Consider the following 57043-nt stretch of genomic DNA (forward strand, 5'->3'; position numbering starts at 1 on the left):
CACCGGAGTCGTAGGGCCGACGAGGTCGGCGGCGGACGGGGGTCGGGCGGCCGACGGGGCCCGGGGCCGGCCGCGGACGAGGCCCCGCCAGCCGTATCACTGACCAGGGCCCCGCGGAGCCGTACCCCCGAGGCCACCACCGGATCCGTGCAACCGACACCGCCACCGGAGTCGTAGGGCCGACGAGGTCGGCGGCGGACGGGGGTCGGGCGGCCGACGGGGCCCGGGGCCGGCCGCGGACGAGGCCCCGCCAGCCGTATGACTGACCAGGGACCGCGGAGCCGTACCCCCGAGGCCACCACCGGATCCGTACAGCCGGCGCCGCCACCGGAGTCATAGGGCCGACGAGGTCGGGCAGCGGACGGACCCGGGGCCGGCCGCGGACGAGGCCCCGCCGGCCGTATGGATGGCCAGGGCCCGCGGAGCCGTGCGGCTGAGGCCGTCAGACCCCGGGCGCGGCCCTGACCACGCCGGCCGCGACGGCGGCGCCCAGGGCCTCGTGGTCGGCGGCGGTCTGGTCGGCGTAGGCCAGGGAGAAGTCGGTGATCGCGCGGTCGAAGGTGTCGGCGCCGCCGAGGTAGGCGGCGATGGCGATACGGTCGCCGGAGCGGGCGTGGGCCCGGGCGAGGGCGGTGCCGCACAGCCGGGCGTAGGACACGAGGTCGCCCGGGCTCATCCCGGCGACGTCCGCGGTGACCTTCATGTCACGCAGCTGACGCCAGTAGAAGGCGCGGCCCTGCGGCCCGGACATCCAGCCGAGGAAGATGTCACTGGCGGCCTGGAGCAGCCGCTGACCCGCGACGATGCGATGGCCGGGGTGGTCGAAGGGACCGCTCGGCAGATGCTCCTCCCACACCGCCGGACGGGCCTCCTTGATCTGCAGGAACAGCGGGTCGTCGGTGTCCCGTCCGGCGAGCAGCACGATGAAGCAGCGCAGGCCGACGCTGCCGACGCCGACGACCTTGCGGGCCGCGTCCACGAAGCGGTAGCGGTCGAGGAGCAGGCGGCGCTCCTCGGAGAGGGTCGAGCGGTAGTCGCTGAAGATCTTGCGCAGGGAGGCCATGTCGGAGATGCCCGCGGGTTCCAGCAGAGGCGGGTCGTGGATGATGCGCCGGCGCCCGTCGATCACTTCGGTGAGCTTGCCGTAAGCCTGGAGGCTGGTGCGGCGGCGGGCCCGGCTGAGGCTGGCCTCGACGCGGCGGCGGTTGCGGGCGGAGCGGGCCAGGGGCAGGAGTTGCTCGGCGTCGATGCGGGTGTACCAGACGTCGAGCTCGCCGAGCCGGGCCAGCCGGCGGATCGTGGTGCGGTACGCGGTCACGGCCGCCAGGGTCGCGCGGGCCGCCTTGGCCTCCGGGTGGCCGTTCTCGCGGGCGGCCACGGCGACGGACGCGGCGAGCCGCTTGACGTCCCACTCGAACGGGCCGGGGAACGTCTCGTCGAAGTCGCTCAGGTCGAACAGGAGGGCGCGTTCCGGGGAGGCGTACAGGCCGAAGTTGAGCAGGTGCGCGTCGCCGCACAACTGCACGGTGAGGCCGGTGTGCGGGGCGGCGGCGAGGTCGGCGGCCATCACGGCGGCGGCGCCGCGCAGGAAGGCGAACGGGGAGGCCGCCATCCGGCCGTACCGGATCGGCAGCAGCTCCGGCAGCCGGTCCTGGCCCTGGCGTTCCAGTACGGCGACGGGGTCGGGGCGGTCGACGGAGGGCATCCAGGCGGCGTGCGCGGAACGGGAGACGTGTTTGCGGGCCGCCTTTCCGCTGAGGGCTCGGTCGGCGGGGCTGGGGACACCCGGCGCGGTCACGAGAGTCCGCCTCCGCGTCCGTCCGCCCCCTGCGCCGGCTGTCGTATGCCGTTGCCCTCGCTGCCCATCGCGCCTCCCACTGCCACGCACCAGCACGCCGCTCGGACGGGTCGCCACGTCCTGATCGCAGTGAACGGCGGAAGGAGGGCCGTACGCATGCCGGATACGGCAATCGGGTGACTGCGTCCCGCAGGACGCGATCACTGACCGGGCCGTCCGCAGGCCGGGCACGGCACACAGGTGACGGGAACCGTGGCCGCCTCGGCGTCGGGCCGCTGTCAGTGCTGTCGGGGAGGATGCGGTCAGGGCTGACGGGACAGCGGGTCGGCGTGACGGGCGGAGGCCGGGATGGGTGACGGGGTGCGGTTCATCGGGGTGGCGGAGCGGCGGGCTCGGTTGGGGGTCCGGCATCGGCTGGCCGGGGAGGCGCGGGCCGCCGGGCCGGTGGAGGTCGCCGGGTCGCTGGTGGCGTTGCACGGGACCGATCCGGCGACCGTGTACCTGGCCGTGGGCGCGCGGCTGGCGGGGTCCGCCAAGACCGTCGCCCGGACCGAGCGGGCGCTGTACGAGGATCGGGCGCTGGTCCGGATGCACGGCATGCGGCACACGGTGTTCGTGTTCCCCACCGAGCTGACGGCCGTCGTCCACGCCTCGACCGGTATCGCGGTCGCCGCCCGGGAGCGGGCCACGCTGGTCAAGAACATGGCCAAGGCGGGGGCGCCGGACGCGGCGTGGCTGGCGGAGGTCGAGGAGTCGGCGCTGGCGGCGCTGGCGCGGCGCGGACAGGCCACGGCGGCCGAACTCGCCGAGGAGGAGCCGCGGTTGCGCGAGCAGTTCGTGTACGCGGCCGGGAAGAGCTACGAGGGGCTGCACACCGTCTCGACGCAGCTGCTGCGGGTGCTCGGCGTCGAGGGGAAGGTGGTGCGGGGGCGGCCGCTGGGCTCCTGGACGTCCTCGCAGTTCCGCTGGGCGCCGGCGCCCGAGCACCCCGAGCTGGACGTGGCCGGCGCACAGGCCGAGCTGCTGCGGCGCTGGCTCGCAGTCTGCGGACCGGCGACGGAGGCCGACCTGAAGTGGTGGACGGGGTGGCGCGTGACGGAGGTGCGCCGCGCCCTGACGGCGATCGGGGCGCAGGCCGTGTCCCTCGACGAGGGCACGGGGTACGTCGTCGAGGGCGACGTCGCCCCCGTGACCGGGCCCGCGGAGCCGTGGGCGGCGCTGCTGCCCGCCCTCGACCCCACGGCGATGGGGTGGCAGCGACGGGAGTGGTATCTGGCGCCGGAACTGTGGCCGTCGTTGTTCGACCGGAGCGGCAATGTGGGGCCGACGGTGTGGTGGAACGGGCGGGTGGTGGGCGGTTGGGCCCAGCGCAGGGACGGGGAGATCGTCTGGCGCTTGCTGGAGGACCTGGGGCGCGTGGAGCGGCGCGAGGCGGAGGCGGCGGTCGCGGTGGAGGCGGAGCGACTGCGGGAGTGGGTGGGGGCGGCTCGCGTGACGCCTCGGTTCCGGACGCCTTTGGAGCGGGAGTTGGCGGGGTAGGGGGCGCCTTCGGACGCCGGTCCGGTACAACCAGCCCGTCCGGCGTTTGAGGACGAGGCCCCTTCAGGGCCGAAGCGGGGGTCTGGGGGCGGCAGCCCCCGGCCGACGGCCGCGACAACGCCGGGTGCCCCCACCACAGACGGCACCCGGCGCCACAGCTATCGCGCGTACCGCATCAGCGCCCGCACCATGTGGCACGTCGTCTCCGACGGCGGATGAACTCCGATCATCTCCGCTGTGCTTCGGATCGTCTCGTTGCGCGCCTGGTTCGGCATGTAGACGCCCGAGTCGAGCAGGGCGATCGCCAGGCGCATGGCCTTGAGGCGGCGGTTGTGGGTGACGTACCACTCGCGCGGACGGCCCGGCGGCAGCGGCCGCTTCTCCACGGGCGCGTACGGCAGGTCCAGCAGGACCGGGTGCTTCGCGGTGGACTGGGTGGGCAACGGCTTACGGGTCGGCTTCGGCTTCAGTGCGGCAGCGGGCACAGGCATCCTCCTGTCGCGGTCAGGGTGCTCGCCGAAGACTTCGGCGTCCTCGGCGATTCCCTCGAACACTGCTCCCAGTTTACCGGCCCCCACTGACAATCAGGGAGCCCGCGAAGCCAGCAAATGTCCAGGTGGGGAAGGGATTTGGCAGGCTGTCACACCAGCTCCACCAGACGCGCGCGAGACGGCATCAAAATCGAACAGAGCTCACGGGTTACCGTGTGCGCCATGGAAATCTGGATCAACCCCGCCTGCTCCAAGTGCCGCAGCGCGCTCACGCTCCTCGACGCCGAGGGCGCCGACTACACCGTCCGCCGCTACCTGGAGGACGTACCCACCGAGGACGAGATCCGGGACGTGCTCGAACGCCTCGGACTCGAACCCTGGGACATCACGCGTACCCAGGAGGCCGACGCCAAGGAGCTGGGCCTCAAGGAGTGGGCGCGGGACGCCTCGGAACGCGACCGGTGGATCAAGGCGCTCGCCGAGTACCCGAAGCTCATCCAGCGACCCATCATCACCGCCGAGGACGGCACGGCCGTGGTCGGCCGCTCGGAAGAGGCGGTACGGGACGCTCTGTCCCGGTAGTTGAGGTTTTGCCGGGCGACGGGTGTCGGGGCGGTGGGCGGTGTTAACCTCCGCCGCCATGACCTTCGGTGATCAAGGAATGCCGTACGGGCAGCAACCCCCTCCGTACGCGCCCTACGGGCAGCAGCCCGACCCGTACGCCCAGTGGGCGGCCGAGCAGGAGCGGATACGCAGGCGACGGCGGACCCGGCGCGCGGTGGCCGCCGGGACGGGCGTCGTCCTCGTCGCCGCCATCGCAGCCGGGGTGGCGATGTACCGGGGCGGGGGCGACGCCCCCGAGGCGAGTTCACCGGCCCCGACGGCCGTCTCCGATACGCCCGTTCCCACCGTCGACGTCACCTTGCCCTCCGACGCGCCGACCGCTCTCCCCTCCCTGCTCGCGCGGCCCGTGATCCGCCCGGAGCAGGCCTTCCCGGAGAAGAGCGTGCGCCTGAAGGACGGCTCCCGGTACGCGCGCGTGGACCTGGCCACCACCACCGCCTGTGCCCGCGGGATGTCGCCCGAGCTGGCCGAGCTGATCGAGCAGGGCCGGCCCTGTTCCCGGTTGACCGCCGCCCTGTTCACCGACACCGACCGGCGTTCGCAGGTGACGGTCACCGTGCTGAGCTTCGCGCGCGTCGAGGACGCCTCCCGGGTGTTCATGATGGCCTCGATGGACCCGGTGACGTATCAGGTGGTCTCCCTCGATCCACCGCCGGAGGCGGGGCTGCCCACCGTGCCGCCCGGCTCGGCGGGGGTCTTCCGACGGGTGATGACCGTGCGCTCGGTGGTGTTCGCCAACGGGCAGTGGGGCGACGGCGCGGAGACCGAGGAGGCCGCGATCACCCGGCAGACCGAGGACCTTCTGTCGTACGTCAACGAGACGGTGGCCGCGTACGAGGAGGGAAAGGGCGTGTGACGCAGGTTACTTCAGTGACTCCTGTAACCGCTGAGTAACTTCGTTCGGTATCTCGTACATAACGACGTACGCTCCCCTACCTCTCAGGAGGCGCGCATGTCGCGTAGGAGAAGTCTCAGCACGAAGAAGAAGCTCGCGTTGTTCGTGACCGCGGCGGCGGTGGCGGGCGGTGGGGCCTTCGCCATGGCGAGCACCTCGAACGCCTCGCAGAGTCCCAAAACCCTGTCGGCCGGCGACTCGAGCGTCTGCCAGGGGCTCGCCACCGCCCTCGGCAACAACCAGAAGTTCATCGACGGTCAGAAGGCCAACCCCGACGCGCAGTCGGCGGCGCGGATCGCCAACCGCGAGGCCGTCATCGAGCAGATCAAGAAGCAGCAGGAAGCGTCCGGGTGCGCGGTTGGGGAGTCGGCTCAGGGCTCCCAGGCTTCGCAGCCGGCGCAGGGCGGCCAGCAGGCGGGACAGCAGGGCGGCCAGCAGGCCGGCCAGCAAGCCGGCGGACAGGCCGGGGGTGCCGCGCCGTCGCAGAGCGCGGCCGCGGGAAACGGGACCGGCGGCGGTGCCGCGGCCTCCGGCCAGCAGGTCTGCAACGGGTCCACCGTGACGCTCTCCGGTGAGGGCGGGGCTCCTGCGGCGTCCAGCAACCAGTTCCCGGCCGGAACGAAGCTGAAGGTCACCAACCTGGACAACAACAAGTCCACGACGGTGGAGGTCACGTCGGTCTCCGGCAGTTGTGTGCTGCTCAACAACGCCGCCTTCGAGCAGGTGCGGGAGCCCGGCAAGTTCCTGATCCGCCGGGCAGTGATCGAGAAGGTGGGGTGACGCTCAGGAACCGAGGAAACCGGTGAGGCGGCGGGCCAGTTCGGGGGGTGCGGTCTGCGGCAGCGCGTGATGGGAGACGTCCGCAACTACGTCGACCTCGACGCGCGGCAGCAGCTCACCCGCCCTGGCCGCCACCTTGTACGTGTCATGGGTCCTGCTGTTCCCGGCCAGGAGCAGCAGGACCGGCATGTCGAGGGTGCGCAGTTCCCCGGGCGCCGGACGTGGGCCCGTCACCGGCTTGAGGGCGGGGAAACCGGCGGCCGCCTCCTGCAGGCGCAGCCAGTCGGGGTCCAGCTCCTTCCCCGCCCCGGTCTCCCACTCCAGGAAGGCCCGGACCCTGCGGGATGTGGGCCGCAGCAGCATCGGCAGGGCGTGCAGCAGGTACGCCGCCTTGTACCCGGCGAAGCACTGGGTCGGGTCCAGGAGGAACAGGCGGCGTACCCGGCCCGGTGCACGCAGGGCGTGATGCAGAGCGATCCAGGCACCGTAGGAGTGCCCGCCGAGGTCCGCCTGCGCGACCCCGAGTCCGTCGAGCAGTGCCTCCAGCCAGGCCACCAGGTCGGCGACCGTGCGAGGGGGACGGTCGGCGGACGGGACGCTGCGGCCGGGAGCGCCGATCAGGTCGACGGCGTGCACGCGGTGGGTACGGGCGAGGGCGGCGGCCTGGGCGTACCAGGACGCGGCGGTCGCTCCCCCGCCGCCCGGCAGCAGGACCAGCGGCCGCCCGTCGCGAGGCCCGCAGAGATGGACGTGCGTCGCGCCGAAGGGCGTGGGGACCGTCACCTCCGTGCGCTCCGCGGGCCACTTGGCCATGACCTTGTCGTACGCCGCCAGGAAAGCCTCGCTGTCGTACCCGCTCATGCACCCTCCCCTATTATCTCGCTCAACGAGATAGTAGCTGAGCGAGACACATGGCCGGAGGACACATGTCGACCCAGGGCCCCGAAATGGAGATCGTCCACCTGCTGCGCGCCGTGACAGTCGAACTGGGGCTGCACAGTTCCCGGTTCGCCGCCCGCAACGGCATGCACCCGACGGACGTACGGGCGCTGATCGCCCTCATGGACGCCGCACGGGCCGGGCAGGAGATGACGGCCGGGCGGCTCGGCTCCGTGCTGGGGCTCAACTCGGCCGGGACCACCGCCGTGATCGACCGCCTGGAAGGCGCCGGACATGTGCGGCGCACGCGGGGCCGGCAGGACCGGCGCAAGGTGGTCGTCGAGGTGGACGAGCGGGCGGTCGAGCTCGGTTGGGCTTTCTTCGGGCCGCTCATCCAGCGGGCGGTGGAGCTGCTGCGCGGTTACGACGAGCGGGAGCGGCTCGCGATCCGGGGGTTCCTGGAGGGGATGCGGGAGGCGGCGGCCGAGGCCCGCTGAACCGGTCCCTGCCCTCGGTCGGGCGCCGTATTCCCATCGCATACGAGAGGGCTCACATGTTCGTCGCCGTGGCTGTGAGCCGCGACATCCGGCGCCGCCGACGCGCTCACAGCGTGAATCGCGCCACACCACCACCAGGTAACACGGGGTTCACATTCGAGCAATGACCGGGAAATCGCCTGTTGACAGGCTCGCGGGCATCAAGAGCGGCGCCTCAGTGCCGCAGCGCCGCAGCACCCGCAAGTGCGCCTAGACCCACCCCGAAGGATGTGGCCCGTGACCTTCAAGGCTGAGTACATCTGGATCGACGGCACCGAGCCGACGGCCAAGCTGCGTTCCAAGACCAAGATCATCGCGGGCGAGCCCGCCGGTCTGGACGCCCTGCCGATCTGGGGCTTCGACGGGTCCTCCACCAACCAGGCCGAGGGTCACGCCTCGGACTGCGTGCTCAAGCCGGTCTTCACCTGCCCGGACCCGATCCGCGGCGGCGACGACATCCTCGTCCTGTGCGAGGTCTACAACATCGACATGACGCCGCACGAGACCAACACCCGTGCCGCGCTCGTCGAGGTCGCCGAGAAGTTCGCCGCCCAGGAGCCGATCTTCGGTATCGAGCAGGAGTACACCTTCTTCCAGGACGGCTACCCGCTCGGCTTCCCCAAGGGCGGCTTCCCGGCCCCGCAGGGCGGCTACTACTGCGGTGTCGGCGCCGACGAGATCTTCGGCCGTGAGGTCGTCGAGGCCCACCTGGAGAACTGCCTGGAGGCCGGTCTCGGCATCTCCGGCATCAACGCCGAGGTCATGCCCGGTCAGTGGGAGTTCCAGGTCGGCCCGCTGGCCCCGCTGGAGGTCTCCGACCAGCTGTGGGTGGCCCGCTGGCTGCTGTACCGCACCGCCGAGGACTTCGGTGTCTCCGCGACGCTGGACCCGAAGCCGGTGAAGGGCGACTGGAACGGCGCCGGTGCGCACACGAACTTCTCGACGAAGGCGATGCGCGAGGGCTACGACGCGATCATCACCGCGTGCGAGTCGCTCGGTGAGGGCTCCAAGCCGCTCGACCACGTCAAGAACTACGGCGCCGGCATCGACGACCGCCTGACCGGTCTGCACGAGACCGCCCCGTGGAACGAGTACTCCTACGGTGTCTCCAACCGTGGCGCCTCGGTCCGTATCCCGTGGCAGGTCGAGAAGGACGGCAAGGGCTACATCGAGGACCGCCGTCCGAACGCCAACGTCGACCCGTACGTCGTGACGCGTCTGCTCGTCGACACCTGCTGCTCCGCGCTGGAGAAGGCCGGCCAGGTCTGATCCGCCCAGGGCTCGTTGAAGGGGGCGTCCACCGTCGAGGTGGGCGCCCCCTTCGCCGTGCGGTGACGGCGTTGTCAGTGGGGCGTGCCATCGTGGGGGCATGGAGATCAACGGGGGCCGTCTCACCGTCAAGGTCGAGACGGAGCACGGCGAGATGTACGCGCGGATGTCCGAGGAGCACCTGCGGGATCTGGTGCTGCGGCTCGGGGAGCCCGGGGACCGCTGGCTGGTGGCCCAGCGGATACCGGACCTGCCCGATGTCTTCGCGCAGGTGTGGCACGAGGAGGGCGGGGACTACCGGCTGGAGCACCGCCTGGGCGGGGCGTCGTTCCACGGCACGAGTCTCGCCGACGCCGGACAGGTGGCGGCGCTCATGAGCGGCTGGGCACGGCAGGACCCGGGCTGGGATGCGGGCGTGTCGTGGGAGCCGATCGACCTGGGCCCTCAAGAGGAAGTGCCCGACCTGCCGGACGACGTGAGGGAGAAGGTCGAAGAGCGCGTCAGGGCGCGGCTGCGCTGCGGGTACGACAGCCGCAAGGAGCTCGCCGACATCGCCGAGGACCACCTCGTCGAGGGGGACCGGCGACCGGTGTCCAAGGCCCAGGCGCGGCAGCTCGTCGACCGGCTGTGGCTGGAGCGGATCGCCGTGCAGGAGACATGGGAGGGCGTCACCGACCCCGAGCGGCTCACCAGCGCCTTCCTTGTGCTGGACGCCGCCGGCATCACCGCCCGGGAGAACTTCACCTGTTGCCGGGGCTGCGGCATGGCGGAGATAGGGGCGGAGCGTGAGGACGCGCGGGGGTTCGTCTTCTTCCACCAGCAGGGCACGGAGCACGCCGCCGGGGGGCACGGACTCAGCCTCTACTACGGCGGGTTCGACGGCTCCGAGGAGACCACCGCCGCCGTGGGGCAGGAGGTCGTCGCCGCACTCGCCGGCGCCGGGCTGTCCACGCAGTGGGACGGTTCTCCGCACAAAGCGATCAACGTCACGCCGTTGACCTGGGAGAAACGGCTGGAGGGATGAGACGAAGGGTCCCGCCGCGGGCGGACGTCTGCTTCAATGGAGGCATGGCCAGCTTCCAGAAGTACTCCGCGACAGGTCGCCATGACCTCGAGCCCTTCTGGCCTTCCCGTCAGCACCATGACTTCGACCGGGTGTGTTGCCGCGCGGTGAACGCGCGGGCCCTGTAAAGCCGTACCCTCCCGGCCTTCGGCCAGCGCGAAAACGACGTACGTCCTCCCACGTCCACGTCCGTTCTCTCACGGACTTCTCGCGCGAAAGAGCTGACCTCTCATGGCGACCACTCGTTCTCTCTCCACCGCCGCCACGCTCAACTCCCCCGCCCCAAACGGCGCACGGCATCATCTGCGTGCCGTGGACCGGGACGAGGTGATCGACGTCGCGGACCTCCTGCCGCCGGGTGCCACCTGGCTGCCCGCTCCCCCGCACTCCCTGCCCACGCTGCCGGGGCAGCCGCCGATGATCGGCTACCTGGTGCTCGTCCCGGCCGACCAGCAGCCGCCGCTCCCGGGCCCGGCCCTGGGTACCGACGGCGACCCGCTCGTGAGCGTCGACACCGTGCGGCGCACCGCCGCGGTCGACGGGCGTGAACTCGACCTCACCTACCTGGAGTTCGAGCTGCTCGCCCATCTGGTGGCCAACCCCCACCGGGTGCACACACGCGACCAGCTGGTCACCACGGTGTGGGGGTACGGGCATGTGGGCGACGGCCGTACCGTCGACGTCCATATCGCCCGGCTGCGCCGCAAGCTGGGCGCCGAGCACCGGGACGCGATCCGTACCGTGCGGCGGGTGGGGTACAAGTACACCCCGCCGGCCGGACGCTGACCTGCCCGGCCGCCCCGGCGGAAGCCTTCTGCTGACGGCAGAGTCCTGTTCCGTCCGGCGCCCGCGCCGGGCAGAGTCGGCCGTATGAGACTTCTGGTTCTGGGTGGTACGGAGTTCGCGGGGCGGGCCGTCGTGGAGGCGGCCCTCGGGCGCGGCTGGGACGTGACCGTCTTCAACCGGGGGCGGCACACTGTGCCTTTCCGGGGGGCACCCCCCGGCCCCCCGGGCCCCGCCGGGGTGCGGTTGCTGCGGGGTGACCGCACCGCGCCCGACGGGCTCGCCGCTCTCGCCGAGGACACCGGTGAGTGGGACGCCGTCGTCGACACCTGGTCGGCGGCGCCCTACGCGGTGCGGGACGCGGCGCGGCTGCTGCGGGGCCGCGCCGCACGGTATGTGTATGTGTCGAGCTGCTCGGTGTACGCGTGGGCGCCGCCCGCCGGGTACGCCGAGGACGCACCGCTGGTCGAGGGCGCCGAGGCCGGTGCGGACCACACCGACTACCTGCGCGACAAGCGGGGCGGCGAGCTGGCCGCGGTCGAGGAGTTCGGGGCGGACCGCTCGGTGCTCGTGCGGGCGGGGCTGCTGCTCGGACCGTACGAGAACGTGGGCCGGCTGCCCTGGTGGCTGACCCGGATCGCGCGCGGCGGGCCCGTGCCGGCGCCGGGCCCGCGGGACCTTCCCCTCCAGTACGTCGACGTCCGCGACCTCGCGGAGTGGATCCTGGGCGCGGTGGAGCAGGAGCTGAGCGGGCCGTACAACATGATGAGCCCGCAGGGGCACGCCACCATGGGCGAGTTGCTGGACGCCTGCGTGGCCACCGTCGGCGGCACCGCCGATCTGCGCTGGACCGCACCCGAGGTGATCCTGGACGCGGGCATCGAGCCGTGGACCCAGCTGCCGGTGTGGGTGCCGCCGGGCAGCGACATGCACGACGCCCTGCACGCCGCGGACGTCTCCAGGGCCGTCGCCACCGGGCTGCGCTGCCGGCCGGTCGAGGAGACCGTCGCCGACACCTGGCGGTGGCTCCAGGACATCGGCGGTTCGGCGCCCATGCGGCCGGACCGGACGCCGAAGGGGCTCGACCCGGAGGTGGAGGCGAAGGTCCTCGCGGCGACCGGGCAGGGTGTACCTGACACCACCCCCTGATCCGGGGGACCGGCCCCGTGACCGCCGTCGGTCTCCTCGACGAGACTGACGGCATGGACACCAACACAAAGACGGGCAGGCGGGATGCACGCCCGAAGGACGTCGTCCTCGCCGCCGTACGGGGGCTCGTGCTGGCCGTGGCGATGCTGCCCGTCTCGGTGCTGTGCTTCACGCTGGCCCTCGTCTCCGTCGCGCTCGTCCCGATCGGCGTCGGCATCGTCACGACTCCCTGGATCCTGGGCGGGCTGCGGGACTTCGCGGACGTACGGCGCAGGCTCGCGGCCGAGTGGTGCGGGGTGCGGATCCCGTCGGCGTACCGGCCGATGCCCCCGGACGCCAATCCGTGGGCGCGCACCTTCGGGATGCTCCGCGACCCGCAGACCTGGCGGGACGTGCTGTGGCTGCCCGTCGACATGACGGCGGGCTTCGTCACCGCGCTGCTGCCGGCGGTCCTGCTCTTCTACCCCCTGGAGGGCTTCGCGATAGCGGCAGGGCTGTGGCGGGCCTTCCCCGACGGGTACTGGTACGGCTTCGTGCCGGTCACCGGGCAGGCGTCCGCGCTGGGCGCCGGTGCCCTGGCCCTCGTCCTGCTCTTCTTCGCCCACTTCTTCACCCCGCGCCTGCTCCAGGCGCACTTCCACCTCACCCGCGCCGTCCTCGCCTCACCCCAGGGTGAACTGGCCGAGCGGGTACGGGTGTTGACCGAGACCCGGCGCGACGCCGTCGACACCTCCGCCGCCGAACTGCGCCGGATCGAACGCGACCTGCACGACGGGGCCCAGGCCCGCCTCGTCGCGATGGGCATGGACCTCGGCACCATCGAGATGCTCCTCGACAAGGACCCGGAGCAGGCCAGGCAACTGCTCGCCCAGGCCCGCAAGTCCTCCGCCGACGCCCTCGCCGAACTGCGCGACCTCGTGCGCGGCATCCATCCGCCCGTGCTCGCCGAGCGCGGACTGGGCGACGCCGTACGGGCGTTGGCGCTGCGGCTGCCGGTTGCCACCGAGGTGACTGTCGAGCTGCCAGGACGCGCGGAGGCACCCGTGGAGTCGGCGGCGTACTTCGCGGTCAGCGAGGTTCTCACCAACGCCGTGAAGCACTCCGGCGCCGACCGGATCTGGGTCGACCTGCATCACAGTGACGGCATGCTGCGTGTGACGGTCACCGACAACGGCAAGGGCGGCGCGGTGATCGGGGCCGGTTCCGGTCTGACCGGGGTCGAGCGGCGACTGGGTACATTCGACGGCGTCCTGGCCGTCAGCAGCCCCGCGGGCGGTCCCACCATGGTCACGATGGAGCTTCCTTGCGCGTTGTCCTAGCCGAAGACCTGTTCCTGCTGCGCGACGGACTCGTCCGGCTCCTTCAGGCCTACGACTTCGAGATCGCCGCGGCCGTCGAGACCGGCCCCGAGCTGTCCCGCGCGCTGGCCGAGCTGGAGCCGGACGTCGCCGTCGTCGACGTACGCCTGCCGCCGACGCACACCGACGAGGGGCTGCAGTGCGCGTTGGAGGCCCGCCGGAAGAAGCCCGGGCTGCCGGTGCTGGTGCTCTCGCAGCACGTGGAGCAGCTGTACGCACGGGAGTTGCTGGCCGACGGCAGCGGCGGGGTGGGGTATCTGCTGAAGGACCGGGTGTTCGACGCGGACCAGTTCGTGGACGCCGTACGGCGGGTCGCGGCGGGCGGCACCGCGATGGACCCGCAGGTGATCCAGCAGCTGCTGAGCCGGCGCGCGGCCGACGACCAGCCGCTGGCGCGGCTCACCCCCCGGGAGACGGAGGTGCTGGAGCTGATGGCGCAGGGGCGGTCGAACGTGGCGATCGCGGAGCGGCTCGTCGTCACGGAACGGGCGATCGCGAAACACACCGCCAATATCTTCGCCAAACTGGGCCTGGAGGTGTCGGACGACGACAACCGTCGCGTGCTGGCGGTTCTCGCGTATCTCGACCACGGCCGGTGAAACCGGACCCGCCCATTCACCCGCCGTGCGGGATCAACAACTCCCGGTATTTCAGAGGCGGTTGATGACAGGGCGTTCTCACGAATCTCTCAACAATTTCCGAGACGGCTGAACACCCCTGGGACGACCTCCGTATGAGAGGGAGCCGCTTCACTCCTGTCGGGCGCCTCGATGCCCCGAAAAAGGAAGTCAGAGGAGTTCCATGGGACGCAACACACGAAAACGCCGTACGCCGCTGGCCACCAAGGCCATTGCCGCATCGGCGGCCCTAGCGCTCGGTGGGGGCGGGCTTGTCTGGGCCAACTTCTATGCTTCGGCGCATGAGGACGAGTCCGGGTGGAACCGGACCAAGTCCGCGGGCGCCCAGGTCGCGACCATCGACTGTCCGGACGTCGGCCAGCAGCTGACGAACGTGCCGAGGAAGGCGCGGGCGGGCGTCGCCAAGGAGCTGGCGCTGCTGGACCGGCAGATCACGGAGGCGTACAAGCGTCTCGCGGACACGCGCCAGGCCCAGGCGGGGGACGCCGGCTTCGTCAACAACGCGATCCTCGGTCCGCTGAAGTCCAAGCGGACGGCCACCCTCGACCGGATCGGCATCAACATCCGGCGCGTGGGCGGAACCGCGCCGGGTGGGCTCGACCGGCTGGCCGAGTGCCAGGGCGTTCCGGCCGACCAGCCGCAGACCAACGACGGCAACGCCGATGACGGTCAGAACCAGGACGGCCAGGACCAGAACCAGGACGGCCAGAACCAGGACGGTCAGGACCAGAACCAAGACGGTCAGGACCAGAACCAGGGCGGTCAGGACCAGGGCAACGGTGGCCAGGCCGGCAACGGCCCGTCGGCGGACGACTTCGTGGACATCACCCAGGTGCAGGCCAACGCCCAGCTGGGTGTGGGCGCGAACGGGCTTCCCGCGAACGGGGACTCCGGTTCGACGGGCAGCTTCACCACGAACTGCGGCACCAACGAGAACGAGAACCGCAACTCGGACAACGTGATCGTCGCTCCCGGTGTCAGCAACGGTGCCCAGCACCAGCACGACTACGTCGGCAACCAGGCCAACAACGCCTTCGCGAGCGACCAGGACCTGGCCAACGGCGACACCACGTGCCAGAACCAGGGCGACAAGTCGTCGTACTTCTGGCCGGTGCTGCGGGTGCAGGACGGTCAGAACGACATCGACGCCAACGCCCCCGGTGGCGGTCAGGACGGCAACGTCGGCACGATCATCCAGGCCAGCGAGGCACAGCTGAGGTTCGTCGGCAACAGGACGAGCGATGTCGTCGCGATGCCGCAGGCCCTGCGCATCATCACCGGTGACGCCAAGTCCTTCGTCAACGGCAACAACAACGCCAACGCGAACTGGAGCTGCACCGGCTTCGAGGACAAGGTGCAGCTGCACGACAAGTACCCGATCTGCCCCGAGGGCAGCTCGGTGGTCCGGACGAGCAACTTCCAGAGCTGCTGGGACGGCCAGAACATCGACAGCGCCAACCACCGCACCCACGTGGCGTTCGTCCAGGCCGACGGCACCTGCGCCAACGGCTTCAAGGCGATCCCGCAGCTCCAGGTGCGTCTGGTCTACGACGTCCAGGCCCCGACCATCGAGAACGGACAGGTCCAGAACGCCTTCGCGGTGGACTCCTTCCCGGACCAGCTGCACAAGGCGATCACCGACCACAACGACTTCATCAACTTCTTCGACGAGAACACGATGAACCAGGTGGTCAACTGCATCAACAGCGGGCAGGACTGCCAGTAGTCCCGATCCGGTAGACCGGTGGAACACGGAAAGCCGGCGGTGGGATTTCCCACCGCCGGCTTTCCGCTGCCATTCCGGTCCGGTCAGCCGTGGTGGCTGCCGCTGTTGTGGCTGCCGCCGGGATTCATGTGCTCCGATCCCTCTTCCATGGTCCCGCCGAGCGTGCTCTGCAGTGCCGTGACCGTCTTCTCCTGGCCTACGGCGACCCATTTGCGGCCGACGAGGTAGTAGCCGCCGTAGTCCTTCGCGCCGTTCAGCCACTCGCGCTGGCCGCGGTCGGTGGCGAAGGTGGCGAGGACGAACCTGCCGTCGGTGTTCTTGCAGAGAGCTTGCCGGATTTCGTCGGCGTCCGTCTGCATATTGGGCTTGCACTTCACCTCGGCGGCCAGGTGCTCCAGGCTGCCGGTGGCGGTCTCGGGCACGGCGGCCTCCTTGTCGCCGCCTGAGCCGCAGCCCGACAGTGCAAGTACCGCCACGGCACCGGCCGCCGCGAGCATCGGTCGGGTCACCTTCATCTGTCCTCCCTGCGAAGAGCCTCCCCCTGGATACGGCTCCGGTGCGCGGAGCGCTCAAAATACCGTGGGTCGCTCGAACGGGCGTATGCCACAGTGGCCCGGTGAACGGAGACTGGGAAGATCGAGTGACCGCCGCCTGGGCCACCTTCGACGACTACGCCGAGACCGGGGCGGCCGAGTTCCGGGCGGTGATCGACGCCCTCGTCGCCGAACTGCCCGACGACAGCCCCCTGGGCCCCTTCGAGCGGGCGTGCGCCTGGGACTCGACGGGGCACTCGGACAAGGCGGTGCCGCTGTACCGGGAGGCGCTCGCCCGGGGGCTGAGCGGCTACAAGGGACGGCGCGCCAAGATCCAGCTGTCCAGCTCGCTCAGGAACATCGGACAGGCCGAGGAGGGCGTCAAGCTGCTGACACCCGAACTGGACGCGCCGTCCGACGAGCTGGACGACGCGGTACGGGCGACGCTGGCGCTGTGCCTGTCGAGCCTCGGACGGGATCGCGAGGGGCTGTCTCTGGTATTGGGCGCCCTGGCACCCCATCTCCCGCGCTACCAGCGCTCGATGGCGAACTACGCCCGTCTCCTGCTGGAGTCCGAGAGCTGACGGAGCTCGGGGGCGCACAAGGGTGGTCCGTCCGGCGGTGACCAACCGACGATTCGCTCGTTCTGCTGAACGTGCAGTCACAGGATGTCGCCCCGCGCCCCGCCCCCGCCTCGGACGATCCGGTCGTCGACGTCGAGCGGGCCGAGGCCGCGCTCGTCGAGCACTATCCGCGCCTCGTCCGGCTCGCCTATCTGGTGCTGCCGCCCAGCCTCGGCCGCAACCGGCGTGTGGTGACCGCGCACTCCCTCACCCAGCGCGCGCTGCCCCGCGGCCGGGCGGCGGCGACGCCCGTGATCCCGGCCCAGTCGACCGGCCGTGAGGGCGACCCCGGGTACGCCCTGCTCCGCCTGCGTGTGCTGCGGACGGCGCTGGAGGCGGGCCGGCCGCTGCGGCGCCTGGCCTGGCCCAAGCGCTCCCAACTGCCGCCGCTGCTGCCCCAGGTGTGGGGCCTGCGCCTCTTCCCCAGGTCGGGCGGCGCCGACGAACTCGCCCTGGACCAGCGGCTGTCGGCGCTGTCCGGCCCGGCGCGGGCGGCCTACGTCCTGCGCGGCCTGGAGAAGCTCACGGACGACGACGTGGTCGAGGTGCTGATGGCCGCCGGTGTCGACGTCGAGGACGTGGAAAACGCGCTGGAGGAGGCCGACACCGTCGGGGCGCAGCAGTACGCGCTGCTCGACTCGCCCGAGTTCGACCCGTGCTCGCTCCAGGCCCGGCCCACCGACCTGATGCGGCGCAGGCAGCACACGAAGGCCGCGCTGGCCGCAGGGGCGGCTCTCCTGGTGTCCGGGGCGCTGCTGGGCCTGCCCGGCGAGGGCTGGAGCCCGGACGGCCCCGCCGCTCCCCCGTACGCGCAGAACCCGGCGGCCGAGGCCGCCCTCGACCCGGCCCAGCTGACCAAGGTCCCCGCGCTGGCCTGGCAGTCCTCCGCCCGCACCGACTTCTCCGTGTGGCCCGCACGCGGCGACCTCACCGACGACTCGGCCCTGCTGCGCCGCGCCCTCGCCGTCTGGGCCCGCCCCGGCGAGAAGGTCCAGGTCTCGGCCACCCCCGGCACCCCGGCGGGCGGCCCGCCCGGCGCGCCGCAGCTGCTGTACGCGGGGAGCATCGACAACGCCCGCGTCGTGATCCTCTACGACGGCCTGCGCATCGCCCGCTACGCCGAACCGCTGGACGGCACGGCCGGCGCCGCCCTCGACTTCTCCCGGGTGGACGGCGCGAGCCGGGCGGAGTCCAGTGCGGTGGTGGTGAGCCGGGCCGACGGCAACGTCCGCTATCTGCTGGCGCCCTGGGTGAGGACGGCGGCGGAGCGGGACATGCTCAAACCGCGCACCGCACCGATGAACCTCACCGTGACCGACGGGGTCACCGCCCCGATGGCGAGCCCCGCGACGCAGCAGACCGGCAGCTGCACCTCGTGGAACGCCCTGCAGCTGACCGACAGCACCGGCACCCGTCTGCTGACCGACCTCGCCGAACTGGTCCCGGCCCGCCTCACCACCGGCCGTCCCGGGTCGGTCAGGGACGCGGCCGGCCCGGAGGCGTTGCGCACCTGGGCGCCGTACTCCTGTTGGCTGGGCGCGATGCGCTCCGCGGGCGTACGGACGGTCAACGCCTGGGAGTATGCGCGGCAGGCGCTGCCGGACGGGACGGGCTCGGCGGACTGGGTGTGCACACGGGCCGAGACCTGGCGGGGCGGCGGAGAGCGGGTGCTGGCCCAGTTCCGGACGCCGGGCGCGACGCACGCGGCGGTGGTGGCCAAGGCGCAGAACGTGTCGGCGTGCGGGGCGCGGGATCCGCATGTGCTGGCCGGGGTGCTGTGGAAGGCGCAGACGGGCGGCTGGTATCTGCTGGCGGCGGGGACCCGGGACACGGAGTCGATCCGGGCCACGGGCGGCGTCCGCGGTACCTCCGAGGGCAGTCTGCTGGCCGAGCGGGCCGAGCAGGGCGCCCAGGCCGAGCTGAAGGGCACGCTGGAGAGCGGTCGTTCGATCAACGGCCTTCGGTGATGCGATCGGCGGGCGCTCGCGAGCGCGCCCGCGGGCGTTGCTGACAGTCGCGTAAACAAGGTCGTGCACGGGGGTTCACCCGCGACCTACCCGTCAGTACATTGACGCCATGTCTAATACGCAGGACCGGGTGCCCCTCAAGGCCCGCAAGGTGTCCTTCTCCTGGGAGGACACCCCGCTGCACTGGGTGCCCGGAGATCCGTTCACCACGCACACCATCAACGTGCTGCATCTGCTCCTGCCGGCCGGCGAGCGGTGGTTCGTGCACGTCTACAAGCAGGTACTGCCGTACATCCGGGACGAGCGGCTGCGCGAGGACGTCATCGGGTTCATCGGGCAGGAGGCGATGCACTCGCAGGCCCATGACGAGGTGCTGCCCCATCTGCGGGAGCAGGGACTCGACCCGACGCCGTACACCGCACAGGTGGACTGGTTCTTCGAGAAGCTGCTCGGGGACCGCACGCTGCCGCCGGGCCGGCCGCGGCGGTGGTGGCTCATGGAGCGGGTGGCACTGATCGCCGCCATCGAGCACTACACCGCCTTCCTGGGCAACTGGGTGCTCAACGCCGGCGAACTGGACCGCCGGGGCGCCGACCCGACCATGCTGGACCTGCTGCGCTGGCACGGCGCGGAGGAGGTCGAGCACCGCTCCGTCGCCTTCGAACTGTTCATGCACGTCGACGGCAGCTACCGGCGTCGGGTGCGGACCTGGGCCACGGCGTTCACCGCGCTGGTGTTCCTGTGGCAGCGTGGCGCTCGCTTCTTCATGGAGAACGATCCGACGCTCGTCGACGGCAGGGCGAGCTTCAAGGACTTCTACGTCCGGGGCCGAAGGGGCCTGCTGCCCACGACCGGTGACATGCTCAAGTCCATCCCCCGTTATCTGAGCGGCTCGTACCACCCCTCCCAGGAGGGCTCCACCGCGCAGGCCGTCGCCTACCTCGCCTCCTCCCCCGCCGCGCTGGCCGCCGAGACCGCCGAGAAGTCCGCGAAGGGTGCCGCCTGATGCCGAAGCTGCGGACCGTCGCCGTCGTCGCCGGTGCCGCCCTGCTCGCCCGCCGGGCGATGCGGCGCCGCATCCAGGCCTCGCCGCTGTGGCCGATGCCCGCCCTGGAGGAGCCGACCTCCGGGCGGCCCCGGTCGCGGGCGCTGCGCCTGCTGGTGACCTCGCGCGAGGAGGTCGCGGAGGGGGTCGTACAACTCCGGCTTGAGGGGCGGGACCTGCCGGGCTGGGAGCCCGGCGCGCATCTCGACCTCGTGCTGCCGTCGGGGCTGGTGCGGCAGTACTCGCTGTGCGGGGACCCGGAGGACGGCTCGTCGTACACCGTGGCGACCCGGCTGGTCCCGGACGGGCGGGGCGGCTCGCGCGAGGTGCACGAGCAGGTGCGGGAGGGAACGGAGCTGGAGGTGCGGGGGCCACGGAACCGGTTCCCGCTGGTCGAGGCCGGGTCGTACGCGTTCGTCGCGGGCGGCATCGGGATCACTCCGATCCTGCCGATGCTGCGAGCGCTGCCCGAGGATGCCGAGTGGCGGCTGGTGTACTGCGGGCGCAGCCGCGCCTCGATGCCGTTCCTGGAGGAGGTCGGGAAGCTCGGCGGGGACCGGGTGACCGTCGTGGAGGGGGTTCCCGAACTCGACGTACTCCTCGCAGGCGTGCCCGAGGAGGCCGCTGTGTACTGCTGCGGACCTCAGGGGCTGATGGCCGCGGTGGAGGAGCGGTTCCCGCGGGTGCACCTGGAGCGGTTCGCACCCCGTGCCTCGGGCGGGGACGCCTTCGAGGTCGAACTCCGGTGCAGCGGGCGGACGTTGACCGTCGCCGCCGACTCGACCGTACTGGCCGCCGTCCGCGCCGAGCTGCCCGACACCGCGTACTCCTGCGAGCAGGGCTTCTGCGGGACCTGCCGGCAGCGGGTGCTGGAGGGCGAGGTGGAGCACCGGGACGAACTGCTGACGGACGCCGAGCGGGCCGACTCCATGCTGATCTGTGTGTCGCGGGCCCGAAGTGATCGACTTGTGCTGGATATGTGAACACCTGCGGTCGGTCCGGACCGTTCGGGTCCGGATTCGATCGGTAAGGTGTGCGCATGACTACCGGGGTACGGCGAAGAATGGGAGTCGAGGAGCGGCGGCAGCAGTTGATCTGCGTCGCCCTCGAACTGTTCAGCCAGCGCTCGCCCGACGAGGTCTCCATCGACGAGATAGCGTCGGCCGCGGGCATCTCGCGGCCTCTGGTCTACCACTACTTCCCCGGCAAACTCAGCCTGTACGAAGCCGCGTTGAAGCGTGCCTCGGAGGAACTGGCGGGCCGGTTCGTCGAACCGCGGGAGGGGCCGCTGGGCGCGCGGCTGCTGCGCGTGATGCGCCGGTACTTCGACTTCGTCGACGAGCACGGCCCCGGTTTCTCGGCGCTGATGCGCGGCGGCCCGGCGGTCGGCTCGACGGCGACGAACGCGCTCATCGACTCCGTACGGCAGGCCGCCTATGTCCAGATCCTTTCGCATCTGCGGGTGGAGAACCCGCCCGCGCGCCTGGAACTGGTCGTCCGCTCCTGGATCTCGCTCGCCGAGTCGACGGCCCTGATCTGGCTGGACGGCCGGCGCATCCCGCGCGCCGAGCTGGAGGTCCAGCTCGTGCACGACTTCGCCGCGCTGGCCGCCGTCAGCGCCGCCTCCGACGACGAGATGGGCGATCTGCTGCGCCGCATGCTGAAGGACGAGCCGGCCGACGGTCCGTTCAGTGACCTGGTCGGCCGGCTGGTCGCGCTGGCGTCCTGAGCGGGCCCCGGTGGGGGCTCAGCTCTCGAACTTCCGGTACGACGGATCGAGGTCGCGCACCTCGGCGGACGCGTGCAGCGCCGTACCCTCGCCGGGCTTCACATGGGTGCGCAGCAGCTCCAGTACGGCTTCCGTGAGCCGCGCCTTCGTCTCGTCCGTACGCCCCGCCAGCAGCCCCAGGGTGACGTGGACGATCGCGTGACCGTCCACGTCCCGCCCCACGGTCGTGTCCTCGGTGGCCCGGAACTGTGTCTTGCACGCCTCGTACTTCGCGGCCGCGATCTCGACCACCGCGTCGTGCAGGGCCAGCGCGAAGCCGCTCCGGTCGAAGCCGTCGGCGAGCGGCGCGGAGTAGTCGACGGTGATCTGCGGCATGGGCACTCCTGTTCTACGGCGACAGCTCACCCTAACCGCAGCGCCAGCATCGCGATGTCGTCCTCCCTGCCCCGCCCGAAGCAGCCCAGCAGGGTGTCGCAGAACGCGTCGAGGCCGGACGGGGCGTCGGCGGCGGCCGTGCGCAGTTGCTCCATGGAGGTGGCGAGGTCGACGCCACGGGTCTCGATGAGACCGTCGGTGACCATCAGGAGCCGGTCCTCGCGGGACAGGACCAGCTCACTCGGCTCGGGCCGGTCGAGGCCGAGCCCGAGCAGCGGACCCGACACGCGGGCGTACTCGGCGACGCCCCCTCCCCGCACGATCAGCGGCGGGATGTGGCCCGCGTTGGCGATCCGCACCCGGCCGGTCGCGGAGTCGACGAGGGCCAGGCAGACCGTGGCGGTGACATCGGGGTGATAGTGCTGCAGCATCCGGTCGAGCCGCCCGGCCAGCACCGCGGGGTCGCTCTCCTCGACGCAGTGGGCGCGCAGCGCGTGCCGCATCTCGACCATGACGGTGGCCGCGTCCAGCGAGTGCCCGACGACGTCCCCGACCGCGGTGAGCACCCCCTCGTCCGTGCGCAGGGCGGCGTAGAAGTCTCCGCCGATCTCGGTCTGCCGGGAGGCGGGCACGTACCGCACGACGAGGTCGACGCCCGGCAGGTCGGGCAGCCGGTGCGGCTGGGGCAGGAAGCTGTGCTGGAGGGTGAGGGCGATGTCGCGCTCCGCCTGGTACATGAGGAGCGGTTCGGCGGCGAGGGCGGTGGCCTGAGCCAAGCGCTCCGCGGGTAGAGCCGGTGTGGTGAGTGCCGCGGTAGGCCGTCGGTCGTCTGCGGGTGCGTTGTGGCTGGTCGCGCAGTTCCCCGCGCCCCTTAAGGGCGTTGCAGGCAGTGCATCCTGGCGCGCCGGCGTGGCGATGCACACCCTCGTGCGGCCCTCCTGGGCCGACGCCAGGACCAGGCGGGCGTCCTCCCTGACCCCGGGGCGGAAGAAGCCTGGCGGCCACAGGGAGGCGGGAACGACGGAGGTGTGGACGCCGTTGTGGCCCAGGCGCCGGCCCCGTGCGAGGCGGAGGATCAGGCGGGCCGCCGCCTCGTGTGCTGCGGCGTCCGGGAGGGGGAGGGTGCTGCGGGAGCTGCCGCGGTAGAGCTCGCCGTCCGAACCGGCGATGAAGACGACCGCCGGGGTGCCGGTGAGCCGGGCCGCGCCCGCTGCGGCCGCCTCGGCCAGCTCCGCGGGGCGGCGCGCGGTCTGCACGGCGACGATCGCCTCGGACAGCAGCGTCAGCCGGTGGGCGAGCGCCTCGGCGGCGGTGCGCCGGCGCGCCCCGCGGACGGCGGCCCGTACGACGGCCTCGATCTCGCTCGGCTCGGCCGGCACGGTCAGGTAGGCGTCGGCGCCCGCGTCGAGGCCCCGGCACCGGTCCCCCGCGTCCACGGGCATCGCGGAGAAGTGGACGACGGGCAGTGCCGCCGTCGACGGCCGGGCCTTGACCCGGCGGCACAGTTCGAAGCCGCTCATGTCCGGCAGCCCGACGTCGACGAGGGCCACGTCGGGCAGGGCGCCCGCGCGCAGCCTCACGTCGAGCTCGATCAGCGCCTCGCCCGCGCTCGCCACCGGTACGACGCCGTGGCCGGCTCGGCGCAACACGGCGCCCATGGCGAAGCGGTTGGCCGAGATGTCGTCGACGACCATCACGGTCGTATCGGACTGCATGCCGTAACCGTCCATCGTCGGGAGCCCCTGGATACACACGAATGGGGCGGGCCCGGTGACCGGGTCCGCCCCACTCAAGGTAGTAGCCGTATCAGCGGGTCTGTGCGAAGACGGCGACAGTACGCCCCGGAACGGCGAACGTGCCGGAATCCCGCTCATACGACGAGGACTTGACGATAAGATCCGCACCCGAGGCCTGCACCGGATGCAGCCGGTAGCCCTGGCCGGCCAGCGAAACGATCCGCTGCTCCTGCTTCTCGGGCGTCGCGTTGAAGACGACGACGAGGTCACCGAGGCGCATGGTGATCACGCCGGGCGTCTCGTCCTTCCCGGACAGCGGGAAGGAGAGCTTCGCCTGCACCTGGTCCGCCGTGCCGAGGGAGAAGACATCCTCCGTCGTCCGGATCCTCAGCAGGTCCCGGTACGCGCCCGAGGCGCCCTCGATCTGCTCGCAACCGACCTTGACCGTGCCGAGCAGCGGCTTGGCGTACGGCCACTTGGACGCGTTGTCGGCCGCCATCGGCAGCCCCCGCCCGAAGCCGTTGCCGTCGGCGCAGTTCCAGTGGATGGCGTTGAACCAGTCGCCGCTGTCGTAGGAGTTGCGGTCCAGCGACTTGGAGCGCAGCAGGTCGGTGCCGGCCTGGGAGAGGGCCGGGCCCTGCGAGAGGGTGGCCGTGGCCATGGCGAGGACCTGCATACGGGCGCGGTCGGACGCGCTCGTGTCGGCGGGCAGCTTGTACGTCAGCGCGTCGAACAGCGACTCGTTGTCGTGCGCGTCGGCGTAGGCGAGGGCGTCGCCGGGCGCGTCCGCGTAGCCGGCGGGCTGTCCGTTGTAGTCGACCTCGGAGCCCTTGACCTCCTTGCCGCCGGTGTCGGTGAAGCGGTAGGCGGCGAGGTTGCCGGACAGGCCGACCTTGATGAGGTCCTGGTAGTGCAGGAGGCGGGCCTTCTGCTCTTCCGGAGTGCCGTTGTTCTTCGAGGAGTTGGGCTCGGTGTAGAGCCCGGACGCGAAGCCCTGGACGCCGGGGTCCTCGTCGAAGGGGCCGCCGCCGCGCACCGCGTCCCGCGCCCGGTCGGAGAAGGTCGCGATGCCGGTGCCGGCCATGTTCTTCTGCGTGGCCTGGACGAAGCGGGCGTCGTCGGCGACCTCGCCGAAGTTCCAGCCCTCGCCGTACAGGATGATCTTCTTGCCGTCGACGCCGTCCTCGGCGAGGGTCAGCTCGTCCAGGGCCTTGCGGACCGCCAGGATGTTGGCCTTCGGGTGGTGGCCCATGAGGTCGAAGCGGAAGCCGTCGACCTTGTACTCCTTGGCCCAGGTGACGATCGAGTCCACGACCAGCTTGCCCATCATGGCGTTCTCGGTGGCCGTGTTGGCACAGCAGGTGCTGTTCGCGACCGATCCGTCGGCGAGGAGCCGCTGGTAGTAGCCGGGGACGATCCGGTCGAGGACGGAGGTGTCCGCCTGGCCGCTCGCCGCGGTGTGGTTGTAGACGACGTCCATGACGACCCGCAGGCCGTCCTCGTTGAGGGCCTTGACCATCTTGCGGAACTCGACCGTGCGCGCGGTGCCGTCGGGGTCGCTCGCGTACGAGCCCTCCGGGACCGTGTAGTGGTACGGGTCGTAGCCCCAGTTGAAGGCGTCCTTCGCGGCGATCTTCGCCACGCACTCCTGCTGCTTGTCGGAGTCGGCCGGGTAGGAGGCCAGGTCGCAGTCCGCGGTCGCCTGCTCTGACTTCTTCTCCGGGATGGTGGCGATGTCGAAGGCGGGCAGGAGATGGACGTACGACGTGCCCGCCCCGGCCAGCCTCTTCAGGTGCTTGGAGCCGTCGCTGAGCTTGTCGGTGAAGGCGAGGTAGGTGCCCTTGTCCCGGGCGGGCACCGACTTGTCCGCCACCGAGAAGTCCCGGATGTGCAGCTCCTGGATCTGGGCGTCGTGCAGCGGGACGGCCTTGGGCTTGGTGTAGGTCGACCAGCCGCTGGGGGCGAGGGACTTGTCGTTCAGGTCGGCGACGAGGCTGCGCTCGGAGTTCGCGGTGAGGGCGACCGAGTAGGGGTCGGTGACCTTGTTGGTGACGACCTTGCGGACGCTGGGCGCCCAGACCTTCACGACGTACCGGTACGGCCGGTTCTTCCAGGACCTGGGGCCGGTGACGGACCAGACGCCGGTGGTGTCGTTCCGCTGCATGGCGACCGTCGAGCCGCCGATCTCCAGCTTCACCGACTGTGCCGTGGGTGCCCAGACGGCCAGCGTCGGACGGCCCTTGTCGAAGGTCGGCCCGAGGTCGGCCTTCGTCGCGCCGGCGTACAGGTCGTCGAGGACGCCGGCGATCTGTACGCCGGTCGCGGCCAGGACGGCACCGTTGGCCGCGCGCTGGGAGGCGACGAGCTGGCCGCGCAGGGCCTCGCGGACCCGGTCGCGGTCGCGAGGGTCGACGGACCAGGCGGCGTAGTTCTTCAGGTGCGGGAACCTCGCCTTCTGGGCGTCCGTGAGGGACGTCTTGGACAGGCGCAGCCAGCGCTCGTCGTCGCTGGTCAGCCCGCCGTCCTTGACCGTGATCGAGCCGTCCCGGCTGTACAGCAGCTGGGTGGAGGCGGCCGCTTCGGAGCCGTTCCAGGCGACCGTGTTCCGGTCGATCCAGACCGCCTTGGACGTGGTCAGGTCGAGCGCGGCCGCAGAGCCCGCGGGCTGCGGGAGCAGGTACTTCTCCTGGCCGCTCAACAGCCACACCTCATGGCCGTTCGCGGTGAGGTCCAGCGACTGGTCGGCGGGCAGGTCCTTGTCGTCGCCCTTGTGGATGATGTAGCTGAGGCTGGTCGCACCGTCGGTGAGCGGTACCTCGAAGACTGCGCCATAGGCATCAGTCTTGACCGGCTTCAGGGGGTTCGACCACTCGGTGGGGTTCGCGGCGCCCGTCCAGACGTGCAGGCCCCAGCCGTCGTAGGTGCCGTCGGCGCGGTGGTAGTGCAGGACGGCCTTGGTCTTGTCGGGGGCCGGGTAGTCGGCCGCGGGCTTCTCGGTGCGGACGGCCTCCTTGCCCTGCTCGACCCAGATCTCGCCGGTCTTGGTGACGTCGATCGTGCGGTCGGCGGAGACGTCCTTGGTGCCCTGCTTGTCGATGACGAGGAAGCCGACCGACGAGGCGCCGGGCTTCAGCTTGACGTAGGCGAAGGCGCCGTAGGCGTCCCGGCCGGTGAACGGGTGGCTGTCCGGCCAGTTGGTGGACTCGCCGTCGGCCAGGTCGCCCCAGGCGTACAGGCCCCAGTTCGCGTAGTCGCCATCGGTGCGCTTGTAGTGGACGATCGCGTAGTCGCGGGAGGAGGCGGTGGGTGTTTCGGGGGCCGGCGGGGTCCCGGTGGTGGAGGCCGCGGTGGCGCTCGCGGTGCGGCCCGCCGAGTCGATCACGACTGCCTTGTAGCGCAGGGCCGTTCCGGCCGGTACGTCCTTCCCGATGGTCTGGGTGACCTTGTACGGGGCGTGGTCGGCCGAGCCGAGCGTCCTCCACTTGCCGTCGCCGACCTGGGCGGCGAAGACGACGCGGTTGAGCTGACCGCCGTCGACATCGGCGGAGAGCTCCACGGTGCCGGTGGCTCCGGTCGCCGGTGCCTTCAGGGTGAGGGTCGGCCCGGTGGCGGGCCGGGCGAGCTTGCCGGCCGCCTTGAGGACGATCGCCGAGCCGGCCGGGACGGTGACGGTGAGCTTCTTGTCGCCGTCGCTCTTGGGGGAGGCGTCGGTGCCGTAAATGCCCTTGAACGCCATGCCGGCGGAACCGGTCGCGAAGGTCGCCGTCTTCGCCTCGCCGGCGTTGTTGAAGGCGACCACGTACTCGGTGCCCGTCCTGGCGTCGGTGCGGGAGAAGGCGTAGATCCCGGCGCCGTCGGCCGCGTACCGCTCGGTCTGGACTCCGTCGGCGAGGGCCGGGTCGGCCTTGCGGAGCTTGGCGAGGGCGGCGATCTGCCGGTACAGCGGCGCACTCGTGTCGTAGGCGTCGCTCGCGTGGGTGCGGTCGGTGCCGATCCGGTCGTCGTCGAGGTAGTCGGCGGTCTTCGAGGCGAACAGGGTCTGGCGGGCGTCCTTGTCGCCGCCGGAGCCGGTGAAGCCCTGCTCGTCGCCGTAGTAGACGACGGGGTTGCCGCGGCTGAGGAACATCAGCTCGTTGGCGAGCCTGTCCTTGGCGAGGAGCTCCGCATCGGTCGCCTTCGGGTTGTCCTGGTTCAGGAAGTACCCGATGCGGCCCATGTCGTGGTTGCCGAGGAAGGTGACCTGCTCGTAGGCGTTGGCCTTGTCGGTCGTGTACTTGTAGTCGTCACCGAAGACGGACGCCAGCTTCCGCGCGCTGCCGCCCTGGGAGGCGTACTGCCGTGCCGCCTCCTGGAAGGGGAAGTCGAGGGTGGCGTCGAGGCGGCCCTGGGTGACGTACGGCGATGTGATGTTCGGGTCGGCGGAGTAGACCTCGCCGAACATGAAGAAGTCGTCGCGGCCCCGCTTGGCCGCGTAGGAGTCGAGGGCCGTGGCCCACTGGGTCCAGAACTCCATGTTGACGTGCTTCACGGTGTCGATGCGGAAGCCGTCGATGCCGAAGTCCCGCACCCAGCGCCGGTAGATCTTCTCCATGCCGCTGACGACCTCGGGACGCTCGGTCCACAGGTCGTCGAGGCCGGAGAAGTCGCCGTGGGTGGAGCTCTCACCGGCGAAGGTGGAATCGCCCCGGTTGTGGTACATCGTCGGGTCGTTGAGCCACGACGGGACCTTGACGTTCTTCTTCCCGGCGGGGACGGCCGGGGTGCGCGGGAAGGAGTCGGCGTCGACCGCCGGGAACTTCCGGGTGCCGTCCGCGTAGTCGGCGTCGTCGAAGGGCCTGCCGTCCTTCGTCAGGTACGGGAAGGCGCCCTTGGCGAGGTAGTCGTAGGACTTCTCCTCGTAGTCGACGACGTCGGCGGTGTGGTTGGTGATGACGTCGAAGTAGACCTTCATGCCCTTGGCGTGGGCCTTGGAGATGAGGGTCTCGAGGTCCTTGTTGGTGCCGAAGTGCGGGTCGACCTGGGTGAAGTCGGTGATCCAGTAGCCGTGGTAGCCCGCGGAGGCGTTGCTCCCCGTCCCCTGCACCGGCTGGTTCTTGAAGATCGGCGCCATCCAGATGGAGGTGGTGCCGAGGCCCTTGATGTAGTCGAGCTTCCTGGTCAGCCCTTTGAGGTCGCCGCCCTGGTAGAAGCCCTTGTCCGTGGGGTCGTAGCCGGTGGTGAGGCGGGTACCGGTCAGGCCGCCCTTGTCGTTGGACGTGTCGCCGTTGGCGAAACGGTCCGGCAGGACGAAGTAGAACTGCTCCCGGGTGGCGTCGTGCCGGGCGGGCTCGGCGGCGAGCTTCGCGTCGGACGGGGGCGCGGGCGGGGTGTCCGCCTGCGCCGCGAGGGGCTGGACGAGCGCTGCGGCCAGCGCGGTCACGGTGACCGCAGCGACCCGTCCGGTACGGGCGGTTCGGCGCCTCGACGGCGTCGGCCATCTCGGTATCACGGATGGACTCCTTGCGATTACGGCTCTGTGGGTCCGACCCCGCGCGACCGTATCGCCGCCGAAACGATTTCAGCAAGAGTCCTGAAACGATCGGTAAGACTTTTCAGCAGGCGGAGCTGACGGCTCAGCAGCCCGACTTGCCCGCGTAGACCGCCAGGGCCGTGTTGGATCCCAGGGTGGCCGTGAGCTGGCCGCTGGAGTTCACGGTCACGGTGGTGTTGTTCTGCACGTTGCAGTACGTCCCCGCGGGCAGCGACGTCTGGTACGTACGGCTCAGCGAGCCCGACTCGTGGTTGATGGCCACGAAGCCCTTGCCGCCCCGTCCGAAGGCGATGGCGTCGCCCCCGTTGTCCCACCAGTTGGTGACGGCCTCACCCCGGGTGGCGTTGCGGAAGGCCACCATGGACTTGATCTCCGGCCACTTGTGCTGGCACTTCCAGCCGTCCTGCCAGCAGGCATTGACCGTGCCGCCGTTGGGCGGTCCGGCGTCCGTGTCGGACCACTCGTAGCCGGAGTTGACGTCCGGGGCGCCGTAGGGCCAGGCGAGCATGAAGACGTTGGCCAGCGTGTAGTTGGCGCCGTCCTTGTAGTTGAGCGTGGAGCCGTTGCGCTCGGTGTCGTGGTTGTCGACGAAGACACCGGAGACGCCGCTGTTCAGGTAGCCCCAGCCCTCGCCGTAGTTCTTCAGATAGGCGAGGTTCTCGTTGTTGAAGACCCGCTTGAGGTCGTACGCGTACCGGAACTCCTGGACGTCCCCGTTGCCCGTGTACTCGGTGGGCTGGACGGCCTCTCCGCTGCCGTAGATGACCTCCTGCTTCCAGTACACCGACGGATTGCTCAGCCGGGACTTGATGGCGGCGAGGTCGGCGGCGTCCATGTGCTTGGCCGCGTCGATGCGGAAGCCGTCCACGCCGAGCGACAGCAGGTCGTTCATGTACCCGGCGATGGCCCCGCGGACGTAGGACTCACCGGTGTCCAGGTCGGCGAGGCCCACCAGTTCGCAGTGCTGGACGTTCCAGCGGTCCTGGTAGTTGGTGATCTGGCTCGTGCAGTCGTCGAAGTCGAACGACGAGTACAGGCCCGGGTAGGTGTACTTCGTGTACGACGAGCCGCCGGTTCCGGTGCCGCTGCCCGCCGCCATGTGGTTGATGACCGTGTCGACGACGACCTTCACGCCGGCCGCGTGGCACGTGTCGACCATGTTCTGGAAGGCCGTACGGTCACCCAGGCGTCCGGCGATCCGGTAGCTCACCGGCTGGTACGAGGTCCACCACTGCGAGCCCTGGATGTGCTCGGCGGGCGGGGAGACCTGGACGTAGCCGTAGCCGGCCGGGCCGAGGGTGTTGGTGCACTCCTTGGCGACCGAGGCGAAGTTCCACTCGAACATCACCGCGGTGACGTCCTTGGTGCCGGGCGGGGCGGCGGATGCGGTACTGCCGGGAGTCATGACGACTGCGGCTGCGGCGAACGCGGTGAGGGCGGCGGTCGCGGTGCGGCGCCTCGGGGGCGCCTGCCATCTGGATATCACGGGCGAACTCCTTGCGAATGCGGCTCAGTCGGTTCCCCCCCTGCGCCGCGGCGCGGCGTCGTTGCCGGGCGCCGGCGTGACCGTACCGCCACGAAAGGTTTACAGCAAGAGAGTTGAAACACATAGCAAGTTCTTTCACCCGCAATCTTGACGACGCTTCCTGACGGAGCCGCCCATGACAAAGGGCCCGCCGAAGCGGGCCCTTTGTCATCGTCAGGCCGTCAGGCCGTCGTCCACCACACCGTCGTGTCCGACGGGACCTTCGTCTCGCCGTCCGCCTCGGTGATCTCGCCGCTGGTGAGCAGGACGCGGCCGTACGCCGGGAGGGTCACGGACTCGCCGCCGGTGTTGGCGACGCACACGAACTCCCCGCGCCGGAAGGCGAGGACGCCCTCGGGTGCGCGCAGCCACTCCACCGCGTCGCCGGCACCGAGGTCGGGGTGTTCGCGGCGGGCCGCGAGGGCGGCGCGGTAGAGCTCCAGGGTGGAGTCGGGGTCGCCGCTCTGGGCCTCGACGCTCAGCTCGCCCCAGCCCACGGGCTGCGGCAGCCAGCTGCCGCCCGCGCCGAAGCCGTACGACGATCCCGTGCGCGTCCACGGGATCGGCACCCGGCAGCCGTCACGGAAGCCGTCCTGACCGGCACCGCGGAAGTACGCCGGGTCCTGGCGCACCTCGTCGGGCAGGTCGACGACGTCCGGGAGGCCGAGCTCCTCGCCCTGGTAGATGTACGCCGAGCCGGGCAGGGCCAGCATCAGCAGGGTCGCCGCGCGAGCTCGGCGCAGGCCCAGTTCGCGGTCGCCGGCCGTGCGGATCTGGGTGCCGAGGCCGGGCGGGTTGGCGAAGCGGGTGGCGTGGCGGGTCACGTCGTGGTTGGACAGGACCCAGGTGGCGGGGGCGCCTACGGGCCGCATGGCCTCCAGCGTGCGGTCGACGACCTTGCGCAGCTCCTCCGCCTCCCAGTCCGTCGACAGGTACTGGAAGTTGAAGGCCTGGTGCAGTTCGTCGGGGCGGACGTAGTTCGCGGTGCGCTCGACGGTCGGGGTCCAGGCCTCGGCGACGAAGATGCGCTCGCCCGCGTACTCGTCCAGGATGTGCCGCCACTGCCGGTAGATGGCGTGCACGCCGTCCTGGTCGAAGAACGGCATGACATCGTTGCCCAGCAGTTTGAGCTGGTCGTGGGACCCGAGGTCGGGGAGCCCTTCCGCCTTCACCAGGCCGTGGGCGACGTCGATGCGGAAGCCGTCGACACCCATGTCGAGCCAGAAGCGCAGGATCGAGCGGAACTCGTCGCCCACCGCCGGGTGCTCCCAGTTGAAGTCCGGCTGCTCGGGGGCGAAGAGGTGGAGGTACCACTCGCCGGGGGTACCGTCCGGCTCGGTGACCCGGGTCCACGCCGGGCCGCCGAAGATGGACTCCCAGTCGTTGGGCGGGAGTTCGCCCTTCTTCCCCTTGCCGGTGCGGAAGTGGTAGCGGTCGCGCAGCGGGGAGCCGGGGCCCTCGGCCACCGCCCGCTTGAACCACTCGTGCTGGTCGGAGGAGTGGTTCGGGACCAGGTCGACGATGATCCGCAGGCCGAGCTCGTGGGCGTCGCGGATCAGCGCGTCCGCGTCGAGCAGGTTGCCGAACATAGGGTCGACGGCCCGGTAGTCGGCGACGTCGTAGCCGGCGTCGGCCTGCGGGGAGGCGTAGAAGGGGCTGAGCCACACGGCGTCCACGCCGAGGTCGCGGAGGTACGGGAGGCGGGAGCGTACGCCTTCCAGGTCGCCCATGCCGTCGCCGTTGCTGTCGGCGAAGCTGCGCGGATACACCTGGTAGATCACCGCGTCCCGCCACCAGTCACGGCGCCCCGCGACGGTGGCGACGGCCGATGCGGAGGTGGGGGTCGGGGCCGGGTCGGCGGAGTGCTGGCTCATGGCGTCCTTGATGCGTAACGAAAGTCGGGTCACGGATTAATGGTGCGACGTGCAGGTTTTCGGCGTTTTACGGAAGTCCGGGGATCTCGGGCGCACGGATGTGAGGCGGCCGCGGTGACAGCGGGGTCGGATGGGCACCGCGGCCGCCACCCGCGCGGCAAGGCGCGGGAGTCTGTTGTGCGAAGGGGCCCTCAGCCCTTGGTGCCGCCCGCGGTGAGGCCGGTGACCAGGTTCTTCTGTACGAGGTAGAAGAACAGCGACACGGGTATCGCGATCAGTACCGCGGCGGCGGTCATCAGATTGCGCTGCGCGTCGTGCTCGCTGATGAAGCTCTGCAGACCGACGGCGAGCGTGTACTTCTCGTCGTCGAGCATGAACGTGGTGGCGAAGGCGACCTCACCGAAGGCGGTGATGAAGTTGTAGAACGCGGCAACCGCCAGACCCGGCTTGGCGAGCGGCAGGATCAGCCGGAAGAACGTGCCGAAGGGGGTCAGCCCGTCGACGCGCCCCGCCTCGTCGATCTCGAACGGAATCGTGTCGAAATAGCCCTTGAGCAGCCACGCGCTGTAGGGCACCGCGGTCGCGCAGTAGACGAGGACAAGGCCGAGGTAGCTGTCGATGAGCTGCAGTTCCGAGAGGATCTGGTACATCGGCACGATGAGGACGGCGATCGGGAACATCTGGGTGACCAGGAGCACCCACATCAGCTTCTTGTAGCCGGGGAACCGCATGCGGGAGACCGCGTAGCCGGTGGTGGCGGCCGCGAAGACGCCGACGACGGTGGTGCCGAGGGAGACGATCAGCGAGCTCTTCAGCCAGTCGAAGAAGCCGGTGTGCTGCAGGACGAACGCGTAGTTGTCGAACGTCATCTTGTCCCAGATGCCGCCCGGGTGGAGGTAGTCGTCCTTGTCCGGGCCGAGGGACAGGAAGACCAGCCAGGCGATCGGGAACAGAGCGATCACACTCGCGACGATCAGCACGCCATGGGAGGTGAGGGACGCAGCGAGGCTGCGCTCACCGCGTCGGCGGGTCCTGCGCGAGGTGGCTGTGGTCATGGAGTCCTGCTTGTTCACCGGGGTCTCAACAGTGGTCGTACTCATGGGGACTCCTGCCTCAGATCGCGAGCTGCTGCTCATTGCGGTTCAGCCAGCGGCGGTAGAAGGAGGTGAAGACGATCAGGATGGCCAGCAGCAGGATGCCGTAGGCAGCCGACTGCGCGAAGTCGCGCGGCTGCTGTCCGAAGCCGAGGTAGTACGCCCAGGTGACCAGGATCTGCGCGTCGGGGGCGGTGTTGCCGAACAGCAGGAAGATGATCGCGAACTGGTTGAAGGTCCAGATGATGCCGAGCAGGACGACGGTGGAGCTGACGGACCGCAGGCCCGGCAGGGTGACGTGCCGGAACCGCTGCCAGGCGTTCGCGCCGTCCATCTCGGCGGCCTCGTACAGCGCGGAGTCGATGGACTGCAGTCCGCCGAGCAGCGAGACCATCATGAACGGCACACCGCACCAGGTGTTGACCATGATCGCGGCGAACCGCTGCCAGAAGGTGTCCTCCAGCCACAGCGGCGTCGGCAGATGGAGCGTGTCCAGGAAGGAGTTGATGACACCGCCGTCCGCGAGCATGAACCGCCAGCCGAAGACGGTGACGAAGGTGGGCACGGCCCACGGCAGAACCAGGATCAGCCGGTAGAAGGTGCGCCCGCGCAGCTTCTGGTTGAGCAGCAGCGCAAGGCCCAGACCGATGCCGTAGTGCAGGGCGACGCAGGCGGCCGTCCAGACGATCGTCCAGATGAAGTGCGACCAGAAGCGGTCGTACGCCGTGTCGCCCCACAGGATGTCGGCGTAGTTGTCGAGCCCGATGAACTTGTACGTGGCGTCGATGTGGTTGACGCCGATCGTGCGGGCCGTGTTGAGGCTGTTGGCGTCGGTGAGCGTGAGGTAGAGGCCGTACACCAGGGGGTACAGCACGAGGACGCCGAGCACGATCGCCACCGGGGCGATCATCGCGTACGCGTACCAGTGCTTCTGGTATCCGTGCCGCAGGCGCTGCCCCAGCCCGGGGCGTGGCCCGCGGTCACCGCGGCGCTTGCCGGTCGCGCGGTCGATGGCGACTGTCATGGTTCGACAACCTTCTCGAAGTCCTGTAGATCAGGGGGTATACGGCTCGCAGGCCGATGGCCGCCGGATCCCTCCCCCCATGCGTCGGGGGATCCGGCGGCCTCTCGGGGCTTACTTGCTGAAGTCCGGAACCAGCTTGGCGATGGCGGTCTCAGCGTTGCTCAGACCCTTGTCCAGGGACTCCTTGCCACCGGCGATCTTGGGCAGCTCGGTGTCCAGCGGGCCCCACAGGGAGCTGTACTCGGGCAGCGCCGGGCGCGGCTGGGCGGCGGCGAGAACACCCTGGTAGCCGGCGATGCCCGGGTCGGCCTTGACCTCGGCGGTGTAGGCGTCGTCACGGGTCGGCAGCGTGGAGTTCTTCAGCGCGATGGTCGACTGGGACTTCGCGGAGGTCATGAAGTTGACGAACTTCAGCGCGGCCTTCTGGTGCGCGGCGTCCGAGCCGGCGTAGACCGACAGGTTGTGGCCGCCGGTCGGGGCGCCCGCCTTGCCGGTGGAGCCGGCCGGGACGGTGGCGATGCCGAGGTTGGCCTTGTCCTTGAAGGCCGAGCCCTTGTAGAAGTTCGTGATCTCCCAGGGGCCCTGGACGATCGCGGCGACCTTGCCGTTGACGAAGGCGTCCTGGATGTGGGCGTAGGCGTCGGCGGTGGTGTCGGCCTTGTGCAGGCCCTTGCCGTCGAAGAGGCTCAGCCAGGTGCCGTACGCCTTCTTCGCGGCGGCCGAGTTGACCGTGATCTTCTTGGCGCCGGCGTCGACGGTGTCGGTGCCCTCGCCGTAGAGGAACGACTGGGCGTAGTAGGCCTGGGTGGAGCCCCAGTAGCCGTCGACGCCGGTCTTGGACTTGATGGTGGCGGCGGCCTTCTTCAGGTCGTCCCAGGTCTTGGGCGCCTCGACGCCGGCCTTCTCGAACAGGGACTTGTTGTAGACGAGTGCGAGGGTGTCGGTGACGAACGGCACACCGTACGTCTTGCCCTCGTACTTGGCCTGCTCGATCAGGTTCGGCTTGAACTTGGCCTGGTCCGCGAGGGCCTCGGTGCCGTCGAGCGGGAGCAGGTAGCTCTTCTTGGCGAAGGCGGGGGTCCAGCCGACCTCGGAGCGCAGCACGTCCGGGGCGCCCTTGGAGCCGGCGGCGGTGTCGAACTTGTTCTGCGCCTGGTCGAACTGGACGTTGACGTACTTGACCTTGATGTCCTTGTTGGCGGCCTCGAACTCCTTGATCAGAGCCTTGTACGTCGGCGCCTCATTGGTGGCGTTGGAGGTGTCCCACCAGGTGATGGTCACCGGACCGCTCGAGTCGCTGCCACTGTCGTCCCCGCCGCCGCAGGCCGTCGCCGCGAGGGCGAGGGACGCCACCAGCGCGCTGGCCGCTATGCCACGCCGCATGAGATCTCCTTGAGGGTGAAAGCCCGTGTGGTGCAGGGTCGGCCCCGTCTGCCTGACCCTGCTGTCTTGCCGACTGCGCCGTTGCGGCGGCCGGGCGACGTGAACGTAACAGCGATGCAATCCTTGCGAAAGACCTTGCAGAAAAAAAGTGCAAGGAGTCTCGGAAGTTATCCGGGCGTGACCGTGCGGCGACCGCCGTGAGACGCTTCTTTCCAGCGGTGGAGCGGTGCAGGGGGTGGCTGTGCAAGACTCTGCAAGCTCTTGCCATCACTTTCACGAGGGAGCGCGATGAGGCAGCAGCCCGCACCCGGCCGGTCAACGGGCCGCCCGCGGCGTCCGATTGGTGTGCAAGGCGAGATCCGGCCGGTACAGTCCAGTGGCGTGACCACACGGCTTGCCGACATCGCTGCTCAGGCGGGGGTGAGCGAAGCGACCGTCAGCCGCGTCCTCAACGGGAAGCCGGGCGTCGCCGCCACCACTCGCCAGTCCGTGCTGGCCGCACTCGACGTGCTCGGCTATGAGCGCCCGGTGCGGCTGCGGCAGCGCAGCGAGGGCCTGGTGGGCCTGATCACCCCGGAGCTGGAGAACCCGATATTCCCGGCCCTGGCCCAGGTCATCGGCCAGGCACTGACCCGGCAGGGCTACACGCCGGTGCTGGCCACCCAGACCCCGGGCGGCTCGACGGAGGACGAGCTCACGGAGATGCTCGTCGACCGCGGAGTGGCCGGCATCATCTACGTCTCCGGTCTGCACGCGGACACCACCGCCGACATGCAGCGCTACGAACGGCTGCGGGCCCAGGGCGTCCCCTTCGTCCTGGTCGACGGCTTCTCCCCCAAGGTCCAGGCACCGTTCATCTCCCCCGACGACCGCGCGGCCATGACCCTGGCGGTCACCCACCTCGCGTCCCTGGGTCACACCCGGATCGGCCTGGCGCTGGGCCCCAAGCGCTTCGTCCCGGTCCAGCGCAAGATCGAGGGCTTCGTCCGCGCGATGCAGGACCAGCTGAACCTGCCGGCGGACGTCATCGAGAACGAACTCGTCCAGCACTCCCTGTACACGCTGGAGGGCGGCCAGGCGGCCGCCACGGCCCTCATCGACCGCGACTGCACCGCGGTCGTCTGCGCGAGCGACATGATGGCGCTGGGCGCGATACGGGCGGCCCGCCAGCACGGCCTGGAGGTTCCGACGGACATCTCGGTCGTGGGCTTCGACGACTCCCCCCTGATCGCCTTCACCGACCCGCCTCTCACCACGGTCCGCAAGCCGGTGCCTGCGATGGGCCAGGCCGCGGTGCGCACGCTGCTGGAGGAGATCGGCGGGACTCCGGCGCCCCACAGCGAGTTCGTGTTCATGCCGGAACTGGTGGTGCGCGGTTCGACGGCTTCGGCGCCCGGGAACAGGAACCACGCCTGACTCGTCCCCGAGGGGGAGATTCCTCGCTTCCTGCCCTGCGTCGGTAGGAGAATGGGACCGTACGCCGGCCGTAGAACATGCGTCCTTGGCCCACCCGAGGGATGATCGGTCGGGGAAGGCTTATCTGGCAGACTCTGTGCCTATGGGTGACACGACCGTGACGACACTGGAAGGCCGGGAAGCGGCCGTTCCGCACCCTGTCACGGCCGAGACCCGGCGGGGCATCCTGCACCGCCTGCGCACCCCGCGCCGCCCCCGGCTCTGGTTCGAGATCCTGTTGATCGCGGTGAGTTACTGGACGTACTCACTGATCCGCAACGCGGTGCCGGAACAGCGGTCCGAGGCCCTGCGCAACGCCGACTGGCTCTGGAAGCTGGAGGGGCACCTCGGCATCGCCGTCGAGGAGTCGATCAACCACGCCGTGAACTCGGTGACCTGGCTCATCGTCGGCATGAACTACTACTACGCGACGCTGCACTTCATCGTCACCCTGGCCGTCCTGGTCTGGCTCTACCGCAGCCACCCCGGCCGCTACGCGGCGACCCGCCTGGTCCTGTTCGCCACCACCGGCGTGGCTCTGGTCGGTTACTACCTGTATCCGCTCGCTCCCCCACGGCTGATGACCCACACCGGCTTCATCGACACGGTGCTGGTCCACGACACCTGGGGTTCGATGGCCTCGGGCGACCTGAAGAACATGTCGAACCAGTACGCCGCGATGCCGTCGATGCACATCGGCTGGTCGGTCTGGAGCGGCCTGACGGTCTTCGCCCTGACCCGGGCCCCCTGGGCCCGCATCCTGGGCCTGCTCTACCCCACGGCCACCCTGATCGTGATCGTCGCCACGGCCAACCACTTCTGGCTGGACGCGGTGGGCGGCCTCATGTGCCTGGCCTTCGGCTACACGGTGGCCCGCCTGTGGTACGGAGCGCTCCCGTACGCCCTTCCCAAGCGAGTGGGCCGCACGAACCCGCACCCGCCCACGGCGGCAAGGGGACGTGCCGTGGGGTGTCCGCCCGCAGCGGCGGGCGTCAAGGAACAGCGCCGCTTGAAGGACAGCAACCGCCCGACCGAGGACGGACACTCCCCGGCGCGGCCCCGGCCCACGACCCACGCATAGGCGCTACGCGCACCCCCACCGAACCCGCACCGGCCGCCGCAGGCATCCGCCCCCAAGCCGCAGCCTCACCCCCCGTAGAACAGCTCCTCCACCACGCCCCGAGCCCGACGCGCGGTACGCCGATACGCATCGAGCATGTCCCCGACGTGCCCCGGCTCGTACCCCAGGTACCGCCCCACCGCCGCCAGCTCCCGGGCGTCCGACGGGAACGTGTCGCCGGCCCGCCCCCGCACCAGCATCACCGCGTTGCGCACCCGTGTCGCCAGCACCCACGCCTCGTCCAGGATCGCCGCCTCCTCGGCCGGAATCAGCCCGGCCGCACACGCCGCGGCCAGGGCATCCCGCGTCCGAGTCGTCCGCAGCCCCGGCTCGGCCCAGCCGTGCTGGAGCTGGAGCAGCTGAACCGTCCACTCGACGTCGGAGAGACCACCGGGTCCTAGTTTGGTGTGCAGCTTGGGGTCGGAGCCGCGCGGGAGCCGTTCGGATTCCATACGGGCCTTCAGCCGGCGGATCTCCCGCACCGCGTCCTCACCGGGCCCCTGGGCGGGATACCGCAGCGGATCGATCAGATCGACGAAGCGACGCGCCAGGTCCTCGTCGCCGGCGACCGGCTCGGCCCGCAGCAACGCCTGCGACTCCCAGACCAGCGACCACCGGCGGTAGTACGCCGCGTACGAGTTCAGCGTCCGCACGAGCGGGCCCGACTTGCCCTCGGGCCGCAGATCGGCGTCGATCAGCAGAGGCGGATCCGCGCTCGGGATCTGCAGCAGCCGCCGCATCTCCTCGACCACCCGGTTCGCGGCCGCCGCGGCCTCGTGTTCGTCGACACCGTCCCGCGGCTCGTGCACGAACACGACGTCCGCGTCGCTGCCGTAACCCAGCTCGTGCCCGCCGAAGCGCCCCATGCCGATGATCGCGAACCGGGTCGGCAGGGTGTCCCCCCAGCCGTCCCGCACCACCGCACGCAGCGTCCCCGCCAGTGTGGCCGCCGTCAGATCCGACACCGCCGCGCCGACGCGATCGACCAGCGCTCCCTGATCGGCCTCGGCCGGCTTCGTCTCGGTGCCGTAGGAGTCGACGATGTCGGCGGCCGCCGTACGGAACAGCTCCCGGCGCCGCACACCACGTGCCGCCGTCACCGCCTGCACGGCGCCGTCGGCGCGTCCCACCGCGGCGAGGATCTCCTGCTCCAGATGGGCGCGCGAGCGCGGCTCCAGCCCGGTGCCGCCGTCGCCGTCCCCGAGCAGCGCCACCGCCTCCGGCGCCCGCATCAGCAGGTCGGGGGCGAGACGGCCGGCCGACAGCACCCGCGCGAGGTTCTCCGCCGCGGCGCCCTCGTCCCGCAGCAGCCGCAGATACCAAGGGGTTCTGCCGAGCGCGTCCGACACCTTGCGGAAGTTCAGCAGGCCCGCGTCCGGATCGGCGGAGTCCGCGAACCAGCCCAGAAGCACCGGCAGCAGCGTGCGCTGGATCGCCGCCTTGCGGCTGACGCCGGAGGCCAGCGCCTCCAGATGTCTGAGCGCGGAGGCCGGGTCGGCGTACCCGAGCGCGACCAGCCGCTCGCGTGCCGCCCCGGCGCTCAACCGGGCCTCGCCCGGGGCGAGTTGGGCGACCGCGTCGAGCAGTGGCCGGTAGAAGAGCTTCTCGTGCAGCCGCCGTACGACACTCGCGTGCCGTTTCCACTCGCGGTTCAGCTCGGCGACCGGGTCGACGCGCAGGCCGAGCGAACGGCCGATGCGCCGCAGGTCGGCCTCGTCCTCGGGCACCAGGTGGGTCCGCCGCAGCCGGTAGAGCTGGATGCGGTGCTCCATGGAACGCAGGAAGCGGTAGGCGTCGTCGAGTTGCGCGGCGTCGGCGCGCCCGACGTAGCCGCCCGCGGCGAGCGCCTGCAGCGCGTCCAGGGTCGTACCGCTGCGCAGGGACGCGTCGTCCCTGCCGTGCACCAACTGCAGCAGCTGCACGGCGAATTCGACGTCCCGCAGACCACCCGGCCCCAGCTTGAGCTGCCGGTCGAGCTCGGCGACGGGGATGTTCTCCACGACCCGGCGCCGCATCTTCTGCACGTCGGCGACGAAGTTCTCCCGCTCGGCGGCCTTCCAGACCAGGGGCTCCACCGCGGCGACGTACTCCTCGCCCAGTTCGATGTCGCCCGCCACCGGGCGTGCCTTGAGCAGCGCCTGGAACTCCCAGGTCTTGGCCCAGCGCTGGTAGTAGGCGAGGTGGCTGCTGAGCGTGCGCACCAGGGGGCCGTTGCGGCCTTCGGGCCGCAGATTGGCGTCGACCGGCCAGATCGATCCCTCGACGGTCGTCTCGGAGCAGATCCGCATCATGTGCGAGGCGAGCTTGGTCGCCGACCGCAGGGCCTTGCCCTCGTCGGCACCGTCCACCGCCTCCCCGACGAAGATGACATCGACGTCGGAGACGTAGTTCAGCTCATGGCCCCCGCACTTGCCCATCGCGATCACCGCGAGCCGGCACAGCGCGGCGTCATCGGGCGCGGCGGTGCGGGCGATGGCGAGGGCGGCGCGCAGGGTGGCGGTGGCGAGGTCGGCGAGCTCGGCGGCGGTCTGGGCCACGTCGGTGGTGCCGCACACGTCACGGGCGGCGATGGACAGCAGGCAGCGCCGGTAGGCGACGCGCAGGGTCACGGGGTCGGTGGCCGGCGCGAGCCCGATCTCGAACTCCTCCACGCCGGGGTGCAGATCGCTCGGCTCGTACATGACCAGCGCCTGCCAGTCGCCGGCGTGCTTGGCGAGGTGGTCGGCGAGCGCGGAGGAGGCGCCGAGCACTCCGAGCAGCCGGTCGCGCAGGGGCTTGGCCGCTATGACCGTGTCCAGCAGCTGCCGCCGGGCGCCGGGGTCGGGCTGTGCTTCGACGAGTCGTACGAGACCGTGCAGGGCCAGGTCCGGGTCGGCGGTGGCGCCGAGGGCCTCCAGCAGCACGGGGTCGTTCCTGATCGGCGCCAGTTCGGCACTCTCCAGCAGTCGCTCGGCGGCCGAGGGGTCGGTGAACCCGTGCCGCAGCAGCCGCGAGAAGGTACTGCTCCTGCGCCCCGGCACCGTCATGCTGGGCCTCCCGTCCGATCAGGGGTCGTACGCGCCCGATCAAGGTCGTACGTGATCGAGCCTAACCCTCCGGGGGTGGGGCGGAGACTCCTGCGGGGTGGGTGGGGGTGCGCGTAGCACCTGCGTCCCGTCCCCGCGTGGCAAGCCCGCCTCTCGGCTCCGGTCCGCATCAATCAACCTGGGGGCCGTCACTCCTCGACGCCGGTCACGGCATTTCAGCCCGTCCGGCGTTTGAGGACGAGGCCCCTTCAGGGCCGAAGCGGGGGTCTGGGGCCCGCAGGCCCCCGGCAGGGCCCGCGCCGACGCCGGTGCCTCGGGAAAGTGGCGGAACCTGCCCTTCACGTGGCGCAGAGCATCGTTTTCCGCTTCGGTAAGGGGGAGCCGTTCAGCCAGACCCGTTGGCGATTCCCCTTGGAGGACTAGCGATGGACTTCACGCTCGAAGTGATCCCGCTGCCCGTGAGCGACATCGACCGGGCCCGCGACTTCTACCGGGACAAGGTCGGCTTCCATGTCGACATCGACCAGGAGGTCATGCCGGGCATGCGCATCGTCCAGCTCACGCCTCCCGGCTCGGGCTGCTCGATCGCGCTCGGCGACAGCATCTGGGAGATGGCGAAGGGCCCCCGTCCGGCTCCCGGCTCCTACCAGGGCCTCCAGCTCTGCGTCGCCGACATCAAGGCGGCCCACGCGGAACTGCGCGAACGCGGCCTGGACGTCTCCGAGCCGGTCCAGTACGCCCCGGACGACGGGGCCACGTTCATGTACTTCACCGACCCGGACGGCAACGGCTGGTCGATCCAGGAGTACCGCCGCAGGGCGACGGAGCCGTTGCACGAGGTGCTGTCAAAACTGGCGGACCAGTAGCCGACCCGGAGGGGCGCGGGGCCGTGTCGTCGTACGGCCCCGCCGCGGGCAAGCCCGGCGCTAGCATCGGCCCATGATCGTATGGATCAACGGCACCCACGGCGCCGGCAAGACGACGACCAGTCCGCTGGTGCAGCAACTGATCCCGGATTCACGGGTGTTCGACGCCGAGAAGGTCGGCGAGACGCTCATGGACATCAAGCCCGGACTGCCCTGGACAGGCAACTTCCAGCACTGGCCGCCGTGGCGGCCGCTCGTCGTCGAGACCGCCCGGCACGTACTCGACTACACCGGCGGCACTCTGGTGATTCCGATGACTGTCCTGGTCGAGCAGTACTGGCGCGAGATCAGCGCGGGCCTCGCCCGCCATGCCATTCCCGTACGGCACTTCGTCCTCCACGCCGACCAGGACACCCTCCGCGGGCGCATCGAGGGGGACACGGTCCTCGGCCCCTCCCCGTTCCGCCTCGAATACCTGGAGCCCTATGCCGAGGCGGCCCGCACCTGGCTGCACGACGAGGCCGAGGTCGTCGACACCACACACCTCACACCGGCCCAGGCCGCCCGGCGCATCGCGGAGTCCGTCGGACGCGACGGGGCCGACGGTCCGTGACCGTCGGCCCCGTCCGCCGAATCAGCGGGAAACCCGCTCCAGAACCCGCTCCGACCTGCCCTTACAGCACCGGCAGGTTCTTCCGCAGCTCGAACGCGGTCACCTCGGAGCGGTACTCGTGCCACTCCGCCCGCTTGTTCCGGAGGAAGAAGTCGAAGACGTGCTCGCCGAGCGTCTCGGCGACAAGGTCGCTGCGCTCCATCAGCGTCAGCGCCTCGCCCAGGTTCTGCGGCAGCGGTTCGATGCCCATCGCACGGCGCTCGGCGTCGGAGAGGGCCCAGACGTCGTCCTCGGCGCCGGGCGGAAGCTCGTAGCCCTCCTCGATGCCCTTGAGGCCGGCGGCCAGCAGCATCGCGTACGCCAGGTAGGGGTTCGCGCCGGAGTCCAGTGAGCGGACCTCGACCCGTGCGGAGCCCGTCTTGCCGGGCTTGTACATCGGGACGCGGACCAGGGCCGAGCGGTTGTTGTGGCCCCAGCAGATGTACGAGGGGGCCTCGCCGCCGGCGCCCGCGGTGCGCTCGGAGCCGCCCCAGATGCGCTTGTAGGAGTTCACCCACTGGTTGGTGACGGCGGCGATCTCCGCGGCGTGCTTCAGCAGGCCCGCGATGAAGGAGCGGCCGACCTTGGAGAGCTGGTACTCGGCGCCCGACTCGTAGAAGGCGTTCCTGTCGCCCTCGAACAGCGACAGGTGGGTGTGCATACCGGAGCCCGGGTGCTCGGAGAACGGCTTCGGCATGAAGGTCGCCTGGACCCCCTGCTCCAGCGCCACCTGCTTCATGACCAGGCGGAACGTCATGATGTTGTCCGCCGTGGACAGCGCGTCGGCGTAGCGCAGGTCGATCTCCTGCTGGCCGGGCGCGCCCTCGTGGTGGGAGAACTCGACCGAGATGCCCATCGACTCCAGCATGGTGATCGCCTGGCGGCGGAAGTCCATGCCGATGTTCTGCGGGGTGTGGTCGAAGTAGCCGGAGTTGTCGGCGGGGGTCGGCACCGTGCCGTCGACCGGCTTGTCCTTCAGCAGGAAGAACTCGATCTCGGGGTGGGTGTAGAAGGTGAAGCCGAGGTCGGAGGCGCGGGCCAGGGCGCGCTTGAGCACGTAGCGAGGGTCCGCGAAGGACGGCGAGCCGTCCGGCATGAGGATGTCGCAGAACATGCGGGCGGTGCCGGGGGCCTCGGCGCGCCAGGGCAGGATCTGGAAGGTCGACGGGTCCGGCTTGGCGATCATGTCGGACTCGTAGACGCGGGCGAAGCCCTCGATCGCCGAGCCGTCGAAGCCGATGCCCTCGTCGAAGGCCTGCTCCAGCTCGGCAGGCGCCACGGCCACGGACTTGAGGAAGCCCAGCACGTCCGTGAACCACAGCCGTACGAACCGGATGTCGCGCTCCTCCAAGGTCCGGAGCACGAACTCCTGCTGCTTGTCCATCTTCCGCTTCCCCATCCTTGCTGGTCAGGCCGCCTGTCTCCGGTACCGCGGGAGAGGCGGTCGGGCACATGAGCATCCCACCACAACACCGTTTCAGGCGCGTTGCGCACCTTGATCGCCGAAGCGACCCCGGGCCGAACGCCCGGCATACGGCAGGTGTCCTGCCGTGGCGTCCGGTGCACCGCTGCGGCGCCGGGTGAACTGCTCTGCCGCCCATCTTGCCTGCTCGGACCGACATCCGTAATGCCCGGCCCCGTAAGACCCACCCCGCTTTAATTTGCATCTTGGATGCAAGTTTTAATGATGGCGGGCGGTCACCCTCGCCGCCCCTTCGAGCCTGAGGAGACCCGATGCTGTCCGAGCAGTCCGCCGTCACCGTCCGTGCCACCCTCCCTGCGGTCGGTGCATCCCTCGCCGAGATCACCGAGCGCTTCTACGCCGGGTTGTTCGCCGCCCACCCCGAGCTGCTGCGCGACCTGTTCAACCGCGGCAACCAGGCGGCCGGCACCCAGCGGCAGGCCCTGGCGGGATCGATCGCCGCCTTCGCGACGTACCTCCTGGACCACCCCGAGGAGCGGCCCGACGCGATGCTGAGCCGTATCGCCCACAAGCACGCCTCCCTGGGCGTCACGGCGGAGCAGTACAAGATCGTCCACCAGCACCTCTTCGCCGCCATCGCCGACGTGCTGGGCGAGGCCGTCACGCCCGAGGTCGCGGCAGCCTGGGACGAGGTCTACTGGCTGATGGCGAACGCGCTCATCGCGATCGAGAAGCGGCTGTACGAGGAGCGCGGCGGGAGCGAGTGGCAGGAGTGGGAGGTCGTCGAGCGCGTCGAGGAGACGGCAGACGTCGCCACCTTCCGCCTGCGCCCGGAAGGCGGCCGCCCGGCGCCCGCCTTCCGGGCCGGGCAGTACGTCTCCGTCCAGGTGGAGCTGGCGGACGGGGCCCGGCAGATACGCCAGTACAGCCTGTCGGCCGCGCCCGGCTCGCCGATCCGTCAGATCAGCGTCAAGCGCGTGCACGGCGGGTCCGCACCCGACGGCGAGGTCTCGAACCACCTCCACGCGCGCGTGCGGGTCGGCGACCGGCTGCGCCTGTCGGCGCCGTACGGCGATCTCGTGCTCGCCGGCACCGACGCCCCGCTGCTCCTCGCCTCCGCCGGCATCGGCGTGACCCCGGTGGTCGCCATGCTGGGTGAGCTCGCGGACGCCGGGCACCAGGGCCCGGTGACCGTCGTGCACGGCGACCGCTCCCCCGCCGGGCACGCCCTGCGCGACGACCACGAGGCGTACGCCGGGAAGCTCGCGGACGCCTCCGTCCACTTCTGGTACGAGACGGACGCCGACGACGCCGAGGAGTCCCACCGCACCGGCCTGGTCGACCTCACCGACATCGACGTGGCGAAGGGCACGCGCGCGTACCTGTGCGGTCCGCTGCCCTTCATGCGGGCGGTACGCGCGCAGCTCATCGCGAAGGGCGTGGCACCGGCCGACGTCCACTACGAGGTCTTCGGGCCGGACCTCTGGCTGGCGCAGGAGGGCTAGAACCCGGCCTCAAGGCGCACGGCCGATCTGGAGCAGCAGCGGACCGGTCGGGTCCGCGGTCACGTCGGTCACCGTCAGCGGGTCCAGTGAGGCGTAGAAGGCCTCCTGGGCCCGCCGCAGCGCGCCCCGCAGCCGGCATGCGGAGTTGAGCGGGCAGGGGCTGTCGCCCTCGCACTCGACGACGTCGCCGTCCCCCTCGAAGGCGCGCACGATCGCGCCGACCGACGCGGTACGGCCCTTGTCGCTGAGCCAGAGCCCGCCGCCGCGGCCCCGGCGGGCGTCGACGAGGCCCATGTGCTGCAGCTCGGCGACGACCTTGGCGGCGTGCGTGTAGGGCACCTCCATGTCCGCCGCGACCTCGCGGGTCGTCGGCGTGGCGTCGCCCAGGACGGCGAGCCGCATGAGGAGCCGCAGGGCCAGGTCGGTGGAGCGCAGCAGCCGCATGGAGGCAGCGTAGATAATGCGCATCCGGGGTTCCAAATATCAGGCGGTTCGCGGCCTCCCTACAGCCGGCCGCATCTCCCCCATTACGATCAGCGGACCCGAATGTCCCACCCCCCTCAGAAGGGCACACCTCATGGGCTCCGCCAAGAACAAGAGCAGCGCGGATCGCAAGGCGCGGATAGAGGAGATGCGGCGTGCCGAGCGTGCCCGTGAGCGCCGCAACCGCATCCTCACCGTCGCGGCCAGCGTGGTGGTCGTCGCCGGTCTCGTCGTCGGCGGTGTCGTCCTCATCCAGTCGCAGTCCGACAAGAAGGACTCGGCGCAGTCCGACTCGAAGACCACCGGCAAGTTCGTCGCCGGCAAGGACGGCGTGAACACCTGGAAGGGCACCCTGGCCCGCACCCACGTCGAGACGAGCGTGAAGTACCCGGTGGAACCGCCGGTCGGCGGCAACCACAACCGGGCCTGGATGAACTGCAACGGCGACGTCTACACCAAGGAACTCCGCAACGAGAACGCCGTGCACTCCCTGGAGCACGGCGCGGTGTGGGTGACGTACACCAGCAAGGCCTCCAAGGCCGATGTCGCCGCGCTGGCGGAGAAGGTCAAGAAGACGCCGTACACGCTGATGAGCCCGGACGACAAGCAGAAGGACCCGATCATGCTCAGCGCGTGGGGGCACCAGCGCACGGTGACGAGCGCGAGCGACCCGAACGTCGACAAGTTCTTCGAGACGTACGTCCAGGGCAAGCAGACGCCCGAGCCGGGCGCGGCGTGCACGGGTGGTCTGTCGGAGTGAGGCAGCACGTCGGTTGGATTGCCGGTACCGCGGCGGCCGTGCTCGTCGCGGCCGGCGCGATCACTTACGCCGTCGCCGAGGACGGGGGCGCCGAGCGGACTCCGAGCGCCGACTCGGCGGACGCCGGGTTCGCGCGCGACATGGCGGTGCACCATCAGCAGGCCGTGGAGATGTCGTACATCGTGCGCGACCGCACGAAGGACGAGGAGGTGCGCCGGCTCGCGTACGACATCGCCCAGACGCAGGCCAACCAGCGCGGCATGCTGCTGGGCTGGCTGGATCTGTGGCAGCTGCCGAAGGTGTCGTCGGACGCGCCGATGACCTGGATGGGCATGGGCGACATGCCCTCCGCAGGGGACGGCGCGCTGATGCCGGGGATGGCGACCAACGCGGAGATGAAGAAGCTGGAGGGCCTCAGCGGCAAGCAGGCGGAGGTCTTCTATCTGCAGTTGATGACGGACCATCACAAGGGCGGCATCCACATGGCCGAGGGCTGTGCCGACAAGTGCACGGTCGACGTGGAGAAGAAGCTCGCGCAGGGCATGGTCGAGGGGCAGCAGTCGGAGATCGACCTGATGAAGGACATGCTTCAGGAGCGGGGCGCGAAGCCGCGACCGTGATCCCCACTCCTCCGTCGATCCGCAAATGGCCTTGTCATTAGGTTAATTGAGGGCTTCTTGGTACTCGCATTCCCCTGACATGAACGGTTCATCGCAAGAGTGACGACTGTCGAGTGATCCACTCGCGACGAACCGCACAGGGGGTTTCATGAGATCCAACCGCGCCACCCTGCGCGCCGGAGTCAGCCTGGCAGCGACACTGCCGCTGCTCACCGGCGCGCTGGCGCTCGGCATACCCGCGGCGCACGCCGCCGACCACGCGGACCGGGGCACGCTCGCGGGGACCAAGCCCGCGTGGGCCACGGCCAAGGCCGACCGGGGCGCGACCGCCGACAGCGCCCCGGTCTCCGTCCGCGTCTACCTCGCGGGACGGGACGCGACCGGTCTCGCCGCGTATGCCAAGGCCGTGTCCGACCCGGCTTCGGCGTCGTACGGCAAGTACCTCACCGCCCGGCAGACGCAGGCCCGCTTCGGCGCGACGAAGGCCCAAGTCGCCGCCGTCAAGGACTGGTTGACGTCGGCGGGCCTGAAGGTCACGGACGTCGCGCAGCACTATGTCGCCGTCACCGGCGATGTGGCCGCCGCGGAGAAGGCGTTCGGCACCCAGCTGCACAACTACGCCAAGGACGCCCGGACCTACCGCGCGCCCACGACACCGGCATCGGTGCCGGAGGGCTTGAAGCACGCCGTCCTGACCGTCACGGGTCTGGACAACGCGCCGCACAAGGCGACCCATCAGGACCAGCTGCCGCCGCCGGAGACCGTGTTCCGCAACTCCGGTCCGTTCTCGTCGTACTACGGCTCGAACGTGGCGAGCACGCTGCCGGACGCGTACGGCACGAAGATCCCGTACGCCGTGAAGGGCTACACCGGCAAGCAGCTGCGCGCCGCCTACGGGGCGGGCACGCGCACGGGCAAGGGGGTGCGCGTCGCCATCACCGACGCGTACGCCTCGCCGACCATCGCCTTCGACGCGGCCACCTACGCGAAGAAGCACGGCGACGCGGCCTGGACCACGGGTCAGCTGCGCCAGGTCCTGCCCAAGCAGTACGTCCACACCAAGGACTGCGGCGCGGCCGGCTGGTACGGCGAGGAGACCCTCGACGTCGAGGCCGTGCACGCGGTCGCGCCCGGCGCGCAGGTCACGTACGTCGGCGCCGCCTCCTGCTACGACGAGGACCTCCTCGACTCGCTCAGCAAGATCGTCGACAACCACCTCGCCGACATCGTCTCCAACTCCTGGGGCGACATCGAGGCCCACCAGACGCCGGACCTCGCGGCCGCCTACGACCAGGTCTTCCAGTTCGGCGCGGTCGAGGGCATCGGCTTCTACTTCTCCTCCGGCGACGACGGCGACGAGGTCGCCAACACCGGTACCAAGCAGGTCGACACCCCGGCCGACTCGGCGTGGGTGACGGCGGTCGGCGGCACCTCGCTGGCGGTCGGCAAGGGCGACTCGTACCTGTGGGAGACCGGCTGGGGCACGCAGAAGGCGGTGCTGTCGGCCGACGGCAAGAGCTGGACGGACTTCCCCGGCGCCTTCACCTCGGGCGCGGGCGGCGGCACCAGCAGGACCGTCGCCGAGCCGTACTGGCAGAAGGGCGTCGTGCCGGACGCGCTGGCCAAGGCCAACAGCGCCGACGGCAACCGCGTCGTGCCGGACATCGCGGCGATCGCCGACCCGAACACCGGGTTCCTGGTGGGCCAGACGCAGACCCTGCCGGACGCAAAGACGCAGGCGTACGACGAGTACCGCATCGGCGGCACCTCGCTCGCCGCGCCGGTGATCGCGGCCGTCCAGGCGCTGGCGCAGGAGGCGCGCGGCGGCAAGCCGCTCGGCTTCGCCAACCCGGCGATCTACGCGCGCTACGGCTCGAAGGCATACCACGACGTCACGGACAACCCGACGGGCTCCGGGCTCGCGGTCGCACGCGTGGACTTCGTCAACGGCTACGACGCCACCGGCGGCCTGACCACGTCCGTGCGCAGCCTCGGCAAGGACAGCTCGCTGAAGGCCGTGAAGGGCTACGACGACGTGACGGGCGTGGGGACACCCGCGAACGGTTACGTGGAGTCGTACCGCCGCTGAGAACAGCCCGGAAAGAAACGCATGGGGGGCGCCCGGTGATCACCGGGCGCCCCCGTTCGTCCCCGGCGGGCGGGAAGGGCGGCGGGAGCCGTTGTGCGCGGTGGTCGAGGCCCTGCCGCTCCGCGGCCCGGACGAGGGGCGCGAGGCGCCCCGACACGGCTCGCGTCCCCGGCTGATGTCCCTTCTCGACGACCCCTGGTCCGCGCCGGGTGTCCTGAAGCTGCCGCACAAGATCGCGGACCCGGTGACGGACTCAGGACCGGACCGTCTCCGCCTGTTGCGGAACATGCCCGGCGACCACCCGCTCCCGCCCGGCCCGTGGTGCGGTGACCCGGCGCCGGTCCACCGCGTACGCCGCGCCCGCGACGCCCAGTCCGAGTACGGCCAGCGCCGCTCCGGCCAGGGCGGGGGAGGTCGCGCCGAAGCCGGCGGCGAGGGCCAGGCCGCCGATCCAGGCGCCGCCGGCGTTGGCGAGGTTGAAGGCCGCCTGGTTGGCGGAGGAGGCCAGGGACGGGGCCGACGACGCCTTCTCCATCACCATCAGGTTGAGCGGGGAGCCGGTGACGAACGCGGCCATCCCGAGCAGCATCACCGCGAGGGCCGCGCTCCACGCCGTGGCCATCAGGAGCGGGAACAGGGCCAGCACCGCGGCCAGCGACAACAGGCCCCCGAACAGGGTCCTGCGCATCGAGTGGTCGGCCAGCCGCCCGCCCAGCAGGTTCCCCACCGTCGCGCCCACCCCGAACAGCGCCAGCAGCAGCGTCACACTGGCGTCGGCGTACCCGGCGGAGTCGGTCAGCATCGGCGTGATGTAGCTGTACGCGGCGAAGAGCGCGCCGAAGCCCGCGACCGTCGTGCCGAGGGCGAGCCACACCGGCAGGGACTTCAGCGCGGCCAGCTCCCCGCGCAGCCCGGCGGACGGCGCCGGCACCCGGTCGTGCGGGATCAGCAGCGCGAGCGAGGCGATGGCGGCCAGGCCGATCGCGCTGACGCCCAGGAAGGTCGCCCGCCATCCCAGGTGCTGCCCCATGAGCGTGGCGACCGGCACCCCCGCGATGTTCGCGACGGTCAGCCCGAGGAACATCAGGGACACCGACCGGGCCTTGCGCTCCGGCGCGACCATGGTCGTGGCGACGACCGCGCCGACACCGAAGAAGGCGCCGTGCGGCAGACCGCTCACGAAGCGGGCCACGAGCAGCCAGGAGTGGTCCGGCGCGAGGGCCGACGCCGCGTTGCCCGCGACGAACAGCGCCATCAGCGCGATCAGGACCCTGCGGCGCGGCATCCGCGCGGTCGCCGCCGCGAGCAGCGGGGCGCCGATGACGACGCCGAGCGCGTACGCCGAGACCAGGTGTCCGGCGGTGGGGATGGAGGTGTGCAGGTCGTCCGCGACGTCGGGCAGCAGGCCCATCATCACGAACTCGGTGGTACCTATGCCGAAGGCGCCGACGGCCAGGGCGAGCAGGGCCAGGGGCATGAAAGAAGCCGTGCCTTTCGAGGGAGAGCGGGCGAGAGAGGGTGTTCCGGACCAAAGCTTATGTTCAGTCCCGGAACAAATGCTCGCCGCCCCCGTATTCCCCCTGGTTACGAGGACGTGTCGACCTTCACACGAGCAGCCACCGGGAGGTGGTCGCTGCCCGTCTCCGGCAGCGTCCAGGAGCTCTCCGGCTCGACGCCCCGCACCATGATCTGGTCGATCCGCGCCATCGGGAACGAGGCCGGCCAGCTGAACCCGAACCCGCTGCCCGAGGCGCCCTGCGTGGAGCGCATCTGGGCGGTGACGGCGTTGAGCGCGCGGTCGTTCATCGTGCCGTTCAGGTCGCCCAGCAGGACCACCTTCTGCACGGGCTCGTCGGCGATGGCCTCGCCCAGCGCGTTGGCGCTCTTGTCGCGCTGGCGGGCGGTGAACCCGGCCTCCATCTTCACCCGCACCGACGGCAGGTGGGCGACGTACACCGCGACCTGCCCGGACGGCGTGGTCACCACGGCCCGCATCGCGCGGATCCAGCCCAGCTTGATGTCGACGGGCTCGACCCCGCTCAGCGGGTACTTGCTCCACAGCCCGACGGTGCCCTGCACCGAGTGGTACTTGTACGTCGACGCCAGCGCCTTCTCGTACGTCGGCACCGCCGCGGCCGTCAGCTCCTCCAGGGCGAGCACGTCCGCGCCGGACGCGGCCACGTCCTTGGCGGTTCCGGAGGGGTCGGTGTTGTCGGCGTTGACGTTGTGGGTGGCCACCGTGAGGTCGCCGCCGGGGCCGGTGCGGTCGACGAGGAGGCCGCCGAAGAGGTTCAGCCACACGATCGCCGGGAGCAGCACGGCGATGAGGGCGGTCGCGGACCTGCGCACGAGGGCCAGCAGGAGCAGCAGCGGGACGAACAGGCCGAGCCACGGCAGGAACGTCTCGGTGAGACTGCCGAGGTTGCCGATCCGGTTCGGGATCTGCGCGTGCAGCAGCATCACCAGGGCGAGGACCACCGCCAGGCCGGCCAGCACGATGCCGCGCCGCCAGATGCGCGGGTCGCCGCGCCAGCCCGCGACCAGGCGGTTGTTCTTCAGGCGTTCCGTCAGGCGCCGAAGCCCGGATTCCCGGCGCTCGGGCCCCGAGCCTCCGTCGTCCGTCTCCGTCACGTACGCCTGCTGCGCCATACCGTCGCCTCACTACCTGCCGTGCACTCCGTCGTCCCCCCGCGCCCAAAGAAACCCTAGGGGATGATCGGCTCCGTTCCTGCCGTCCTCATGACGGCCGTACGGGGGCGAGGACGTACAAGTCGCCTTCGGGAGTTCCGGTTGCGGCGCGGGAAAGCGCCCTCTGTGACGAAACGCGCACATGCGATCTACGAGGGGCGCGAACTGACGGGCCGTAGACCTTCGAGGACGGCGTCGACCATCTGCTCCGAGAGCCCCTCCGGAAGGTCGGCGTCCGGGCGCATGACGGCACGCACCAGCATCGGGCCGAAGATCATGTCGTTCATCACGTCGACGTCGATGTCGGCGCGCAGTTCGCCGCTCTCCTGTCCGCGGCGCAGGATCGCGTGCTGCTTCCTGCGCCGCGGCTCGACCACGGTCGTGTGATAGGCGTCCCAGACCTTCGGCGTGCTCTTCATCTGGGCGATGACGTTGTGCAGGAGCACCGACGAACGGGTCATCAGGCCGCGTCGGCGCAACTGCTCCATGAGCACCACGAGATCGTCGCGCACCGAGGTTCCCGGCAGTTCGGGGTCCGGGGGTTCGGCGGCGCGCACGACGTCGACGAAGAGCTCCTCCTTGCCGCGCCAGCGCCGGTAGATGGTGGCCTTGCCGACGCCCGCGGTACGGGCGATGCGCTCGATGGACAGCTCCGAGAGCGGAACGCCGTCCTCCAGCAGCTTCAGGATGCCTTCCATGATGGCCCGCTCCACGGCCTCGCTGCGGGGGCGGCCCCGGGTGGGGCCGTCGTGCCGGGGGTGGCTGTCGGCGAGGCTCACTGGGTTCGGTCCTTTCGGTGGGCTGTGCTGATTCTCCCTGGTGTACGACGTGGTGTACGACGTCGGCGTGCCCGAGGCGCGTGTCGGGGCGCGTGTCGGGGCGTGTCCTACTCCGCGGCCGCGAACTCCCGGTCGGGCTCCCCTTCCTGAGGCGCCGTCTGCCGCCCCGGCAGGCACAGCGCCACGACCACCGCGCCGAGCACCGCGACGCCCGCGCCCCACAGCGCCGTCACGTGCATGGCGTGCAGGAAGGCGTCGTGGGCCGGAGCGACGAGGGCCTCGCCGCGCGACCCGAGCCGGGCCGCGACGCCGAGCGTGGCCTCGATGGATTCGCCCGCCGTGTGCCGTACGCCCTCCGGCAGCACCGTGAGCCTGTCCTCGATGCCGCCCCGGTACACGGTCGACATCACCGAGCCCAGGACGGCGACCCCGAGTGCGCCGCCGACCTGGCGGAAGGTGTTGCTGAGGGCGGAGGCGGAGCCGGCCTTCTCGCGGGGCAGGGCCTGCATGATGACGACGCTCAGCGGGGTCATGATGTGCGCCATGGCCGCGCCCATGAGGAAGAACACCAGCTCCAGGAGCCAGATCGGCGTGTCCGCCTCGAAGGCGGCGAACGCGGCCAGGGTCGCGGCGATCAGCAGCATGGCGCCCGTGGTCGTCGCCCTGTTGCCGAAGCGGTCGACGAGGAGCCGGGCGCGCGGCGCGAAGATCATCTGGGCGGCGGCGAGCGGCAGCATCAGCAGGCCGGTCTGCAGGGGTGAATAGCCGCGCACGCTCTGGGTGTAGAAGACGGAGAAGAAGGTCACGCCCATGAGGGCGAAGAAGACCAGCGCGATGACGCCGATCGCGGCCGAGAAGACCTTGTTCTTGAAGTACGTGACGTCGATGGACGGATGGTCGCTGCGCTTCTCGAACACGACGAAGCCGACGAGGACGGCGAGCCCCGCGGCGACGGTCGCGAGGACCGTCGTATCGGTGAAGTCGGCGAGCTGGCCGCCCTTGATGATGCCGTAGACGAGCAGGACCAGGCCGACCACGGAGAGCACGACACCGACGGGGTCGATGCGGCCGGGGTTGGGATCGCGCGAGTCCGGGACCAGCCACAGCATCAGCGCGAGCGCGAGGAGCACGATCGGCACGTTGATGAGGAAGACCGAGCCCCACCAGAAGTGGTCGAGGAGGACGCCGCCGGTGATGGGACCGATGGCGATGGCGAGTCCGACGCCGCCGGCCCAGATGCCGATGGCCTTCGGCTGCTCGTCCCGCTCGAAGACGTTCATCAGGACGGCGAGGGTGGCCGGCATGACGAATGCCGCGCCCAGGCCCATCACCGCGCGGAAGGCGATGAGCTCGCCGGGCGAGCCGGAGAACGCGGCGAGGGCGGAGCCGATGCCGAACACGACGAGCCCGCCCAGCAGGACCTTCTTGCGGCCGAGCCGGTCACCGAGCAGACCGGCGGTGAACAGCAGGCCGGCGAAGACGAGGGTGTAGGCGTTGATCGCCCACTCCAGCTCGCTCTGGGTGGTGCCCAGGCCGGTCGGGGCCGGGGTCGAGATGGTCTTGATGGCGACGTTCAGGATCGAGTTGTCCAGGACGACGATCAGCAGGCTGAGCATCAGCACGCCGAGGATCGCCCAGCGGCGCCGGTGCACCGCTTCCGGTATCCGGCGGCCGGTGTCTGGGACGGGAGAAGTCATGCTGTCGAGCGTAGGCGATTTTCGATACGGCACCGTCTCGTATCGTAAGTTTTTGCCGAGACCTTACGCGCGGCACGCGGGATGCGTGCCGGGGCGGAACTCACAGGGGAAGGCCTGGCCCTCCCTGGCACGAAGTGCCACCATGGAGACGGTCCGGGGACGCCGTCAGGGCGCCTCGAGATGACGTGAAGGAGCCGTTTCCATGACGCAGCTTTCGGCTGCCCAGACGCCTCAGGCGAAGCCCTCCGACGGCAGCAAGGCGCTGTACGGGGGGAAGGGCACCCGCCGCATCACCGTCCGTGACATCGCGCTCGCCAAGGAGCGGGGCGAGAAGTGGCCCATGCTCACCGCGTACGACGCGATGACCGCGTCCGTGTTCGACGAGGCCGGCATCCCGGTCATGCTCGTCGGCGACTCCGCGGGCAACTGTCACCTCGGCTATGACACCACCGTGCCCGTCACGCTCGACGAGATGACCATGCTGTCGGCGGCCGTCGTACGGGGCACCTCGCGCGCCCTGATCGTCGGCGACCTGCCCTTCGGCTCGTACCAGGAGGGCCCGGTGCAGGCGCTGCGCTCGGCGACCCGGCTGGTGAAGGAGGCCGGGGTCGGGGCCGTGAAGCTGGAGGGCGGTGAGCGCTCGCACCGCCAGATCGAGCTGCTGGTCGAGTCCGGCATCCCGGTCATGGCCCACATCGGCCTGACGCCGCAGTCCGTCAACGCCATGGGATACCGCGTGCAGGGCCGTGGCGAGGAGGCGGCCGCGCAGCTGCTGCGGGACGCGAAGGCGGTCCAGGACGCGGGCGCGTTCGCGGTCGTCCTGGAGCTGGTGCCGGCGGAGCTGGCGGCCGAGGTGACGCGGGTCCTGCACATTCCGACGGTCGGGATCGGCGCCGGTGCTGAGACGGACGCCCAGGTGCTGGTCTGGACGGACATGCTGGGCCTGACCGGCGGCCGGGTCCCCAAGTTCGTCAAGCAGTACGCGAACCTCCGCGAGGTCATGGGCAGCGCGGCGAAGGCGTTCGCGGAGGACGTGGTGGGCGGAACGTTCCCGCAGGAGGAGCACTCGGTCCACTGACCCCCTGCCGGTGACCCCTTCCGGGTTCCGGCACCCCTGAACCACTGCGGCACCACAGCGCCCCGCCGATCTTCCCCCGTCGGCGGGGCGCCCCTTTTCCCGGAGCTCACGGACGGGGCTCCCGAAACTCACTGGCGGGCCCGGTCCCTCCCGGACGAGCATGAGCCGCATGACTGACGCACCCGCACGATGGAGCCAGGCGACCACCTACCCCGACATGTGGGTCGACCCGGACGACGACCCCCGCAACAGCGACGGAGTCAGCCCGGACGGCGAACTCCCGACGCTGCAGGACTTCCTGACGAACTACCGCATGACCCTGCGGATGAAGTGCGAGGGCCTGGATCCGGAGCAACTGGCCCGCCGGTCGGTTCCGCCCTCCACGATGTCCCTGCTCGGCCTGATCCGGCACCTCGCCGAGACGGAGCGGGACTGGCGCAACTGGATCACCGAGGGCGACCCCCTGCCGAAGCTGTACGGCGACCCCGACGGGGACTTCCTCGGCGCCGTCGCCGAGCAGGCCGTGGTGGACGCCGCGTACGCCGACCTGGAGCGCGAACAGGCGGCGACCGACGCCGCGCTCGCCGAGCACCCGGATCTGGGCGAGCGCCTGGGCAAGGAGGGCTTCGCGGTGCGCGAGCTGCTCGTGCACAGGGTCGAGGAGTACGCCCGGCACTGCGGGCACGCGGACCTGCTGCGCGAGTGCGTCGACGGGCGGACGGGCCAGTGACGAGCGCTCCGCCGGGAAAGCCGCCATCGGCCGTCGGTCGTCTGCGGGTCCGTCGTGGCTGGTCGCGCAGTTCCCCGCGCCCCTTTGGAGCGCTGCCGAACCGACC

Annotated in this window: 46 protein-coding genes; 27 read left to right on the forward strand and 19 right to left on the reverse strand. The window is 70.7% G+C overall.

Translation table 11 applies throughout. The features are described from left to right. Nucleotides 1-442: 442 nt before the first annotated feature. The gene (locus ACIBU0_RS14745) at nucleotides 443-1798 is read right to left on the reverse strand and encodes a DUF2252 domain-containing protein (protein WP_398817084.1); all 1356 of its coding nucleotides are present in this window, start codon (nucleotides 1796-1798) and stop codon (nucleotides 443-445) included. A 348-nt stretch (nucleotides 1799-2146) separates the two neighbouring features. Here ACIBU0_RS14745 and ACIBU0_RS14750 point away from each other — a divergent pair, with 348 nt between their 5' ends. Beyond that, a complete protein-coding gene (locus ACIBU0_RS14750) occupies nucleotides 2147-3337 on the forward strand; it encodes a winged helix DNA-binding domain-containing protein (RefSeq protein WP_398817087.1) in 1191 nt (396 codons plus the stop codon). Between the two features lie 158 nt (nucleotides 3338-3495). Here the strand turns inward: ACIBU0_RS14750 and ACIBU0_RS14755 are convergent, their stop codons facing one another. Next, nucleotides 3496-3822, reverse strand: coding sequence for a hypothetical protein (locus ACIBU0_RS14755; protein ID WP_398818265.1), 327 nt, complete (start codon nucleotides 3820-3822; stop codon nucleotides 3496-3498). Between the two features lie 228 nt (nucleotides 3823-4050). On the opposite strand from ACIBU0_RS14755, the gene ACIBU0_RS14760 reads away from it, so the two are divergent. The 3 genes from ACIBU0_RS14760 (at nucleotide 4051) to ACIBU0_RS14770 (ending at nucleotide 6127) form a co-directional block, all read left to right on the forward strand. Continuing rightward, nucleotides 4051-4410 (forward strand): arsenate reductase family protein, encoded by a 360-nt coding sequence (locus ACIBU0_RS14760; protein WP_398817090.1) that lies wholly within the window; start codon nucleotides 4051-4053, stop codon nucleotides 4408-4410. Nucleotides 4411-4468: 58 nt separating this feature from the next. Then, entirely contained in the window at nucleotides 4469-5308 is an 840-nt protein-coding gene (locus ACIBU0_RS14765; protein WP_398817093.1) for a hypothetical protein, read from the forward strand. 96 nt (nucleotides 5309-5404) lie between these two features. Further along, nucleotides 5405-6127, forward strand: a complete 723-nt coding sequence (locus tag ACIBU0_RS14770; protein WP_398817096.1) for a hypothetical protein — start codon at nucleotides 5405-5407, stop codon at nucleotides 6125-6127. Nucleotides 6128-6130: 3 nt separating this feature from the next. On the opposite strand, the gene ACIBU0_RS14775 is transcribed toward ACIBU0_RS14770, so the two are convergent. Next, nucleotides 6131-6988: an alpha/beta fold hydrolase gene (locus ACIBU0_RS14775; protein WP_398817099.1), complete on the reverse strand. Its 858-nt coding sequence runs from the start codon at nucleotides 6986-6988 to the stop codon at nucleotides 6131-6133. A 65-nt stretch (nucleotides 6989-7053) separates the two neighbouring features. Here ACIBU0_RS14775 and ACIBU0_RS14780 point away from each other — a divergent pair, with 65 nt between their 5' ends. From ACIBU0_RS14780 to ACIBU0_RS14815, 8 genes are all read left to right on the forward strand, one after another. Next, entirely contained in the window at nucleotides 7054-7503 is a 450-nt protein-coding gene (locus ACIBU0_RS14780) for a MarR family winged helix-turn-helix transcriptional regulator (RefSeq protein WP_398817102.1), read from the forward strand. 276 nt (nucleotides 7504-7779) lie between these two features. Beyond that, complete coding sequence (glnII, locus tag ACIBU0_RS14785) at nucleotides 7780-8811, forward strand: glutamine synthetase (RefSeq protein ID WP_398817105.1); 1032 nt, start codon at nucleotides 7780-7782, stop codon at nucleotides 8809-8811. 100 nt (nucleotides 8812-8911) lie between these two features. Then, complete coding sequence (locus ACIBU0_RS14790) at nucleotides 8912-9835, forward strand: DUF6891 domain-containing protein (RefSeq protein ID WP_398817108.1); 924 nt, start codon at nucleotides 8912-8914, stop codon at nucleotides 9833-9835. Between the two features lie 270 nt (nucleotides 9836-10105). Next, nucleotides 10106-10660 carry a winged helix-turn-helix domain-containing protein gene (locus ACIBU0_RS14795; RefSeq protein WP_398817111.1) on the forward strand — a complete coding sequence of 185 codons (555 nt, stop codon included), beginning with the start codon at nucleotides 10106-10108 and terminating at the stop codon, nucleotides 10658-10660. An 84-nt stretch (nucleotides 10661-10744) separates the two neighbouring features. After that, entirely contained in the window at nucleotides 10745-11806 is a 1062-nt protein-coding gene (locus ACIBU0_RS14800) for an NAD-dependent epimerase/dehydratase family protein (RefSeq protein WP_398817114.1), read from the forward strand. Between the two features lie 53 nt (nucleotides 11807-11859). Next, the gene (locus ACIBU0_RS14805; protein ID WP_398817117.1) at nucleotides 11860-13125 is read left to right on the forward strand and encodes a sensor histidine kinase; all 1266 of its coding nucleotides are present in this window, start codon (nucleotides 11860-11862) and stop codon (nucleotides 13123-13125) included. Further along, nucleotides 13110-13763 carry a LuxR C-terminal-related transcriptional regulator gene (locus ACIBU0_RS14810; RefSeq protein ID WP_398817120.1) on the forward strand — a complete coding sequence of 218 codons (654 nt, stop codon included), beginning with the start codon at nucleotides 13110-13112 and terminating at the stop codon, nucleotides 13761-13763. The genes ACIBU0_RS14805 and ACIBU0_RS14810 overlap by 16 nt, the downstream gene beginning before the upstream one ends. A 202-nt stretch (nucleotides 13764-13965) precedes the next feature. After that, a complete protein-coding gene (locus tag ACIBU0_RS14815) occupies nucleotides 13966-15528 on the forward strand; it encodes a DUF1996 domain-containing protein (protein WP_398817123.1) in 1563 nt (520 codons plus the stop codon). A gap of 83 nt (nucleotides 15529-15611) precedes the next feature. On the opposite strand, the gene ACIBU0_RS14820 is transcribed toward ACIBU0_RS14815, so the two are convergent. After that, nucleotides 15612-16043: a hypothetical protein gene (locus ACIBU0_RS14820; protein WP_398817125.1), complete on the reverse strand. Its 432-nt coding sequence runs from the start codon at nucleotides 16041-16043 to the stop codon at nucleotides 15612-15614. Nucleotides 16044-16144: 101 nt separating this feature from the next. On the opposite strand from ACIBU0_RS14820, the gene ACIBU0_RS14825 reads away from it, so the two are divergent. The 5 genes from ACIBU0_RS14825 (at nucleotide 16145) to ACIBU0_RS14845 (ending at nucleotide 21425) form a co-directional block, all read left to right on the forward strand. Beyond that, nucleotides 16145-16645: a tetratricopeptide repeat protein gene (locus ACIBU0_RS14825; RefSeq protein ID WP_398817128.1), complete on the forward strand. Its 501-nt coding sequence runs from the start codon at nucleotides 16145-16147 to the stop codon at nucleotides 16643-16645. A gap of 71 nt (nucleotides 16646-16716) precedes the next feature. Continuing rightward, nucleotides 16717-18651 (forward strand): hypothetical protein, encoded by a 1935-nt coding sequence (locus ACIBU0_RS14830; protein ID WP_398817131.1) that lies wholly within the window; start codon nucleotides 16717-16719, stop codon nucleotides 18649-18651. A 109-nt stretch (nucleotides 18652-18760) separates the two neighbouring features. Beyond that, nucleotides 18761-19657 (forward strand): metal-dependent hydrolase, encoded by an 897-nt coding sequence (locus tag ACIBU0_RS14835; RefSeq protein ID WP_398817134.1) that lies wholly within the window; start codon nucleotides 18761-18763, stop codon nucleotides 19655-19657. Continuing rightward, nucleotides 19657-20679 (forward strand): PDR/VanB family oxidoreductase, encoded by a 1023-nt coding sequence (locus tag ACIBU0_RS14840; RefSeq protein ID WP_398817137.1) that lies wholly within the window; start codon nucleotides 19657-19659, stop codon nucleotides 20677-20679. The genes ACIBU0_RS14835 and ACIBU0_RS14840 overlap by 1 nt, the downstream gene beginning before the upstream one ends. A gap of 56 nt (nucleotides 20680-20735) precedes the next feature. Next, on the forward strand, nucleotides 20736-21425 hold the full coding sequence (locus tag ACIBU0_RS14845) for a TetR/AcrR family transcriptional regulator (protein ID WP_398817140.1): 690 nt from the start codon (nucleotides 20736-20738) through the stop codon (nucleotides 21423-21425). 18 nt (nucleotides 21426-21443) lie between these two features. On the opposite strand, the gene ACIBU0_RS14850 is transcribed toward ACIBU0_RS14845, so the two are convergent. The 8 genes from ACIBU0_RS14850 to ACIBU0_RS14885 all read right to left on the reverse strand — a co-directional run bounded on the left by ACIBU0_RS14850 (nucleotide 21444) and on the right by ACIBU0_RS14885 (nucleotide 35966). Further along, complete coding sequence (locus ACIBU0_RS14850; protein ID WP_398817143.1) at nucleotides 21444-21800, reverse strand: 5-carboxymethyl-2-hydroxymuconate Delta-isomerase; 357 nt, start codon at nucleotides 21798-21800, stop codon at nucleotides 21444-21446. A 26-nt stretch (nucleotides 21801-21826) separates the two neighbouring features. Beyond that, complete coding sequence (locus tag ACIBU0_RS14855; RefSeq protein WP_398817146.1) at nucleotides 21827-23530, reverse strand: SpoIIE family protein phosphatase; 1704 nt, start codon at nucleotides 23528-23530, stop codon at nucleotides 21827-21829. A gap of 76 nt (nucleotides 23531-23606) precedes the next feature. After that, nucleotides 23607-29024, reverse strand: a complete 5418-nt coding sequence (gene pulA / locus ACIBU0_RS14860; protein ID WP_398817149.1) for a pullulanase-type alpha-1,6-glucosidase — start codon at nucleotides 29022-29024, stop codon at nucleotides 23607-23609. Between the two features lie 124 nt (nucleotides 29025-29148). Continuing rightward, nucleotides 29149-30471 carry an alpha-amylase family protein gene (locus ACIBU0_RS14865; protein ID WP_398818268.1) on the reverse strand — a complete coding sequence of 441 codons (1323 nt, stop codon included), beginning with the start codon at nucleotides 30469-30471 and terminating at the stop codon, nucleotides 29149-29151. A 302-nt stretch (nucleotides 30472-30773) separates the two neighbouring features. Further along, entirely contained in the window at nucleotides 30774-32465 is a 1692-nt protein-coding gene (locus ACIBU0_RS14870) for a glycoside hydrolase family 13 protein (protein ID WP_398818271.1), read from the reverse strand. Between the two features lie 191 nt (nucleotides 32466-32656). Then, entirely contained in the window at nucleotides 32657-33565 is a 909-nt protein-coding gene (locus ACIBU0_RS14875; protein WP_398817152.1) for a sugar ABC transporter permease, read from the reverse strand. Between the two features lie 13 nt (nucleotides 33566-33578). Continuing rightward, entirely contained in the window at nucleotides 33579-34583 is a 1005-nt protein-coding gene (locus ACIBU0_RS14880; protein WP_398817155.1) for a carbohydrate ABC transporter permease, read from the reverse strand. Between the two features lie 111 nt (nucleotides 34584-34694). Then, on the reverse strand, nucleotides 34695-35966 hold the full coding sequence (locus tag ACIBU0_RS14885) for an extracellular solute-binding protein (protein ID WP_398817158.1): 1272 nt from the start codon (nucleotides 35964-35966) through the stop codon (nucleotides 34695-34697). A 381-nt stretch (nucleotides 35967-36347) separates the two neighbouring features. Between ACIBU0_RS14885 and ACIBU0_RS14890 the strand changes: the two genes are divergently transcribed. Both ACIBU0_RS14890 and ACIBU0_RS14895 read left to right on the forward strand, forming a co-directional pair. After that, nucleotides 36348-37382: a LacI family DNA-binding transcriptional regulator gene (locus ACIBU0_RS14890; protein WP_398817161.1), complete on the forward strand. Its 1035-nt coding sequence runs from the start codon at nucleotides 36348-36350 to the stop codon at nucleotides 37380-37382. A 142-nt stretch (nucleotides 37383-37524) separates the two neighbouring features. Further along, nucleotides 37525-38502 carry a phosphatase PAP2 family protein gene (locus tag ACIBU0_RS14895; protein ID WP_398817164.1) on the forward strand — a complete coding sequence of 326 codons (978 nt, stop codon included), beginning with the start codon at nucleotides 37525-37527 and terminating at the stop codon, nucleotides 38500-38502. Nucleotides 38503-38567: 65 nt separating this feature from the next. On the opposite strand, the gene ACIBU0_RS14900 is transcribed toward ACIBU0_RS14895, so the two are convergent. Beyond that, nucleotides 38568-41567, reverse strand: coding sequence for a bifunctional [glutamine synthetase] adenylyltransferase/[glutamine synthetase]-adenylyl-L-tyrosine phosphorylase (locus tag ACIBU0_RS14900; protein WP_398817167.1), 3000 nt, complete (start codon nucleotides 41565-41567; stop codon nucleotides 38568-38570). A gap of 425 nt (nucleotides 41568-41992) precedes the next feature. Here ACIBU0_RS14900 and ACIBU0_RS14905 point away from each other — a divergent pair, with 425 nt between their 5' ends. After that, a complete protein-coding gene (locus tag ACIBU0_RS14905) occupies nucleotides 41993-42433 on the forward strand; it encodes a VOC family protein (RefSeq protein ID WP_398817170.1) in 441 nt (146 codons plus the stop codon). A gap of 73 nt (nucleotides 42434-42506) precedes the next feature. Next, on the forward strand, nucleotides 42507-43046 hold the full coding sequence (locus tag ACIBU0_RS14910; protein WP_398817173.1) for an ATP-binding protein: 540 nt from the start codon (nucleotides 42507-42509) through the stop codon (nucleotides 43044-43046). 61 nt (nucleotides 43047-43107) lie between these two features. Here ACIBU0_RS14910 and glnA read toward each other — a convergent pair whose 3' ends face one another. Next, a complete protein-coding gene (gene glnA, locus ACIBU0_RS14915) occupies nucleotides 43108-44469 on the reverse strand; it encodes a type I glutamate--ammonia ligase (RefSeq protein ID WP_398817176.1) in 1362 nt (453 codons plus the stop codon). A gap of 350 nt (nucleotides 44470-44819) precedes the next feature. Here glnA and ACIBU0_RS14920 point away from each other — a divergent pair, with 350 nt between their 5' ends. Beyond that, on the forward strand, nucleotides 44820-46013 hold the full coding sequence (locus tag ACIBU0_RS14920) for a globin domain-containing protein (RefSeq protein WP_398817179.1): 1194 nt from the start codon (nucleotides 44820-44822) through the stop codon (nucleotides 46011-46013). A 9-nt stretch (nucleotides 46014-46022) separates the two neighbouring features. On the opposite strand, the gene ACIBU0_RS14925 is transcribed toward ACIBU0_RS14920, so the two are convergent. Then, nucleotides 46023-46457: an RrF2 family transcriptional regulator gene (locus tag ACIBU0_RS14925; RefSeq protein WP_398818274.1), complete on the reverse strand. Its 435-nt coding sequence runs from the start codon at nucleotides 46455-46457 to the stop codon at nucleotides 46023-46025. A gap of 133 nt (nucleotides 46458-46590) precedes the next feature. Here ACIBU0_RS14925 and ACIBU0_RS14930 point away from each other — a divergent pair, with 133 nt between their 5' ends. From ACIBU0_RS14930 to ACIBU0_RS14940, 3 genes are all read left to right on the forward strand, one after another. Next, nucleotides 46591-47256 carry a DUF3105 domain-containing protein gene (locus tag ACIBU0_RS14930; protein ID WP_398817182.1) on the forward strand — a complete coding sequence of 222 codons (666 nt, stop codon included), beginning with the start codon at nucleotides 46591-46593 and terminating at the stop codon, nucleotides 47254-47256. Further along, nucleotides 47253-47876: a DUF305 domain-containing protein gene (locus ACIBU0_RS14935; protein WP_398817185.1), complete on the forward strand. Its 624-nt coding sequence runs from the start codon at nucleotides 47253-47255 to the stop codon at nucleotides 47874-47876. The genes ACIBU0_RS14930 and ACIBU0_RS14935 overlap by 4 nt, the downstream gene beginning before the upstream one ends. Before the next feature lie 148 nt (nucleotides 47877-48024). After that, the gene (locus tag ACIBU0_RS14940; protein WP_398817187.1) at nucleotides 48025-49965 is read left to right on the forward strand and encodes a protease pro-enzyme activation domain-containing protein; all 1941 of its coding nucleotides are present in this window, start codon (nucleotides 48025-48027) and stop codon (nucleotides 49963-49965) included. A 253-nt stretch (nucleotides 49966-50218) separates the two neighbouring features. On the opposite strand, the gene ACIBU0_RS14945 is transcribed toward ACIBU0_RS14940, so the two are convergent. From ACIBU0_RS14945 to ACIBU0_RS14960, 4 genes are all read right to left on the reverse strand, one after another. Continuing rightward, the gene (locus ACIBU0_RS14945) at nucleotides 50219-51442 is read right to left on the reverse strand and encodes an MFS transporter (RefSeq protein ID WP_398817190.1); all 1224 of its coding nucleotides are present in this window, start codon (nucleotides 51440-51442) and stop codon (nucleotides 50219-50221) included. 107 nt (nucleotides 51443-51549) lie between these two features. After that, nucleotides 51550-52614, reverse strand: coding sequence for an endonuclease/exonuclease/phosphatase family protein (locus ACIBU0_RS14950; protein ID WP_398817193.1), 1065 nt, complete (start codon nucleotides 52612-52614; stop codon nucleotides 51550-51552). A gap of 188 nt (nucleotides 52615-52802) precedes the next feature. Beyond that, nucleotides 52803-53432, reverse strand: a complete 630-nt coding sequence (locus ACIBU0_RS14955; protein ID WP_398817196.1) for a TetR/AcrR family transcriptional regulator — start codon at nucleotides 53430-53432, stop codon at nucleotides 52803-52805. 107 nt (nucleotides 53433-53539) lie between these two features. Further along, a complete protein-coding gene (locus tag ACIBU0_RS14960) occupies nucleotides 53540-55129 on the reverse strand; it encodes an MFS transporter (RefSeq protein ID WP_398817199.1) in 1590 nt (529 codons plus the stop codon). A gap of 202 nt (nucleotides 55130-55331) precedes the next feature. Between ACIBU0_RS14960 and panB the strand changes: the two genes are divergently transcribed. Together panB and ACIBU0_RS14970 are read left to right on the forward strand one after the other, a co-directional pair. After that, the gene (gene panB, locus ACIBU0_RS14965) at nucleotides 55332-56207 is read left to right on the forward strand and encodes a 3-methyl-2-oxobutanoate hydroxymethyltransferase (RefSeq protein WP_398817202.1); all 876 of its coding nucleotides are present in this window, start codon (nucleotides 55332-55334) and stop codon (nucleotides 56205-56207) included. Between the two features lie 160 nt (nucleotides 56208-56367). Beyond that, the gene (locus tag ACIBU0_RS14970; RefSeq protein ID WP_398817205.1) at nucleotides 56368-56937 is read left to right on the forward strand and encodes a DinB family protein; all 570 of its coding nucleotides are present in this window, start codon (nucleotides 56368-56370) and stop codon (nucleotides 56935-56937) included. The last annotated feature ends 106 nt before the right edge of the window (nucleotides 56938-57043 follow it).

This window comes from Streptomyces sp. NPDC049627 (assembly GCF_044465645.1).
Lineage (GTDB): Bacteria > Actinomycetota > Actinomycetes > Streptomycetales > Streptomycetaceae > Streptomyces.

What these genes read in the sequence shown, in the direction of transcription:
- ACIBU0_RS14750 (WP_398817087.1), top strand. Translation starts at nt 2,147, where the DNA reads ATGGGTGACGGGGTGCGGTTCATCGGGGTGGCGGAGCGGCGGGCTCGG.
- ACIBU0_RS14760 (WP_398817090.1), top strand. Translation starts at nt 4,051, where the DNA reads ATGGAAATCTGGATCAACCCCGCCTGCTCCAAGTGCCGCAGCGCGCTC.
- ACIBU0_RS14765 (WP_398817093.1), top strand. Translation starts at nt 4,469, where the DNA reads ATGACCTTCGGTGATCAAGGAATGCCGTACGGGCAGCAACCCCCTCCG.
- ACIBU0_RS14770 (WP_398817096.1), top strand. Translation starts at nt 5,405, where the DNA reads ATGTCGCGTAGGAGAAGTCTCAGCACGAAGAAGAAGCTCGCGTTGTTC.
- ACIBU0_RS14775 (WP_398817099.1), bottom strand. Translation starts at nt 6,988, where the DNA reads ATGAGCGGGTACGACAGCGAGGCTTTCCTGGCGGCGTACGACAAGGTC.
- ACIBU0_RS14780 (WP_398817102.1), top strand. Translation starts at nt 7,054, where the DNA reads ATGTCGACCCAGGGCCCCGAAATGGAGATCGTCCACCTGCTGCGCGCC.
- ACIBU0_RS14790 (WP_398817108.1), top strand. Translation starts at nt 8,912, where the DNA reads ATGGAGATCAACGGGGGCCGTCTCACCGTCAAGGTCGAGACGGAGCAC.
- ACIBU0_RS14795 (WP_398817111.1), top strand. Translation starts at nt 10,106, where the DNA reads ATGGCGACCACTCGTTCTCTCTCCACCGCCGCCACGCTCAACTCCCCC.
- ACIBU0_RS14800 (WP_398817114.1), top strand. Translation starts at nt 10,745, where the DNA reads ATGAGACTTCTGGTTCTGGGTGGTACGGAGTTCGCGGGGCGGGCCGTC.
- ACIBU0_RS14805 (WP_398817117.1), top strand. Translation starts at nt 11,860, where the DNA reads ATGGACACCAACACAAAGACGGGCAGGCGGGATGCACGCCCGAAGGAC.
- ACIBU0_RS14815 (WP_398817123.1), top strand. Translation starts at nt 13,966, where the DNA reads ATGGGACGCAACACACGAAAACGCCGTACGCCGCTGGCCACCAAGGCC.
- ACIBU0_RS14820 (WP_398817125.1), bottom strand. Translation starts at nt 16,043, where the DNA reads ATGAAGGTGACCCGACCGATGCTCGCGGCGGCCGGTGCCGTGGCGGTA.
- ACIBU0_RS14835 (WP_398817134.1), top strand. Translation starts at nt 18,761, where the DNA reads ATGTCTAATACGCAGGACCGGGTGCCCCTCAAGGCCCGCAAGGTGTCC.
- ACIBU0_RS14840 (WP_398817137.1), top strand. Translation starts at nt 19,657, where the DNA reads ATGCCGAAGCTGCGGACCGTCGCCGTCGTCGCCGGTGCCGCCCTGCTC.
- ACIBU0_RS14845 (WP_398817140.1), top strand. Translation starts at nt 20,736, where the DNA reads ATGACTACCGGGGTACGGCGAAGAATGGGAGTCGAGGAGCGGCGGCAG.
- ACIBU0_RS14850 (WP_398817143.1), bottom strand. Translation starts at nt 21,800, where the DNA reads ATGCCGCAGATCACCGTCGACTACTCCGCGCCGCTCGCCGACGGCTTC.
- ACIBU0_RS14855 (WP_398817146.1), bottom strand. Translation starts at nt 23,530, where the DNA reads ATGGACGGTTACGGCATGCAGTCCGATACGACCGTGATGGTCGTCGAC.
- ACIBU0_RS14865 (WP_398818268.1), bottom strand. Translation starts at nt 30,471, where the DNA reads ATGACTCCCGGCAGTACCGCATCCGCCGCCCCGCCCGGCACCAAGGAC.
- ACIBU0_RS14870 (WP_398818271.1), bottom strand. Translation starts at nt 32,465, where the DNA reads ATGAGCCAGCACTCCGCCGACCCGGCCCCGACCCCCACCTCCGCATCG.
- ACIBU0_RS14875 (WP_398817152.1), bottom strand. Translation starts at nt 33,565, where the DNA reads ATGAGTACGACCACTGTTGAGACCCCGGTGAACAAGCAGGACTCCATG.
- ACIBU0_RS14880 (WP_398817155.1), bottom strand. Translation starts at nt 34,583, where the DNA reads ATGACAGTCGCCATCGACCGCGCGACCGGCAAGCGCCGCGGTGACCGC.
- ACIBU0_RS14885 (WP_398817158.1), bottom strand. Translation starts at nt 35,966, where the DNA reads ATGCGGCGTGGCATAGCGGCCAGCGCGCTGGTGGCGTCCCTCGCCCTC.
- ACIBU0_RS14895 (WP_398817164.1), top strand. Translation starts at nt 37,525, where the DNA reads ATGGGTGACACGACCGTGACGACACTGGAAGGCCGGGAAGCGGCCGTT.
- ACIBU0_RS14900 (WP_398817167.1), bottom strand. Translation starts at nt 41,567, where the DNA reads ATGACGGTGCCGGGGCGCAGGAGCAGTACCTTCTCGCGGCTGCTGCGG.
- ACIBU0_RS14905 (WP_398817170.1), top strand. Translation starts at nt 41,993, where the DNA reads ATGGACTTCACGCTCGAAGTGATCCCGCTGCCCGTGAGCGACATCGAC.
- ACIBU0_RS14910 (WP_398817173.1), top strand. Translation starts at nt 42,507, where the DNA reads ATGATCGTATGGATCAACGGCACCCACGGCGCCGGCAAGACGACGACC.
- glnA (WP_398817176.1), bottom strand. Translation starts at nt 44,469, where the DNA reads ATGGACAAGCAGCAGGAGTTCGTGCTCCGGACCTTGGAGGAGCGCGAC.
- ACIBU0_RS14920 (WP_398817179.1), top strand. Translation starts at nt 44,820, where the DNA reads ATGCTGTCCGAGCAGTCCGCCGTCACCGTCCGTGCCACCCTCCCTGCG.
- ACIBU0_RS14925 (WP_398818274.1), bottom strand. Translation starts at nt 46,457, where the DNA reads ATGCGGCTGCTGCGCTCCACCGACCTGGCCCTGCGGCTCCTCATGCGG.
- ACIBU0_RS14930 (WP_398817182.1), top strand. Translation starts at nt 46,591, where the DNA reads ATGGGCTCCGCCAAGAACAAGAGCAGCGCGGATCGCAAGGCGCGGATA.
- ACIBU0_RS14940 (WP_398817187.1), top strand. Translation starts at nt 48,025, where the DNA reads ATGAGATCCAACCGCGCCACCCTGCGCGCCGGAGTCAGCCTGGCAGCG.
- ACIBU0_RS14945 (WP_398817190.1), bottom strand. Translation starts at nt 51,442, where the DNA reads ATGCCCCTGGCCCTGCTCGCCCTGGCCGTCGGCGCCTTCGGCATAGGT.
- ACIBU0_RS14950 (WP_398817193.1), bottom strand. Translation starts at nt 52,614, where the DNA reads ATGGCGCAGCAGGCGTACGTGACGGAGACGGACGACGGAGGCTCGGGG.
- ACIBU0_RS14960 (WP_398817199.1), bottom strand. Translation starts at nt 55,129, where the DNA reads ATGACTTCTCCCGTCCCAGACACCGGCCGCCGGATACCGGAAGCGGTG.
- panB (WP_398817202.1), top strand. Translation starts at nt 55,332, where the DNA reads ATGACGCAGCTTTCGGCTGCCCAGACGCCTCAGGCGAAGCCCTCCGAC.
- ACIBU0_RS14970 (WP_398817205.1), top strand. Translation starts at nt 56,368, where the DNA reads ATGAGCCGCATGACTGACGCACCCGCACGATGGAGCCAGGCGACCACC.